The organism is Mycoplasma sp. Z386 (genome assembly GCF_054343375.1).
This window is the reverse complement of record NZ_JBTGVC010000005.1, coordinates 1-41,939: the sequence shown is the minus strand read 5'-3', so window position 1 is coordinate 41,939 and position 41,939 is coordinate 1. Positions and strand designations below refer to the sequence as shown.

At 24.4% G+C, this 41,939-nt stretch carries 27 protein-coding genes and 1 rRNA gene; 23 read left to right on the top strand and 5 right to left on the bottom strand.

Features of this window, described 5'->3' with window-relative positions; all coding sequences use genetic code 4:
* The 13 genes from ACXX85_RS01280 to ACXX85_RS01220 all read left to right on the top strand — a co-directional run.
* Positions 1-1,800, top strand: a 1,800-nt coding sequence (locus ACXX85_RS01280) for an alpha-amylase family glycosyl hydrolase (RefSeq protein WP_458560414.1), incomplete at its 5' end; no start/stop codon positions are given.
* 120 nt (positions 1,801-1,920) lie between these two features.
* A complete protein-coding gene (locus ACXX85_RS01275; RefSeq protein ID WP_458560413.1) occupies positions 1,921-4,131 on the top strand; it encodes a P68 family surface lipoprotein in 2,211 nt (736 codons plus the stop codon).
* Positions 4,131-4,889, top strand: a complete 759-nt coding sequence (locus tag ACXX85_RS01270) for a thermonuclease family protein (protein WP_458560412.1) — start codon at positions 4,131-4,133, stop codon at positions 4,887-4,889. The genes ACXX85_RS01275 and ACXX85_RS01270 overlap by 1 nt, the downstream gene beginning before the upstream one ends.
* Positions 4,870-6,603 (top strand): ATP-binding cassette domain-containing protein, encoded by a 1,734-nt coding sequence (locus ACXX85_RS01265; RefSeq protein ID WP_458560411.1) that lies wholly within the window; start codon positions 4,870-4,872, stop codon positions 6,601-6,603. The genes ACXX85_RS01270 and ACXX85_RS01265 overlap by 20 nt, the downstream gene beginning before the upstream one ends.
* Positions 6,603-7,616, top strand: a complete 1,014-nt coding sequence (locus tag ACXX85_RS01260) for a carbohydrate ABC transporter permease (RefSeq protein WP_436358786.1) — start codon at positions 6,603-6,605, stop codon at positions 7,614-7,616. The genes ACXX85_RS01265 and ACXX85_RS01260 overlap by 1 nt, the downstream gene beginning before the upstream one ends.
* On the top strand, positions 7,582-8,535 hold the full coding sequence (locus tag ACXX85_RS01255; RefSeq protein WP_458559289.1) for a carbohydrate ABC transporter permease: 954 nt from the start codon (positions 7,582-7,584) through the stop codon (positions 8,533-8,535). Before ACXX85_RS01260 ends, ACXX85_RS01255 begins: the two co-directional genes overlap by 35 nt.
* A 6-nt stretch (positions 8,536-8,541) precedes the next feature.
* A complete protein-coding gene (locus ACXX85_RS01250; RefSeq protein WP_436358788.1) occupies positions 8,542-8,703 on the top strand; it encodes a hypothetical protein in 162 nt (53 codons plus the stop codon).
* Positions 8,704-8,789: 86 nt separating this feature from the next.
* Complete coding sequence (locus ACXX85_RS01245) at positions 8,790-9,476, top strand: winged helix-turn-helix domain-containing protein (RefSeq protein ID WP_436358789.1); 687 nt, start codon at positions 8,790-8,792, stop codon at positions 9,474-9,476.
* A 95-nt stretch (positions 9,477-9,571) separates the two neighbouring features.
* Complete coding sequence (locus tag ACXX85_RS01240; protein WP_458560410.1) at positions 9,572-17,209, top strand: hypothetical protein; 7,638 nt, start codon at positions 9,572-9,574, stop codon at positions 17,207-17,209.
* Between the two features lie 68 nt (positions 17,210-17,277).
* Positions 17,278-18,171 (top strand): UTP--glucose-1-phosphate uridylyltransferase, encoded by an 894-nt coding sequence (locus ACXX85_RS01235; RefSeq protein WP_458557507.1) that lies wholly within the window; start codon positions 17,278-17,280, stop codon positions 18,169-18,171.
* A 1-nt stretch (position 18,172) separates the two neighbouring features.
* Positions 18,173-19,159, top strand: a complete 987-nt coding sequence (gene galE / locus ACXX85_RS01230; RefSeq protein WP_458560409.1) for a UDP-glucose 4-epimerase GalE — start codon at positions 18,173-18,175, stop codon at positions 19,157-19,159.
* Between the two features lie 109 nt (positions 19,160-19,268).
* Positions 19,269-20,285: a glycosyltransferase family 2 protein gene (locus tag ACXX85_RS01225; protein ID WP_458559285.1), complete on the top strand. Its 1,017-nt coding sequence runs from the start codon at positions 19,269-19,271 to the stop codon at positions 20,283-20,285.
* Positions 20,269-21,258 (top strand): glycosyltransferase family 2 protein, encoded by a 990-nt coding sequence (locus tag ACXX85_RS01220; protein WP_436358794.1) that lies wholly within the window; start codon positions 20,269-20,271, stop codon positions 21,256-21,258. The genes ACXX85_RS01225 and ACXX85_RS01220 overlap by 17 nt, the downstream gene beginning before the upstream one ends.
* Before the next feature lie 43 nt (positions 21,259-21,301).
* Here ACXX85_RS01220 and ACXX85_RS01215 read toward each other — a convergent pair whose 3' ends face one another.
* The 4 genes from ACXX85_RS01215 to ACXX85_RS01200 form a co-directional block, all read right to left on the bottom strand.
* Positions 21,302-22,408, bottom strand: coding sequence for a hypothetical protein (locus ACXX85_RS01215; protein WP_458557509.1), 1,107 nt, complete (start codon positions 22,406-22,408; stop codon positions 21,302-21,304).
* Complete coding sequence (obgE, locus tag ACXX85_RS01210) at positions 22,408-23,664, bottom strand: GTPase ObgE (protein ID WP_436358796.1); 1,257 nt, start codon at positions 23,662-23,664, stop codon at positions 22,408-22,410. Before obgE ends, ACXX85_RS01215 begins: the two co-directional genes overlap by 1 nt.
* A gap of 92 nt (positions 23,665-23,756) precedes the next feature.
* Positions 23,757-24,737, bottom strand: a complete 981-nt coding sequence (locus ACXX85_RS01205; RefSeq protein ID WP_458557510.1) for an aspartate--ammonia ligase — start codon at positions 24,735-24,737, stop codon at positions 23,757-23,759.
* Positions 24,730-25,539, bottom strand: a complete 810-nt coding sequence (locus ACXX85_RS01200; protein WP_458560408.1) for an alpha/beta fold hydrolase — start codon at positions 25,537-25,539, stop codon at positions 24,730-24,732. The genes ACXX85_RS01205 and ACXX85_RS01200 overlap by 8 nt, the downstream gene beginning before the upstream one ends.
* 116 nt (positions 25,540-25,655) lie before the next feature.
* Here ACXX85_RS01200 and fba point away from each other — a divergent pair, with 116 nt between their 5' ends.
* The 8 genes from fba (at position 25,656) to ACXX85_RS01160 (ending at position 31,894) form a co-directional block, all read left to right on the top strand.
* Positions 25,656-26,522 carry a class II fructose-1,6-bisphosphate aldolase gene (gene fba / locus ACXX85_RS01195; RefSeq protein ID WP_458559279.1) on the top strand — a complete coding sequence of 289 codons (867 nt, stop codon included), beginning with the start codon at positions 25,656-25,658 and terminating at the stop codon, positions 26,520-26,522.
* A gap of 13 nt (positions 26,523-26,535) precedes the next feature.
* On the top strand, positions 26,536-27,084 hold the full coding sequence (locus ACXX85_RS01190) for a thermonuclease family protein (RefSeq protein ID WP_458560407.1): 549 nt from the start codon (positions 26,536-26,538) through the stop codon (positions 27,082-27,084).
* Positions 27,085-27,135: 51 nt separating this feature from the next.
* Complete coding sequence (locus ACXX85_RS01185; RefSeq protein ID WP_436358801.1) at positions 27,136-27,963, top strand: Hsp33 family molecular chaperone HslO; 828 nt, start codon at positions 27,136-27,138, stop codon at positions 27,961-27,963.
* Positions 27,964-27,965: 2 nt separating this feature from the next.
* Entirely contained in the window at positions 27,966-28,754 is a 789-nt protein-coding gene (locus ACXX85_RS01180; RefSeq protein ID WP_436358802.1) for an ABC transporter ATP-binding protein, read from the top strand.
* 2 nt (positions 28,755-28,756) lie between these two features.
* Complete coding sequence (locus ACXX85_RS01175) at positions 28,757-29,587, top strand: ABC transporter permease (protein WP_458557516.1); 831 nt, start codon at positions 28,757-28,759, stop codon at positions 29,585-29,587.
* Positions 29,587-29,988 (top strand): CinA family protein, encoded by a 402-nt coding sequence (locus ACXX85_RS01170; RefSeq protein WP_436358804.1) that lies wholly within the window; start codon positions 29,587-29,589, stop codon positions 29,986-29,988. Before ACXX85_RS01175 ends, ACXX85_RS01170 begins: the two co-directional genes overlap by 1 nt.
* 86 nt (positions 29,989-30,074) lie before the next feature.
* A complete protein-coding gene (gene recA, locus ACXX85_RS01165) occupies positions 30,075-31,058 on the top strand; it encodes a recombinase RecA (protein WP_458557517.1) in 984 nt (327 codons plus the stop codon).
* A gap of 23 nt (positions 31,059-31,081) precedes the next feature.
* A complete protein-coding gene (locus ACXX85_RS01160) occupies positions 31,082-31,894 on the top strand; it encodes a TIGR00282 family metallophosphoesterase (protein ID WP_458560406.1) in 813 nt (270 codons plus the stop codon).
* 42 nt (positions 31,895-31,936) lie between these two features.
* Here ACXX85_RS01160 and ACXX85_RS01155 read toward each other — a convergent pair whose 3' ends face one another.
* The gene (locus ACXX85_RS01155) at positions 31,937-37,843 is read right to left on the bottom strand and encodes a beta-N-acetylglucosaminidase domain-containing protein (RefSeq protein WP_458560405.1); all 5,907 of its coding nucleotides are present in this window, start codon (positions 37,841-37,843) and stop codon (positions 31,937-31,939) included.
* Positions 37,844-38,056: 213 nt separating this feature from the next.
* Between ACXX85_RS01155 and ACXX85_RS01150 the strand changes: the two genes are divergently transcribed.
* Positions 38,057-41,413: an exo-alpha-sialidase gene (locus ACXX85_RS01150; protein WP_458560404.1), complete on the top strand. Its 3,357-nt coding sequence runs from the start codon at positions 38,057-38,059 to the stop codon at positions 41,411-41,413.
* A 263-nt stretch (positions 41,414-41,676) separates the two neighbouring features.
* Positions 41,677-41,939: ribosomal RNA gene (locus tag ACXX85_RS01145) — 16S ribosomal RNA — on the top strand; the annotation flags it as partial.

Below are 41,939 nucleotides of genomic sequence, written 5' to 3'. Positions count from 1 at the left end.
AAATCGCTAGTTAAGTTTATGATAAAAAGCGGAGCATTTCCGCTTTTATCATATAATTTATTAACATCATGCACCAACACAGATAATTTTCACAAAGACTTTTCTTTTTGAGGAGACAAACAATTTTATAAAGATAAAACTAATAAACTATCATATAAAGAAGATGATGAAAATGCAAAGTTAGTAGCACCTTTAGTCAAAAATGAAAAAAACTCTTCAGTTATTTATCAAGTACTGGTTTATTCCTTTGCTGATGGAAACAACGATGGTATTGGAGATTTTATAGGTTTAAAAAACAATTTAGATTATTTTACTAATTTAGGTATTGATCAATTATATCTTTCCCCAATTCATCCAGCTAGTTCATATCACGGTTATGATGTGATCGATTATACAGATGTAGCAGCAGAATTAGGTGGAAAAGAAGCATTTTTAGATTTTCTAAAAGAAGCACATAAAAAAGGAATAAAAGTTTATTTAGATTTAGTGTTTAACCACACATCTTTTGAACACCCTTGATTTCAAAAGGCACTGGAAGGTGATTCAAAATACAAGAATTTTTATCGCTTTTATAGTACAAAAATACAAGATACTAATCAAGATAGTTCAGAGTTACGCTCTTTATTTCCTAATTTAAAAGATAAACACGCAACTAATAAATTTTATACTTCTAAATTTTGAGCAGGAATGCCTGATCTCAATTTAGATAATCCAGAAGTTATTGAAGAATTAAAACACATTCAATCTTATTGAACCAAAATAGGAGTAGATGGATTTAGATATGATGCTTTTGCTGAGTTTTTCTCTTCAATGGGAGAAACAAAAAATAACTATAATGAACAAAAAATCTTTAGTGAACTTAGAAAAAGTTCTCAAGAAGCTCTTCAATCCCAAAATCTTCATAAAGATATTTTTATGATGGGTGAGTGACTAGATGATGCTTTAAAAGCTACTGTATACTTTAATTATAATAATGAAAAAGCACTTGGAACCATTTATGATGGAAAACATTGAAAAGAAAATTGATTCGTTTCAATTAATAAAGATGATTTAAATAATCAATTAACTAAAATAGGATCGCACCAAGAACATCCTTGAGTACCTTTTTTAACTAATCATGATACTGATAGATGAATTAATTCATTTAGAGTAAATATGCCAAGACCTACCAAAGATCCAGAAACCTTTGATAGTCCTTTAAAGGCAAGTGAATTAAATACGCCACTATCACAAAGAGAAAAAGACGCAATAAGAAATGCTTACTTTTACCTTTTAATATTACCATCAACCCCTATTATTTACCATGGTGATGAGTTAATGATGCATGCAAATAAAACTTTTGGTGATCCTGGTATAAGAGAACCTTTTAAATGAAAAGATACATCTAAAAGAGTAGAATTCAAAGAAAAGAAAAGTCTAAATGACTATATTCATTTAAATTTTTCAAAAGATACCCCATATGTTGAAGATCAAGTTAAAGATAAAAATTCTATTTATTCAATAATTAAATTTTTATTAGACTTTAGAAGCAAGCACCCTTTTATGTACTCTCAAGATTTAGAGACAATCGGAGATGCTTCAAATTATCTTGAAAACACTTCAGACCAAACTATTATTAGACAAAGTAAAGATAAACAAGAAAAATATCTATTTATAAACACTGTTGGAATTAATGATAATATTAATTATAAACTTAAAGATGGTGTAGAAGTAGAAACCATTTATTCTTATAATTCCAAGGTAAATAATAAGCAAATTTCAATTGGAAATATGGGATTAATAATTTTAAAAATAAAATAATTGAAATTTCAAAAAATTAGATTATAATATTTTTAATTATGAAAAAACATTAGAACAAAATTAAACAAATTTTACAAAATTCATTTGTTCTAATTTTTTTAAACAAAAAAAGAGGGGAATATGAAAAAGAAAACATTATTAACATTATCAAGTTTAACCTTAGCAGGGGCATCATTAACTGGTTTAGTATCTTGTTCCAGAGAAACAAGATTTGATCAAACTAACGATGAAACAATTAAAATAGCTAACACATTTGGTTCTACAGGTGCACAAACTGAAGCATTACAAGCAATTGTAGAAAAATGAAACAACAAAGCAGAAGTTAAAGATACAAACAACAAAAATTATTTAAAATTAGAATTATTTGCTATCAATGGTGGATATAACGGATTAACATCAGACTTAGAACAAAAATTAACAGCAAAAGCAGCAAATAGTTTATATAATGTTGCATTCAACTATCCAGCAATAGTAGGTACTTTAGCTAAATACAATATGCAACTAGATTTAAATGGTTCTACACCAGAAGAAAAAGCAGTTAAATTAGCTGAAGCTGTTAGATCTACTTTCTCAGACAAATTTTTACAAAGCAATACTCAAATAGCAGGAATTAGTAAAAAAGGGGATAAAGATTCATTATGATTAATTCCAAGTAGTAGATCATCTCAAGTTATAACTATTAACAAAGAAGTTTTTGGTTACATCATTAGACAAGCAACAGCAGAAACTTTAGGGAATAAAAAAGCTACAATTAAAGCAGAAGATAAAGCGTTTTTCGATGAAATCACAAAATCCAACCATGATGAAACATTTGTTAAAACTGTTTGAAAAGACTATGTAGCATCAACTAAAGCTGAAGGTGGTTTAGGTGGATATGAGTTTAGAAAAGATGTATTTGAAAGTTATGATTCACTATTTGACTTAGTTTCAAGAATCAAAAAATCCTTCCCAAAAGCACCAGAAGGAGATATTAACAAAAGAGCAGAAAATGTTTTTGGAGTTGACTCAATTTCAAGTTTATTATACTTAATGGCATTTTCAGATGTTGATGGAGATTACTCTAAATTCTTATTTGGATTAAATGATAAACAGACTTCCGTTGATTATGTAAATGCATTGAAAAAAGGAACAGAAAGAAACGAACTTTTCAAGAAAAGTTTTGAAAAAATAGCAAAATTAATTAATGAAAAATCTCTATTTATAAAGGAAAATTCCGATTATTCGTCAAATCGTCTAAAAGGACATCAACTTGCTTTTGCAATTGCTTCAACAGCTGGATATAGACATAATTTTTCAAAAAATGGATATTCAGAATACATTTTAACAATCAATTCTGGTTCTAAGAAAATTGAAGATAAAGTAACAGCGGACTATGCAAATTACATTTATAAACCAACAGCAGAAGAAATTGCTAAAGGTGTAATTGCTAAATTATATAGTGCAAGTAAAACTGTAGATGCTAATACCAAATATGTTTATATTTATGATAAAAATGGAACAGGGGCTTCAGAATTTAATAAAGAAGGAAACAAAAACATTGAAGCAACACAAGAATGAAAAGATGCATTGCAAAAATTATCTAAGTTTTCAAATGCAGCTGCCGGAGAAAAATTAGGAATTTCTTCTACAAATTCTAGTTTTAAAGATTTAAAAGAAGAAATAGAACAAAAATATATTATTCCAGCCGGAAAATCAGGTGGTTACGATGCTTATTTAATTGATATTAAATGAGAAAAAACAGATCAATCAGACGGATTCCGTAAAGTTTCTCATGATTCCACAGAAACTCTTCAAGAAAATGAGTTAGGATATGTTTCTAATCCTTTCTATACAACTAAAACTGATAATGCTAAAAAAACAATTATTGCTCAAGGACCTTCTTTAATTGGTATTCACTCAAATAAAGTTGAAGATTTAGCAACTTTAAATTTCTTAAAATGATATATAACAGAAAAACAAGATTGAACAGTTGGTAAAGATGATAAAGCTAAAAACTACACAAACTTAACTCCACTTGAATTCTTTGGACAACACAGTGGATACATTGTGGCTTCTGAAGGAGTTTTAAGTAAAGAAGCACCAGCAGGTTATGATAAATTCAATAAAGAAGCATTTGGATTATTTAAAAAAGCAACAGAAGGTGCAGACAAAGATCAATATGCTATTTATGAAGACCCAACAGATTCAAGATCTTCAACTTTTAGAGATGGAATAGATACTTCATTCACTAATTACGCAGATAGAGCAGCAAATAATAAAGGTAAAGCTGAAACATTTGAAGAATACTTAGCAGCTCTTAAAAACCTATTAGGAGCATCATTTACTAAATAATGAAAAAAATTATAAAAGCAACCTCATTGGTTGTTTTTCCATATATAGCGATACCTTTTGTTGTTTCTTGTAATAATAACGAAGCTAAATATTTCAAAGAATCAACTGATTTACCTCCATTTGAAAAATTAAATGCAAAAATAGTTAAATGAAAAGATGGAGATACACCTGTTTTAGATTTTGGAGATAACCAAACAATAGAAGGACAACAATCTATTAGAGTTGCTGGAATTGATACACCTGAAAAAAATTTAGGTAAAGATCATAAAATAGATGATTTTGAAAAAAGTTGAGCTGAAAAAGCATCCAAATTTGGAGAAAATACTTTACCTCCTGGAACAGAAGTAACTTTTATTTATGGAAGTAAAGTTACTAGATCTTACGAAAGAGTAGTGGGTTGAATTTTTTATAAACAAAACAATATTTGAAAAGATTATTCTGTAGAAATAATCAGAGAAGGGTTAACCTTACCAAATTTAAAAAAAGCTTGAGATGTTAGTTTTAAGACAAATGTAGAATATTATGAAGGTATAAAAATGTGAAACGCTTTTTATGATGCTATGAAAAATCATAGAAATTTTTATCAAAATATTAATTCAGAAAGTGAACTTTATGAATTTGCACAAAAAGTTTATAAATCTAGAGGTGTTCCACAATATCAAGTATTTTTAAAATCTACAGAAGATAACGTTTTATCAAGACATAAAACAAATGTTGATAATGAAGAAAGTGAGAAAAATGCAAATCAAAAAAATTAATAAAGCTGAGATATATGAATTTATAAGGAAAATCAAAAAAACAGCTGATGAAAGATATAAAAATAAAGATGAGTTAAACGCTATTGAAATAAAAAATTTAGTAATTGACTATGGAGAAACTGTAGCAGTTGATAATGCAAATATACAGATAAAAAAGGGAGAATTGGTAACTTTACTCGGTCCTTCTGGTTGTGGTAAAACTACTACTTTAAATGCTATTGCTGGATTATTAACACCTACAAGCGGACAAATTTTATTTGAAGGTGTAGATATAACTAAAACTACTCCTCAAGACAGAAAAATTGGTTTAGTATTTCAAAATTATGCTTTATATCCACATTTAAATGTTTATGATAATATTTCTTTCCCTTTAACCAATGATAAAACTTGAAAAGTTAGAATGATTGAAAAATCTACCAAAGCACAGCATGAAGCAAATTTAATTATTTTAGAAAAAAATGGTGCAACTAAACAAGAAATTGATAATTTTAATAAATTGCTTTTTAACTTCTTTGATGTTTATAAAGAATTAAATTTAGAAATTAATAATTTAAATTCTAGTGTTTATAAAAAATTAAATGAACTTAATAGTAATTATGAATTAGCTTTAATCAAAAAACAAAATGAACAGAAAAAAGCAAATTTAGATACTATTGAAAAATTAAAAGACAAAAGCTTAGATGCAAAATTAACAAGATATGAACATTCTCTTAAAATTAAAGAAATAAAAACTAAATATTCAGATTTAAGAAAATCATTGAAAAATGAAATTGAAAAAGAAAAACAATTATTAAAACAAAATAGTGAATATTTGGAGTTAAAACAACTTAAAAGCATATATAAATCAGTAGTTCAAATAACCAAAAATGACTATTATTCCTATCAAAAAGAATTAATTAAAAAATATACTCTCGATATTTCTAAATTAAATGTAGATGAAACTAATAGATTTAAAGAATTACAAACTAAAAATATTTCTATTAAAAAAGCAATAGAAAATGCTGTTTTAAATGTTGCTGAAAAAGTAGAAATTACAAAAAATTTACATAAAAAACCAACTAAATTATCTGGAGGACAACAACAAAGAGTTGCCATTGCTAGGGGTATAGTAAGAGAACCAAAAATTATTTTAATGGATGAACCTTTATCTAACTTAGATGCTAAATTAAGAGTTCAAACAAGACAATGAATTAGAAAAATACAGTCTGAATTAGGATTAACAACTGTTTTTGTTACTCACGATCAAGAAGAAGCGATGTCAATTTCAGATAAAATAGTATGTATGTCTTTTGGAAAAATTCAGCAAATAGGAACTCCTATGGAACTTTATAATAAACCAAAAAATGAGTTTGTTGCTAAGTTTTTAGGAATACCTGAAATGACTATATTTGATGCAAATATAAAGGAAAATCACGTATTTTTAAATGATGTAGTATTAAAACACTTTGAAACTAATTTAGAAAATGTAAGAGTAGGAATTAGAGCAGAAGATATTCAAGAATCCTTAAACGGGAAACTTACAGGAAAAATAGTTTCCATTGAATATTTAGGAAAAGAGATTTTCGCTAAAATAGAAGTTGATAATGTTGCTACATTTAACATTTTCTTAAAATTGAAAAAAATGTATGAGATCAATGAAGAAGTTAAATTCAACATTCCTGCAAATAAAATTCATTTATTCGATTCAATAACTAAAGAAAGAATTGATATCTAATGAGAAAAATTTATTCATTTCTTTTGCAAAGAAAACAAAAACAAACTAAAAAAGATTTAGGGATTTTAGATAAAAAAGTTGCTTATTGAAAACCTTTTTTACTTTTATTACCTTCTCTATTCATCATAGTTTTATTCACAATTTTCCCTTTTATTTTTTCAATTGGTTCATCAATTAGTTATCAATCAGATCCAAACGATGCTCAACAAATTGAATATGGATTTAATGCCTTTGTAGATGTACTAAATGATAATAACTTTAAAATTGGTGTAAGAAATTCCTTAATTTATTCCATTTTATCTTTACCAATAACTTTAGTTATTTCGATACTAATTTCTAGTGTAATTTCTTCACTTGTTCAAAAATGAGCTAGAGGATTTTGACAAACAATTTTCTTTTTACCTTATATAACAAGTGCAATTGCCATTTCCATAACTTTTGCCTATATATTTGATACACAAATAGGTATAGTTAACAAAATTTTTGGAATCGAAACTAGATGACTAAATTCCGGACATTATCAGTCATATAATGCTATTTTTGTGATTTTAGTATATGGAATATGAAAAAATTTAGCTTTTCAAATTTTAATTATTACAACTGCAATGCTCGGAGTAGATAGAACTCTTTACAAAGCAGCAGCTATTGATGGTGCTTCCAAAACTAAACAATTTTTCAAAATTACCTTACCATCAATAACAAAAACTTTAAATTTCTTAATTACAATAGGAATTATAGGTGGAATAAAAGTGTTCCCTATTGCTATATTTAATAATGATTTAAATGCAGCAAAAACTAATGGTGGTTCCACCATAATTCTCTTTATCTATGATATGGTAAAACAAGGACATTATGATTTAGCTGGAGCAGCTACAATTATTCTCTTTCTTCTTGGTTTAGCTTTATCAACTTTCTTAAAACAAGGGATAAAAATAATTTTATTAACAATAAATAAGTTAGGAGAAAGACATGTTCTGAATGCTGTTAAAGTTACAAAACTGAATCTCAAATAAGATTTCACAAAGAAAAATAGAAAAAATTTCTTCTGAAGTTAGAAATGTTTCTTTATGAAAATCCATTTTATCCTTGTCAGTTAAATTATTAATCTTACTGGTTTTTGGTGTAATAATTATTTTTCCTTTTTATTTTATGCTTGTTTTTGCTCTGGCACCAGATGATCAAGCAAACGAAAGAGTTAATGAAATTGTTTTATTTCCAGAAAAATTTCAATGAGATAATTTTTCAAGAGCTTTAAATGATGGTTATTGAGAAGCTTTGGGTTGAAGTCTTTTAGTAACTTTTGTATCAGTTATTGTAAAACTCTTCTTTTCTGCTACATTTGGATATGCTTTTTCATTAAAAAAATGAAAATTTAAAAAACTATCTTGATTGTTTTTTCTCTCAATACTAATTTTGCCAGAAGTTGCCCTTTTTATTGGACAATATAAAACGATAATAACACTAAAATGAGAAACAAATGCTTTTTGATTATCTATATCTTTAATTATGCCATATGCTGCTTCTGTATTTTCTGGTTTTATGTTCAGAAATGCTTTTGAAGATATTCCTGATAGAATAAAAGAAGCTGCAATGGTAGATGGATGTACAGGAATTAATTTCTTTTTCAAAGTTGCAATTCCAATGGTGACACCAACCATATGAACAGTTGGTATTTTAACTGCATTTGCTGCTTGAAATTCACTATTATGACCTTTATTAATTTTAGGAAAAGATTCACCAGTACAATTAATTAATATTTATCTATTAGATGTTGGGGTGAATCCAGATCCAGATGATCCAATAAAATTATTTAAAAATGTAAAACTTGCAGGTGCAATTTTGGCTATTCTTCCAATGTTCATAACTTACTTCTTATTTAGAAGAAAAATTCTTAACGCAATATCTAGACAAGGTTCAACAATTAAAGGATAATTAATTATGACAAAAGAAAAAGTAAAAAAAGTTAAAAAAAGAGTATCAGTTTCTACAAAATGAGTTTTAATCTCTTTAACCGTTGCATTAGGAATAGTTTTTACAGTTTTCTCTGCTTGAGGATTTTTTAAAGTTTTTATAGAATTGCTAAGTGGTAATTTTATATAAATATATAAACTAACATTAGATATATTCAACATATATATAAGTAATTTATTTACATATAACATAATTTGTATTATAATTAAATTAATATGAAAGAAAAATTTGAAAAAGAAAAATCTAAAACTAAAAAAAGCGAATTAATAGAATATTTATTATATTTAATTAAAAATAGAGTTTTAGAACCAAATGAATTGATGCCTTCAGAGCACTTTTTAATGGAAAAATTTGGTGTATCTAGAATAACAGCAATTAATGCTTATCAACAACTAGAAGGAATAGGTGCTATTTATACAAGAAGCAAATTAGGAAGATATGTAGCTGAAAATTTTAGTGGTCTTGCTAAAGCTTATTCATCTTTAATTAAATACGAATATTCCACAACACAAAAAATAGAAAGAATTGAAGGCGATGAACCACAATGATTCTATCGTCAAAATATAATTTTCTTACTTGGATTCAATGCTTTTAGAAAACAATATTTTAACAAAAACAAAGAAGAAATAATGGTTGCAGAACATTATGTATCAAGAAGATATGAACTTCCAGAAAAAATGGATCAACAATTTTCAATACTAGAACACTTAGTAAAAACACCTTTAGCAATTACTAAAATGGCTTATAAATTAAAATATGAAAAAGTTGATAAATGAGGTTTTGAATATCTTGTTGTTATCTATGCATGGGGATATGATGAAGCCGGTATTTCAGTAGCATCGCGTTATGTAGTTCATCCAGAATACTTCACATTCTTCCATACTGAAAAAAATCTTAAATAAAGGAAAAACATATAAAAAATATGTTTTTTTCTTTTGTTTTAAAACGATTTTTGTAGTATCATTTAATAAAGAAATGAGTGTAAGAAGAGGCGGAGATGAAAATAAAAAATAAAAAGAAAAAATCATTATTAATATTATTATTAATTTTAGTGCCTGGTTTTATTGCTACAGCTGCAACTCTTCCTTTTGCTTTTTTTAAAAAACAAAAGGAACAAATAGAAAAAAACCCTATTATTGGAGATCAAAAAGCATCAATTAACAAGGTAAATAAAATAGAATTTGCAAACATTACTGAAAATTCAGTAAGTGTTTCTTTACAACCTGAAAATAAATTTGAAATTTCACCAAGTTCCAAAATTACTTTAGAATTAAGTAATGGTACAAAAGCAGTTGCTGAAAAGTGAAAATTTAATGATAAAAACATTGTTTTAGAAATAAATAAACTAAAAGAAAATACTAATTATACTATTTATGGAATAGAAGTAGACAACAAACCTTTACAAATAAATAGTTTAGCTAAAAAAACTTTTAAAACAAATAAACAATTTTTTGCCCAAAATACAGAGATTATAAATATTAAAGAAACAGAAGCAACTTTAAATTTTGATTTTGAAGAAAACATAAATCATTTTAATTCTTTATCCATTGAATTTTTAAATGGAAAAGCTCAAAATTTTTCTAATGTTCATATAAATAACCATAAAGTTGATTTGAAACTTGAAAGTTTAATTGCTTCTACTGATTATACAATAACTAAAATAATGTATAATCAACATAACATATTGAAAAAAAATATTAAATTCACAACTTTAGAAAAACAAAAAGTAATTTTAAGAGACTTTAAAGTTCTAGAAAATAAAGAAAATTCAGTCAAATTAGAAATATCTATTGATAATTCAAATTTAATTTCCAATGATCAAGAGATATTTATTAATTTAAGAAGTAAAAATGGAAACGAAGAAAAAAGAATCAATAATTTTTCCGTGTTTGAAAATAAAATCACTTTTGTTATAGATGATTTACAAAGCGACACAAGTTATACAATAGATACTATAAAAAATAATCAAGATTTTTGAAATCTAAATAATAGTGATTTTAATTTTAAAACTTTAGAAAAAAATTATTTTGTTTCCAATATAAAAGTTAAAGATATTGAAACCAATAGTGCAAGATTAGTTTTAGATTTAAATGAAAACATAGAGCTACAAAAAGTTGAAATAAAATTAGATAAAAAAATAGAACCTTTTGTTTTTACTTTTTCCAACACAAACAAAAATATAGAGTTACTTTTAAATGATTTAATGGATAATCAAAACTATTTCATAGAATATATAAAAATCAATGATAAAAATATTCAATTTCCTATTTTTAATTTTAAAACACAACTTTCAGCACCTATTATAAATAATATTTCTTTAGTTGAAAAGGATACAAATACAGCAACCTTAGATTTTATTTTCAGTAATAAAGAATATTTTTCTACTTCAAAAATTATCACAATAACTTTAGAATTTAAAGAAGGGGAAGAAATAAAAGAAAAAGAATTTAATTTTACCATCAATAATAATGAAAATTCTTTATCAGAACATTTTAATTTTTATAATTTATTACCTTCTACTATTTATAAAGTTAAAAAAGTTGAAGTTGAAGGGAATGTTTTAAAAAGTAAAGTTTCTAATTTTTCTTTTAGAACATCTGATATCGTTATTGAACATGAAAAAAATATTACTTTGTCTGAAATTAGTTCAACAACAAATTCAGCCGTTATTCAATTAAGTAACTTATCAGATAATTTAGATAATAATGATATTGAAAATATAAAAATTAAATTAGTTAATGAAGAAGATTATAAAAATGTTGAATTTACAAAAGAAGATAATGTAATACAAATTCATTTAAGTAATTTAAATGAAAATTCGACTTATCAAATAGAAAATTTAAAAATAAATGATGTAGTTTATAATCCAACTAACGTTTTTTCTTTTAAAACAAAAGAGGAAGAAGTAAAAAATACTAACATACAAATTTTATCTTTAAATACACACTTTGCACAACTTCAATTATCATTTAACAAAGGAAATGCCTTTATAGACGGAGATTTATTAGTAATAGAAACAAGAGATGAACAAGGACAATTTCAACAATTTTCACAAGAATGAAGAGCTTCAAATAGTTCTATTATATTAAACAACTTAAAAAGCAACACTAGCTATTACATAAATAAAATTTACAAAAATAACAAAGAGATATTTATCGAAAGTACAAATAGAAATTTTCATACTTCAGCTTTAAGAATGGAGAATTTTGAAGTTATTAATACAACAGAAAATAGTGCTAAAATAAAAGTTTCTTTAAATAACATTAGTCTTTTTGATAAAGGAAATAGAATAAAATTAATTTTATCCAACTCAGGACAGCAAGAAGAAAAAGAAGCAAAAAACTATGAAGTAAATGGAAATGATATTTATTTCACAATTGATAATTTAAACAAAAATACAACTTATAACGTTGTTAATTTTAAATATGATGAAGAAACGGTGGTTTTAGATCATAGTTTTCCAACAATTCAAACAAAAAACAGTTTGCAAATTGAAAATATTTCATATAAAGACATAAGTCAAAAATCTGCAACTGTAATTTTAACTTTTACAAATGTAATAGATAAAAACGTTAATAAACATTTAAATATAACACTTGATAATAATGAGAGATATTTTCAAACTTCTTTTATATTGAATGATTCTAATCAATTAGAAATTAGTTTTGATAATTTACAACCTAATAGAAATTATTCTATTAATTCAATAATGATTGATAATGAAGAGATTAATATTAGTAATTTAAATACTCAATTTAAAACTCTAAAAAATCCAAAAATACGGGATTTTACTGTAAATTCTATAACTTCTGATTCAGTGGATTTAACTTTAAATTTCGAAAATTTAATTTACAATTCCAATTCTATATTCAATATAAAATTCTCAAACTTAGAATCAATTTCAATTTTATCTTCTAAAATTTTAAATAATAGTTTAAATTTACACTTAAATAATTTACATTCAAACTCTTTATATACTTTAGAACAAATAACACTAGATAATAATAATGTAGAAAAAGAAAGAGATTTTTCATTCAAAACTCTTGCTAATTTAAATTTAAGTAATAAGACAATAACTAACATTACTCATAATTCTGCTCTTTTAGTATTAACTTTTGAAAATATAAATGATGTAGATTCTAGACAACCTATAATTGTAGAATTAAATAATGGCGATTCATACACTTTTAATGATTATCAAAAGGAAAATGATAGTATTTCATTAAGTTTAGAGAGTTTATCAGCAAACACTGCTTATAAAATATTATCAATAAGACATAATAACCAAAATTTAATTACTAATGAGCAAATTGATTTTAGAACATTATTAATTCCGAGTTCTCTTTCTTATGTAACCCAAAATTCAAGTACTTATAATTCCATAGACTTTACTTTAAATTTTAGAAATCCAGAGTGAATAGAAACAAATAAACCAATAACCATAGTTTTAGAGAGAAATGACACAAAAGAAGAAATTTCTAAAACTTTTAATCCTTTTAATTTAGCAAACAAAGCCTCTAAATTTACATTTAATAATTTAGAAAGTAATACAATTTATAAAATAAAAAGCATAATGCATAAAAATACAGAACTTTTAACTACAACAAATTCTTTTATGCTTCAAACAATCAAAAATATTAATTTAGAAAATGTAATTATTCACTCTGTAACAACAAATTCTGCAGTTTTAAATTTAACTTTTAACTCATTAAAAGACATAGATAATAAAGTTCCTATTGCTGTTGAATTTTCAAATGGTACAACTTTGGAATTCACAAACTATGAAAAACAAGGAAATCTTATTTCGCTTCATTTAAATAATTTAGTTCCTTATACAAATTATTCTGTTTTTGCCATAAAATACAATAGAAAAAACATTTTAAATAACTTAAGTGTAAATTCTTTTAGAACAGAACAAACCGCTTCTTCTGTAGTTAATGTTACAGAAGAAAACAAAAGTTATAACTCTTTAAACTTAGCATTTGAGTTTTCAAACAAAGAATGAATGAATTTAAGTTCTCCAATAAGATTTGAATTAAAAAATTTATCTAATAATAAAGTGGTAAGACAAGAATTTGCCCATTTTAATATTGAAAATAATTTAGCTAAATTTAGTTTTCAAAATTTAGAAAGCAATTCAAATTATCAAATAACAAAAGTTGAACATAAGCAACAAAATATTTTAAATAGTAATTCACACTATGTTTTTGCAACTACAAAACACATTCATTTACTAACTAAGTCAGTTGATAATGTTACAACAGATGCTGCAACTTTAAATTTAACATTTGAGAATAATAAAGATTTAAATAATTTGGAACCTATAACTGTAGTATTATCTAATGGCACAAGCAAAAATTTTACTCATTATGTTTTAAATAATAATGAAGTTTCTTTTCAATTAGATAATTTATTTGCATTTACAGATTATCAAATAACATCTATTAATTATGGAAATATTCGTTTATTAAATAATTATGAAACAATCAATTTTAAAACAAAACAAAGAATTTCTTCTTTATTAGGTATCAATAATTTATTAACTAGTTATAATAGTTTAAAATTAAACTTTACTTTTTCAAATAAAGAATGAATAGATGTTCACCAACCTTTTGTAATAGAGTTACAAAATACTTCAAACAATCAAATCATAAGTAAAACTTTTAATGCATTTAGTGTTGAAAATAACCAAATTCCCTTTGTTTTTGACAATTTAATTAGCAATACAACATATAAAGTTAAAAATGTAAAACACCAAGAAATTAATCTTTTACCAGAAAACTCTTCTTATTATTTTACAACTAATAAAGATGTTAAAATAATAAGCACTTCAATAGATAACATTACTTTAAATTCAGCAAATTTACATTTAAATTTTAGAACTATTAAAGACATTAATACGCATAATTCCTTTATAATCGAATTTCAAGGCGGGGAAACTAAAACAATTTCTAATTATTCTATAAACAACAATATAGTAACAATAAATTTAAGTAATTTAGTTGAATCACAAAATTATTCTATAACTCAAATTAAACATGAAAATAAAAATTTAATTGAAAACTCAATTAATTTTAGAACAGATGATTTTGTATCAATTAATAATTATTCAGTGGCTAATGTTAATGAACATTCAGCAAGTATAAATGTTGTATTTAATAATCCTAAATATTTAAATTCAAACGAAAATATAACTTTAGAGTTTTCTAACGGATTAGTGAAAACTTTTGCACACAATTTAATATCTAACAACTCTTTATCACAAATCATTTCAGGATTAAATCAAAATACAACTTACACACTTAAAAATATAAAATTAGGTAATAGAATTTTAAATCATTCTGGAGTTTATACAAGTTTTACTACAACAAAAAGCGTTACAGTAGTTAGCGGATTAAACTTTAGTAATATAACTCATAATTCAGCAAACTTAAACATAAATTTATCTAATACTGATTGACTAGAACCGAATCAAAATTTAGTTATTTATTTAATTAAAAATAATACTAATACAGAAATTCGTAAAGAAGTATCTTTAAGTTCTAATAATAGTAATATAACACTAAATTTAAATAATTTAGATAGCAATTCTACTTATAGAATAAGCAGAATTAATCACAAGAATATTGATCTTCAAATAAACACTAATACACGGGAATTTAGCACTAAAAAGGATATTTTATTAAAAACAATGCAAAACAGTGATGTTCAAATTACTTCTGCTAAATTAACTTTAAAATTAAGATCTACAAAAGATATTTCAACTAGCGATAGATTAACTGTTGTATTAAATAATCGCGAGAAAAATATCGATAACTTTACAATAGTTGATAGTACAACAATTGATTTAATGCTAAATAATTTAGATTTTAATACACACTATACAGTAAATAATATTAAATATAACAATCAGTCAATGGAAAAAGATTCATCTTTTAGTTTTATTTCTTTCACAACTAAAGACAATCCACAAAGAATTAAAGTTTCAAATATTTCTACAGAACATATTACAACTTCAAGCACTAATATGATAATTTCTTTTGAAAATGCTTCTCAATTTGACAAAACAAAAGAATTGGTTTTAAATTTTAATAACAACTATTCCAAAAGATTTACAAATATCGTTTTACTTAACAATAATATAAGTTTAAGTCTTGACAACTTACACGATAATACAGAATATGTCTTACAAAACATTGTTTATGATGGCAGAAGTTTGGAAATCAAACCAGAAGTAGTTAAAAACTTTAGAACAGAAGCTAGAAAATTAGAAATTGCATCAATTCAAGTTAAAAATCTTGAATCTGATTATGGAGTTAGTGCAGATTTTGTTTTAAGATTTAAAAATCAAGATTTATTTACAGGAAAAAAAGAACTCAAAATCAAAATTCAAGATGTTAATGAGGCTAGAAGAACGGTTTATGCTAAATCTAAAGATATAGCTCTTGATTATGATAATAAAATAATTCTTTCAACTAATTCTTTATATAATAATAGAATTTTTAGAATAACCGATGTTTTATTTGATAATGTATCAATTAAGTTTCCAAATGTAGATGATTTTAAACCATTTAAACGGGCAAAACCTTTAATTTCAGATGGTACACCGCCTGAACCAGATGATCCAGAACCAACAACTGAAGAACCTTCAAACAATCAACCATCAACACCAAATCCTGAACCAACTCCTGCTCCAAAACCAAAACCAAACTATAACTATGATCAACCACATAATCAAAGTGAGCACACTAGATACTATAGTGGAACAAGTTTAAACAATTTAGATTGAATGAAATCCTTAGATGATTCTGCGAGAATTTCAGATTTAAGTATTCCAGGAACTCATGATAGTGCGATGTTTTCAGGAACAGGTTTCTATTACTTTTTTGGTAAGGATTATGCAAAAACACAAGCTAATGACTATGATACACAACTAAAACAAGGAATTAGATTTTTTGACTTAAGAATAGATGAGAATATGAATTTAAGACATGGTGTAACTTATGCTACAACCAACTTAAGTAATGCTCTAAGAGATTTTGCTTATTTCTTACAAAGACATCCAAGTGAATTCTTATTATTAAGAATAAAAAGTGAAGATTATAAACCAGGTCAAAGTCCACAATTTAGACAACAATATAGACAAAAATTTGAAAATGCTCTTTTAAAACATTATGATTATTTATATCAAAGAGAATCATATAAAGGAACTTTATGACCAACAGTTGCTGATTTAAGAGGAAAAATGATGATATTCAATGATCTAGATCCTGAAATTACAACAGATACTTCTTGAGGTCCAAAATACAACTCAGGTGGGCAAGCAGCAAAACCTTATATTTTTTATACACAAGATAACTTTGAAGCTACGCCAAATGACAAATATGACGCTATCAAAGGACAATATGACATTAGTACCAAGTATAAAGGTAAAGGAGTATTATTTTTAAACTTCACATCACACACTAATTTACCTACCACAATTTTTAGATTAGCTGAACAGGCTAATCCAAAAGTTTTAAATCTTCTAAAAACCTATGAAAAAGATCATAGATTTATCTCTGGAATCACAATTATGGATTTCCCAGGAGATGCACTTGTGCAACAAGTTATTAAAATGAATAGAGTTAAGTAACTGACAACTATGTCGGTTATTTTTTTTAATTTTAATCAAAAAACAGAAATTATATATATAATTTTTATATGAAAATAAAAAAATTAATTATACCAGCTGCTGGGTGAGGAACTAGATTTTTACCTTTTACTAAAACGGTTCATAAAGAGTTATTACCGGTTTTAAATAGACCAACTATTGATTATTTAGTAGAAGAAGCTATTGAATCCGGAATAGAAGAAATTTGAATTATTATTTCACCTAGAAAAGAATGGATGATGGATTATTTTAGAGTTAATTATGATTTAGAAGAAGAATTAGTGGAAAAAAATAAAACTGATTTATTAAATGATTTGCAAAGAACTAATTTTATTAAAAAGCCTAATATTAAAATTAAACAAATACACCAAGATGAACAACTAGGATTAGGTCATGCTATTTGAGTTGCTGCTAAAAAAATTAAGAATGAACCATTTGCTGTTATTTTAGGTGATGATTTAATTTATAGCAGTAAAAAACCAGCAATTAAGCAACTTATGGAACAATATGAAAAATATAAATGTTCTATTTTAGGAGTATCTGCTGTAGAATGAAATGAAGTACATAAATATGGTATTGTAGTTCCTAAACATATTAATCAAGGACACGGAAAAGTTTTTGAAATAATGGATGCGATAGAAAAACCTAAGCGTTCAGAAGCACCAAGCAACAAGGCAATCATTGGAAGATATGTTTTTACACCAGAAATTATGCCAATATTAAAAAACTTAGAACCTGGTTTTGGTGGTGAAATTCAGCTAGTAGATGCTTTTCCAAAATTAATGGAAACTCAAAAAATTTATGCTTGTGAGCTTGATGGAATTAGATATGATTTAGGTTCAGTAGAAGGTTTTGTTAAAGCTAATATTGATTATGCATTAAGAGAAAATAGTTTAAAAAATAGCATAAAATCCTTTATAAAAGAAAAAGAAGAGATAAAATAATATGAAAACTTTTTTATTAATTGGTGGTGCGGGTTACATTGGGTCAGTGTTTGCTTATTACCTTTTAGATAACAACTATAAAGTTATAATTATTGATAATTTAAGTTCTGGAAATAAAGAATTTTTAGATCAAAATATGATTTTTTATAATATTGATCATAACAATATTGATGAAATGGAAAAAGTTTTTGTCAATCATCAAATTGATACAGTAGTTATGTTTTCTGCTTTTATAAAAGTTGGAGAATCAGTTACTAAACCACTTGATTATTATAGAAATAATATAAATGGTATTATTAATGTTTTAACTTTAATGGATAAATTTTCTATAAATAAATTGTTATTTTCATCTACTGCTGCTGTTTATGGAAAGGGCAAAGGATTACCTTTCAAAGAAAATAATGCAAAGAAACCTATAAATCCCTATGGTAACTCTAAAGTTTTTTGTGAACAAATTATTAAAGACTACGCTAAAACCAATGAAAAATTTAAATATGGAATTTTAAGATATTTTAATGTTGCTGGATCAGATTCTCAAATAAGAGCAGGTCTTTTTTCTAAAACCAATAACTATTCTTTATTAATACCTGTTATTGCAAATAAAGTTTTAAAAGAAGAAGAATTTGAAATTTTTGGTAATGATTATAATACACCTGATGGTACATGTATAAGAGATTACATCCATGTAAAAGATTTAGCAGAAGCACACTTATTATTAGATAAATATTTAGATAAACATAAAAGTGAAATTTTTAATGTAGGAAGTAATAAAGGTTATTCTAATAAAGAAGTAGTAGATATGTTTTCTAAGATTTTAAATAGAAAAATTAATTTTAAATTTGGAGCAAGAAGAGAAGGAGATCCTGATTTTCTAGTTTCAGATTCAAATAAAATTCAGCAAAAATTAAGATTTAAATTAAAATATAGTTTAGAAGATATGATTAACCACGAAATTCAATGAAGAAAAAAATTAAAAAATCTCAAATAAAAGTATAAAAAATTAACTTTTTACAAAGTTAATTTTTATTTCATTTGTATGTGTTAAAATTGTAATACTATTATTTAATAAAAATTAATTAAAAATAAATGGAGAACAAATGAAAAATAAATTATCTATTTTGATTCCTTGTTTTAATAAGAATAAGTATTATAAAAGAGTTTTTAAATGCTTGATTAAACAAACAGATAAGAGATTTGATTTAGTTTTTTTAAACGATTCATCAACAGACAACACTTTAGAAGTTTTAAATGAATTTAAAAATAAACATGATGATTTATTTAATATTAAAATAATAAATTTAGAAAAAAATGGCGGATTAGCAAATGCTAGAAACATTTTAATAAACAATTGTGATACAGAATATTTTTTATTTTTAGATCCAGATGATCTTATTACAAAAAATGCCATTTTTGAATTTAATAAACCCATCTATTCAAGTCATAAATATGATATTATTACTGCTCATTTTTCATTAATTTTTAAAAATATTCCCATTTTAAATTTAGCAAAAACAAAAATTTTAACAAAACCTAAATACAAAAATAACATTGAATATACACAAGATCAACTTGCTTTTATTTGAAACAAAGCTATAAATAGAGATTGATTTTTAAATTTAGACATTTCCTTTTTAGTTGGTTATAATTATGAAGATTTTCCTATTTCTTTCATTTCGTTATTATCGACAATAAATAGTTATCACATTAATAAAAAAACATATAAATATGATTTAAATTTACAAGGTTTATCTAAAAAACATAATATTAAAAAAATAGTTAGTATAACTAAAAATTTAGATTTTTTATATAGCGAACTTAAAAAAAGAAACATTTTTAATGTATATAAAGAAAATATTGAAAAATATTTTATAAGAAAAGTATTCACTCATATTTTTTGAGCTCACCATAATTTAAATAAAGAAAACGAGTTTCAGATAGTTTTAATTGATTTTTATAATATTTTAGAAAAATATCAAATTGATGAACGAATAATTAAATATAAAACTAAATTTTTTTCTCTTTTTAATATTGCTTTTTCTAATTATGAAAAATTAAGATATAAAAAATACAATTTAGAAAATTTACAGAAAGATTTTAATGGAAACAAAGAATAAAATAACTATTTTGATACCGATTTTTAATGGAGAGAAAACTTGTAAAAATTTGTTGTTATCAATAACTAAGCAAACAGATGCAAGATTTAATGTATTGTTTTTAAATAATGGTTCTACAGATAATACTAAAACAGTTCTACATAAATTTAAAGATGAAAATAAAAATAATATTGATATAAAAATTATTGATTTTGTTCAACACTCAGAAAGTTCTCACATAAAAAATTACTTAATTGATAATTGTGAAACTGAATTTTTTATTTTTTTAAATTTTACAGATGAACTTGAACCTAATGCTATTTTAGAATTTAATAAAGTATTGTATTCAGCAGAGAAAAAATACAATATAATCCTTTCTGATTTTTCATTTAGTAATAAAAATAATTTACTTATGAATATATTTAAAAAAAGAATTTTTATAAAGGAAAAATACAGAAAAAAAATAAATTTTGAAATAGAGAAATTTACTTTTATTTGAAACAAATTAATTAATAAAGAATGATATAAAAGTTTATATTTACCTTTTTATTTAGGTTATACTTATGAAGAATTTTCTCTTGCTTTGGTTTTATTTTTATTAACTGATAATATTTATTATATTCATAAAAAATTATATAAATATGATTGAAATTCAAATTCAGATTTTAAAAGTCATACTACTGATAAAATAATAGGAATAGCAAAAAATTTAGATTACTTATATTTACAATTAAAAATAAGAAACAAATATGAGTTATTTGAAAAAACATTTGAAGAAACAGTTTTATGTTCAATTTTTATACATATTTTTTATAATAAAAATAAGCAAAATATAGACAAAAAATTTCAAGATGCTTTAAAAGAGTTTTATAAGTTTATTGATAAGTATGATTTAGAAATAAAACTTTCTAAATATAGAAAAGATTTTACATTTAAATTTAATAATTCATTAAGAAGTTATGATAAATTTAGACATATTAAAAGAGATTTTTAATAATTAAAATCCAATGCTTTGATGCACTGGATTGTTTTTACTTTTATTTTTCATGTTTGAAGAAAGAAATAATTGTTTCTAAAGCATTTTGGATATCAACTTTTGATTTTAATTCTTCACTTTTTATTAAAGGAGTTACAAAATCAACAAGTTTTTTTTCTGTTTTGTCATTGATGTTAGAAAGTAAGTCTTTAATTTTTGCATTTTGTTCATCAATGTCAGGGTTTGTTAATTTTGCTTCATTATATAATTTTTGTATATTTTCTTTTAAGTATTCAGTAACAATTTTTTTCTTTTCTTCTGCTGTTGCTACTAAGTAATCTGGGCGATCTGCAGTTAATCTTTTTATGGTTTTATCAACTACTTCATTTAAAGTAGGTTCTACATTAAATGATTCAAATTGATTTTTTATAATTGGAAATACAATGTTTTGTATTCTTTGATCATTAACTAAATTAGAAACATCAGTTAATATTTTTTTAAGTGTTTCTTTATCTTCTTCGCTTAAATTTTTATAATCTTTGGTTAATAAATCTTGTAATTTGTTAATATTAGTTGCAAGATCTGCTCCATTTTTAATAATTCCATATAAGTTATGAATTCCTGTACCTTTACCACCTGTCAGTATTTTTACACCAATCTCTGTAGAATTTGCATAACTTGTTTTTTTATCAGAAGGGAAAAGCAATACATTAGAAAACAGAAGAGCACCTGGCACTGTTAACAATAGATTAGTTCCTGCAAAAACACCACCATAAATTAATTTGCTTATTTTAGTAAAAGTTTTATTGCTTTTTTTCTTTTTAATTTTACTGAAAATTGCTATTACTAGTGCAATTGTAAAGAAAATAAATCTAAAAATTCAATAAACTATTAATGCAACTACTGTTGCAGCTAAAGTAGTAAAACCTTCCGGATCATCAAAATGTTCTTTAGCATATTTATTAGCAATGCTATAAAAAATGACTGTACCAATTATAGTTATAATTATGGAAACAAACTTAAAAATGGTAAATTTAAGTTTTAAAAAATAACCGGTAACTAAAGAAAAAAGTATAGAAAAAGCAAATAAAATTGGAACTCAAATATGTGGTGAAGAACCTTTCATTGAGTTTAATGTATTTAAAATTGAACCAATAAATCCTTCCATTATTGTTCATCCTCCCAAACAAATTCATATTCATATATTCTAACTACATCACCAGCTTGTATGTTGAGTTCAATAAGTTCATTTCAAACACCAATTTCTTTTAGTTTTTGATTAAATCTCATTAAATTATCATGTGATACAATAGGAATTTTGTTGTAAATTTCTTCCACTTCAGGACCAAACACTTCAAACAGTCCTTCGTGTATTTTTTTAACTTCGTGATATTTTTCTAAAGTAATTGTAACTTCAGAGAAAGTTTTTTCAAAAATAGGGGTTTTTTCTTTTTCTAATGCTTCTCAAAGTTTGATTTTTAATGTATCAATATTTTTATTTTCAATCGCACTAATTTCCACTATTTCTAAATTTTTAAATTTCCTTTTAAATTTAGATAGTTGCTTTTTAAAAACTTCTTGATCTGATTTATTAGCAACTATTATTTGTTTTCTTTTTTCTAAATTTAAATTATAAGTTTTTAATTCTTCATTAATTTCAATATAGTCTTTTATTGGATTCTTAGTTTCGTCACCAAAATCAATTATATGAGCGATAACTCTACATCTTTCAATGTGTTTTAAAAATTGAATTCCAAGTCCTTTACCTTGTGCCGCTCCTTGAATTAAACCTGGTAAATCAGCAGCAACAAAGGAATTTTCAAAAACTTGAACAAGTCCTAATTGTGGAACTAAAGTTGTAAAATGATAATCTGCAATTTTTGGTTTTGCATTTGAAATTCTAGATAAAATTGTAGATTTTCCAGCTGAAGGTTTTCCTAAAAAACCGACATCAGCTAAAACTTTTAAATTTAGAGTTAGATTAAATTTTTCACCAAAATCACCATTTTCGCTAATTTTGGGAGCAGTATTTTTGGAAGATTTAAATTTAGTGTTTCCTCTTCCACCTTTACCACCTTTTGCTATTAAATAATTTTCTTCTGTTATGATATCGTGCAACAATTTATTTCCATCATAAATAAGAGTTCCTATTGGTACTTTGATATAAATATCTTTTCCAGCGGCTCCATATTGATTTTTTCTTCTACCATTTTCCCCGTCATTTCCTTTAATTATTTTCTTTAAATACAAAGGAAGAAGGGTGTTCATTCCAGGATCTCCTACAAAATAAATAGAACCTCCATTACCACCGTCACCGCCATCAGGGCCACCACGATCAACGTGTGCTTCTCTTCTGAAAGCAATCATTCCATTGCCGCCTTTTCCGGCTTGTACTTTCAATTTTACTTCATCTATAAATTTCATTAATTCTCCATATCTATAAATAAATGCTAATATTATTTAGTATTTTAAATAATAACACATTTACACAAATAAAAAAGAAAGAATCAAACTTGTTATAAAAGTTTTATTCCTTTTTTTGCTAATTCTTCTTTATATTCTTTAGGTCAAAAACTGGATTGTACTTCACCTATATGTTGTTTTTCAAGTAAAAGCATACTTAATCTACTTTGTCCTATTCCACCCCCAATTGTTAAAGGTAAAAGATTGTTTACAACATTAAAGTGATATGGTGAAATTTTTTCCACTTCTGCTTTTGATTTATTTGCTTGAGTACAAATGGACTCTGAATCTACTCTAATACCCATTGAAGAAATTTCAATTGCTTTTTCAAGAGTTTGAGAATAAATTATTAAATCACCATTTAAATTTCAATCATCATAATCAAACGCTCTTAATGATTGAATCAAACCTGATTTCATTTTGTGTCCTATTTGATAAATAAAGACAGTTCCTTTTGATTTGGTAATTAAATTTTCTCTTTCATTAACGGAATAGTTAGGATATAAATCCTCTAATTCTTGCGAAGAAATAAAGAAAACATTTTTAACTAATTCTTCTTTTAATACGGGAAATTGCTTTTTTAATTCTTCTTTGGTTTTCAAAATTGCTTTGTAAATTTTATTAACAATGCTTTTTAAAAAATCAATATTTCTATCAGAAGCTTTTATAATTTTTTCTCAGTCCCATTGATCTACATAGTATGAATGTAATTCATCTAAGTCTTCTTCTCTTCTGATTGCATTCATGTCTGTATAAATACCTTCATAAAAGTCATAATTATAGTCTTTTAAAGCCTGTCTTTTTCATTTAGCAAGTGAGTGAACAACTTCTAGTTTAACATCACTATTTTTAGTGGTAAAACTTACTGGTGATTCTCCGTTTAAACCATCATTTAACCCTGTTTGTTTTTCAACAAAAAGAGGAGCGGTAGCTCTAGTTAGATTTAATTCTTTTTTAATTTCTTCTTGAAATATTTTTTTTAAGTTTTGAATTGCTAATTGTGTTTCTTTTATATTTAATTTTGTTTTATTCATTTTTTTCTCCTTTTAAATAAAAATCTTTAATTATATTAAAATATTTTTCAAAGTTTTCATAGTAAATCATATGACCCACTTTTTCAAAAACTTCTATTTGAATATTTTTAACATTATTATAAAAATATTTTATACAATTTTCCCTGTCTATAACAGCATCTTTTTCTCCAAGTAACAATAAAGTAGGAATTTTAATTGAATTTAAACCTTTTTCTATATTATTCATTAAATTTATATTTGGCAAACTTTCCCCTAATTTCACTATAGTTGGATTGTTGAATAGATAAGGATCAAAATTATTTTTTTCTTTTTCGATAAACTCTTTATTCATAAATAAAGGTGTTGGATCATAATACAAAGCTTTCAAAAATGTCTTATATTCTTCAAAAGTTTTTGGAAAATAAGAATTAAAGTAATCTTCTTTTTTAACTAGTGAAGATTTGTTCATTGGTGCTACATAAATTAATTTTGAAAATAAAGATGGTTCTTGTAAATAAGCAAGAGAAATTATTCCCCCACCCATAGAATGACCGATTAAGACCACATCTTTTAAATTATTTTCTTTAATAAATTTAATTAAAAGATTTGCAAAAGAATAAACGCTAATTTCATCGTTATTTTTAGCTTCTAATAAATCATTTCCAGGAAAAGATATAGCATAATAATCACTTAAAGTTCATTTATCCATAAAAACATTGTGTCTGCTGTGATTTGAATTAAAACCATGAACAAAAATTACGGGATTTTTGGGTTGATTATTATCTTTGAAAACAAAGGGATAATCATATTTTATTTTTTTCATTTTTTAGTTTTCCTTTTTCTTTTAATTTTAAAAAATACTTTTTTATTAAATTATATAATTTTCTTCAAAAATAAAATATAATTAAATAAGCATAATAAAAATAAACAAGGAGAAAAATGAGTTTAGTAAACGCAAAATTAATGATGAAAGATGCATATAAAAGAAAATATGCTATTCCACACATTAATATCAATAATTTAGAATGAGCAAAAACAGTTTTATTAGCAGCTCAAGAAATGAAATCACCTTTAATTCTTGCAACTTCAGAAGGTGCTGTTAAATATATGGGTGGTTTTAAAACCATTTATGGAATGGTTACAGGGTTAATTAGTGAATTAAAAATAACCATCCCAGTAGCTCTACACCTTGATCATGGTTCATATGATGCTTGTGTTAAAGCTATAAAAGAAGGATATACTTCAGTAATGTATGATGGATCACATTCTGACTTTAAAACAAACTATAACAATACTAAAAAATTAACCAAACTTGCTTTAGTACACGGAGTTTCTGTAGAAGTTGAAGTAGGAACTATTGGTGGTGAAGAAGATGGAATCGTAGGAAATGGAGATTTAGCAAACCCAGAAGAAGCTAAAAAAATGGCAGCTTTAGGAATTGATATGTTAGCTGCGGGAATTGGAAATATTCACGGTCCATACCCTGCTTCATGAAAATCATTAAATTTTGAAGCTTTACAAGAAATTTCTGCTAAAGCAAAAATTGGTCTTGTTCTACATGGTGGTTCAGGAATACCAAGCGATCAAATTAAAAAAGCAATTTCTTTAGGAATTGCAAAAATTAATGTAAACACTGAATTACAACAAGCAAATGCTAAAGCTATTTGAGCATATGTTGAATCTGGAGAAGCTAAAAAAGGAAAAAACTTTGATCCAAGAAAATTATATGCTCCAGGAACAGCAGCGATGAGACAAACAGTAATTGAAAAAATTAAAGAATTTGGATCAGAAAATAGAGTTAAATAGACTCTATTTTTTTATGCGGAAAATTTTAGGAAAAATCCTTTTCATTTTCTTTTTATTCTTTAATTTTTTTATAGTTTCATGCTCTATAAAGACTGAAACAAAAACAAAAACATATTTTGTGAATTCAGTCTATGATGGTGATACATTTACGGATAATAAGAATCAAAGGTATAGATTTTTTGGAATAGACGCTCCAGAAATAAAAGATAGAGATGGGGTCGAAACAAAAGGAAATAAACATTATTATGCTCTTTTAGCGAGAAATTTTTTAAGAAAACAGATTGATAAAAAAGAAATTCAAATTCAAATTATTAAAAAAGATAAATATAAAAGAAATGTGTCTAAAATTTTTATAAATAATATTGATATAGGACGTCAATTATTAAGAAACGGTCTAGTAATAGTCAGATACATTTCAATTGATAAAACTTCTCCTTTTTATACTGAAGATATTGATTATTATGATCAACTTCTTTCTGATTTTCATTATGCTCAAAAAAACAAGTTAGGTTTTTGAAAATTTTATTCATCACAAAAAGAAGTTGAAAAAGCCTTATATTAAGGTAATAGTTTTTATATTTTAAAAAAATAATAGTGGTATAATTTTGAAATTATGGATAAAGTTCAAATTTTTATAAAGAATAATATAAGGATAATAGTTTCTGATTTAACAAAATCAGCACAAAAAAATATTGAAGTGCAAAAATGTAATCCATTTCCAGCTTTAGTTTTAGCAAAAGCAATTTCTGTTTTTGGTCCACTTTCTTCAATTTTATCAATAAAAAGTGGAAAAGTAACTACATTTATTAAAAGTGAAAATGGAACAATAAAAAATTTGATTGTTGAATCAAGAACAGATGGTTCATTAAGGGCTTTATTAGATAATAATGATATTGTTACAGAAAAAGATGATTCAGATTTTGAAAATATACCACTTGTTCTTGGTTTAGGTAATGATGGATTTTTAAGAATTACAAGAAATAATGGATCTCAACATTTTGGTGGAGAAGTTAAACTAATGAAGTCAGATATTGTTACAGATTTAGCCTATTATTTTAAAGTTTCTGAACAAATATATACAGCGATAATTTCAAGTGTTAAATTTAAAAACAAACAAACACTTGAAAGAGTTTATTCAGTGATTTTTCAATTATTACCAAGTCACACAGAAGAAGATATCGTATGAATTGAAAACTTTTTAAAAAATAATAATTTAGATAATATGTCTTTAGAAGAATACATAGACTCAATGGAAGCAACGTTTTTACAGGAAAAACAGTATTTTTGAGAATGTAAATTTAATAAAGAAGAAGTATTATCTTCATTAAAATTAATAGAAAAAACAGAAATTGACAAAATTCTGAATGAAGATGGGAAAATAGAAGTAGAATGTCATTTTTGTAAAGAAAATTTCTATTTTTACAGAGAGGATTTTAAATAATTATGAAAAAAATTATTTCATTAAAAAACATAAATAAGTTTTATGGACATAAAAAAGTTTTAGAAAACTTTAACTTTGATATTTATCAAGGTGAAAGAATAGCTTTGTTAGGTGGTAATGGTTCAGGAAAATCGACCACTGTTGAAATCATAGCAAGAATTAAAAAACCTACATCTGGTGAAGTTTGATGAGATGAAAATCTAAAATTAGGTATTCAATTTCAAGAATCTAAATATCCGCATGGAATAACTGTAAAAATGTTGATTGATTTTTATCTTGACAGTTATGGTAGAGAACAAGTTAGTCAAGAGTATGTTGAAGATTTAAAAAAGAAATTTAGACTAAAGGAATTAGAAAATAAACAAATCTATACATTATCTGGCGGACAACAACAAAGAGTAAATATTTTATTATCACTTGTACATAAACCAAATTTTTTAATTTTGGACGAATTATCAACAGGATTAGATATTAAAATAAGAAGAGAAATTAGACAATATGTTATGGATTATTTAGGGGCGAATGTTAATTGTTCACTAATTTTAATTACTCACAATACTTCTGAAGCATTGAAAATGTGTAATAAAATTGTGATATTAAATAAAGGAAAGATTTTTGTAAATGAAACAATTGATAATTTACTAAGAACAAAGGGAAATATAGATACATTTGTTGATGAGTTTTTTGATACAGTATATTCAGAAGAAGATGAAAAACAAAAGGAAAACGAAAAAACAAAAAACAAAAGTTTTTTAACTAAAATAAAGGAAAAATTAAGAAAAAGAGGATAAATATGAAAGCGATTTTTAAATTAATTAATGCTTATTACTGAAAAGGATTTTTTGGTCCATTTTTTACTGTTTTTTGACCATTTTTAGTTTTCTTACTTTTAGGAAATGTAACTTATTCAACCACACTATCTAGTTTAGAAAAAACAGGTTTACCTCAAGCAACCATTGAAACTCAAATATATTCACTAGCTAAATCAATAATTGTTGGAGTTTTAATCTCAACAATTATTTCTAATGGATTAATAGGTTTTTCAACAATAATAGTTGATTTCAAAAAATCAACACTTATAAAAAGAATTGGTTCTGCCAATATAAGTAAAACACATTTTATGATAGCTAGTTTGTTTTACCAATTTGTATGAACTTTATTTGTAATCATCTGAGTTCCTTTATTAGGATCCTTATTACTTGGTTTTAATAAATATTTAGATTTTGGAATTGGTTTTAACATAGGATTATTGAGCATTTTGCCTTTAATTGCCCTTGTTTTCTTAATTTCAATTTCTATGGGATTTTTAATAATTTCTACTATAAATAGCACAATTGGAGCATCATCAGTAGCTAATTTAATTTTCTTCCCTATTTCCTTTTTATCTGGTGGTTTTGGTAATGGACAACCTAATTTAGAATATGCGCCAGCTATTAAATATTTTTCATATTTAGTTCCTACAAAATATTCCACAGATCCTTTATTTGAGGTTTTCAAAAATGGTGGATATAGTAATTTATATGAAAACATGGGATGACAAAGTTTTGGATTTCCAATAATTGGAATAACAATTGCAGCTATTTTCATTTTAATTTCTGTTAAAAAATTTAAATGAGGTGAATAATGAAAGTAAAAACATTCGCTTCAGTAGAATCTTTTACAGGTGGGGCATTTGCAAGTAGATTGGTTTTAGAACCAGGTGCTTCTAAATATTTCAAAGGTTCATTGGTGACCTACCAAAATGAAATAAAGGAAAAATTAGGTGTTAACACATCAAAAGGTGTGGTTAATTCAGAAACTGCACTTAATATGTCTTTAAAAGGCAAAGAATTTTTTAATGTAGATTTTTGTATTTCATTTACAGGAAATGCAGGACCGACAGTTATGGAAAATAAAGCGGTAGGCGAAGTTTATATAGCTATAAATGATGAAGTTTTTCCTTTATTATTAAGCGGAAATAGAGAACAAATAATTAATCAAGCAGTAGATTTTGCTTATGAAAAATTTCTAAAATTAAAATCTTAAAATAGGAAAATTCAACGTTTTTTCCTATTTTTGTTTTTTTTCAATAGAAAAGCAAATTTTAAGAAATTTTAATAGAGGTGAAAAATATGGAAAATAATAAAATTTTAAAAGAAGCATTAAATGAAATAGAAAAAAAATTCGGTAAAGAATCAATTATGTTATTAGGGGAAAAACCTCCAGTAGATACAGAAACTTTTTCTTCAGGTTCTATAGCTATCGATCATGCTTTAGGTATTAAAGGTTTTCCTAAAGGCAGAATTATCGAAATTTTTGGTCCTGAATCTTCAGGAAAAACAACAATTAGTTTACATGCAATAGCAGAAATACAGAAAAATGGAGGAATAGCAGCATTTATAGATGCTGAACATTCTATCGATCCAACATATGCAAAAAATCTTGGAATAAATATAAATAATTTGATTTTATCACAACCTGATTCTGGAGAGCAAGCTCTCGAAATCGTTGATACTTTAGTGAGAACAGGAGCAATTGATTTAATAGTTGTTGACTCTGTTGCTGCTTTAGTTCCTGAAGCAGAATTAAATGGAGAAATGAGAGATCAAACAATAGGTGCTCAAGCTCGTTTGATGTCAAAAGCTTTAAGAAAAATAACAGGTTCTTTAAATAAAAATAAAACAACTGTAATTTTTATTAATCAAATTAGAGAAAAAGTTGGTGTAATTTTCGGTAATCCTGAAACCACTCCTGGTGGAAGAGCACTTAAATTTTATTCTTCTATTAGAATGGAAGTTAGAAAATCTACACAATTAACAACAGGAAGTGATATAACTGGAAACCTTGTAAAAATTAAAGTAGTAAAAAATAAATTATCTATACCTTTTAAAACAGCAAATGTGGAAATTATTTTTTCTCAAGGAATTTCAAAATATGCTGAAATTGCACAATTAGCTGAAGATTTTGGAATTTTAATAAAAAAAGGTGCTTGATACTCATATAATGGAGAAAATATAGCACAAGGAAAAGTAAATTTAAGATTATATTTAGAAAATTCTCAATCATTTTTTGAAGAAATTAAACAAAAAGTATTAGATAAATTAGAAGAAAATTAAAAATGCTATAAAATATATTTATTATGAAAAAAGAAATAGGTATATTGTTTATTGGAGATGTTTTTGGAACTCCTGGAATAAAATGTATTGAAAAATTTTTACCAGTAGTTAAAGAAAAATATGAAATAGATTTAATTATCGCTCAATCTGAAAATGTTTCAGGAAGAAAAGGACTAAATTCTGAAGACTATGAAAAGATGATGAAAATCGGAGTAAATGTTTTTACACTTGGAAATCATGTTTGAGCAAATGAAGATATATATAAAATTATTGATAATAAAAATGTTTTAAGACCTTACAACGTAATAACAAGTGATTATCCTGGCTCTGGTTCTAGTGTTTTTTCCATAAATGGTTTTAATATTAGAGTCACTTCTATGCTTGGAAAAACATTTAATAAACTAAATTCTCCTTGAAAACAAGAAGAAGCTAATTCTTTTTTTGATGCAATAGATGAAATAATAAGTAAACAAGAAGAATCTGAAGATTTTCATATTATAGATTTTCATGCTGAAACAACTTCTGAAAAAAATGTTTTTGGTTTATATTTAGATGGAAAAGTTGATGCATTATTAGGAACTCATACACATGTTCAAACTAATGATGATAAAAAACTACCTAATGGAACTTTATATATTAGTGATGTCGGTATGACGGGACCAAAAAATAGTGCAATTGGTGCTAATTTTGAAGAAGTTTATGAAAAAATGAGATTTAACAAAAAAGTAAGATTCAAAGTTTCTGATAACGATGTACAATTTAATGCAGTATTTTTAAAATTAAACAAAGAAAATAAAAAATTAAACCAAATAGAAAAAATTTTTTTAAACAAGTAAAACAAAACACAAATCCTTTTTGATTTGTGTTTTTAAATAACTTTATTTTAATTTTTTCTTTTTTCAAAATCAGTAATATATAAGAAATCCACCTAATGTAAAAATGGATAATAAAGCAAAAGTTGTACCTAAAGCTATAGATGTAATATTATTTGTTTTACTAATTTTATCAGTTTGTTTATTTTCAGATGTTTTATTGTAATTGATGATTTCTTCTTTTAGGTTGTCTAAAGAATTTTTATTATAAGATTTATTTATATTAGAAAATAACGAGTTATATAATGATTTGTCTTTTATTGATTCTATTGATTTTCTTAATAAATCTTTATATTCGTTTATGCTTTTTAAGAAATCTGGATTTTGGTAATTATATAGATCATCTAAAAATTTAAGAGATTGCTGATGAGTATTAACGTTTTTATAAACTTGATTCAACCAATCTTGAACTTTTTTTTCTTTAACTAAATTTATCTGTTGTTTTAGATAGTTTTCATCAATTTTTAATTGACTAATAGAACTTTTAATTTCTGTTAAATTGTTAGATATATTAGTTTCTGAAATTTCTAAATTATTTATTTTATTATTTATATTTTTTAATGTTTGTTTATAATTTGCAAAAGTTTCTTTAATAAAATAATCTTTTAAATATAAATAATTATTATCAATATGAGTTTTTAAAGAATCAATTTTCTTTTGTTTTTCTTTTTCATATTCTTTAATAGTTTTATGTAGAATATTTATTTGCTCTTCTATTGAAGAAAAAGTTTTATTTTTATTTTGAATTAAATCATTTGTTTTTTGAATTTCATTTTGAAGATGAGTAAGTAAAGTTGTTCAGTTTTTAAAATCTTCTTTTTTTATGGCTTCAGCTTCAAATAAAATATTTTTTAATTCTTTTAGTTTTTCACCACTTTCATTTAATTTTAATAAATTAATTTTTTCTTTAAAAGAATTGTTAGCAACTAAAAAAGTTGATGGATGAGTTTCGACTGTATCTAGTAATTTTTTCAAATCAGTTGCTACAATATCTAAATTTTTTATTGAATCAGTAGTGTATAAAACTCTCTCCAAGTTAGTATATATGAAATAATTTTCATAAGCTATTGATTTTTGCTTTATAGAGAAAATTAATTGAGATTTTGCTGAATTAATTTCATTTTTAATTTTCTCTAATTTAGAATTATTTATATTAGTACTTTTTGTTAATAATTTTTCAGCATCTGTTATGCTATTTTTATATTTTATAAAGGAATTTTCTGTATAAAATTCATTTATATTAGTTATTTTGTTATCAATTAATTCTTTTATTGGACTATAATCAGCTACTAATTCAGCCTTATTTTTAATAAAGTTTAAATGGTTTTGTAAATCTATAAAAGTAGCATCTAAAAGATATTTGGAATTTAAAGCAATACTTGAGTTTTCCTTTATTTCGTTATATTTATCTTTGTATTCATCTGTTCAATTATCAAAGTTTTCAGGTTGGTTGTTAATAAATTCTCTTAAAGAATTTTTAGCATTGCTGCTATCATTGTTAGAATTGTTCATAAAGGAAATTTCGTTTATATTTGGTTTAAAATCATTCCATTCAATTATTAATTCGATAATTTTTTCATTAATATTAGAAGGTAAGTTAAAAAACATTAAATTATTAACTAATGAACCAATTAAAATTTCTTTTTCAGAGTTACTTTCTAGATTAAACATCCTTGCTTTAAATTGAACATTTTTAGATGTATTTTCACTTAAAATTCTAACCATTTTATTTTTAATATCATCAGAATTTAAAGCAATTTTGATAATTCCGTTGGAATTTGTAGGAATAAAACTTGTTGTCAAATCTTTATCAAACATAAGATTAGGATTACTATCTAGGCTAGTTCCGGATAAGTTAAAATCGTACTCATCTTTTGGCGAACTTTGATCATTGATGATAATTTCATTTATTTCTAATTTTTTATTTTCTGGATAATTATGAGTTATTTTTAGTCTTAAATATCTTACATTTAATAAGTTTAAATCAGAAGATTCTCAATATTTAAAATCAGGATATTTAGGATCGTTTAAACCAAAAGTGGTTTCAGATAGTTTTGCATTATTATTTATTGAATCATCGCTAATATCAAAAGCTTTTGTTCAAGTGATTTTATCACTAGAAACTTCAACACTTATAAATCTTGGAAAATCATAACTTTCTTTAGAATTGAAAATTTTTATTGAATCAATATCGATATTTTTAGATAAATCATATGTTACAAATTTTCCATCACTTGGATTTTCAAAAACTCTACTTGTATTGATATTGTTGTCAAATTCAACCTTTTTATCGATATTTTTAGAATTTAGATTAGTGTCTATGATTTTTCCAAATTCAATCTTATTTTCTGTATAAACGACTAATTTTTGAAAAGAAATTTCTTGACTAACCTCTGAAATATTTCTAATAATTAAGTATCTAGCTTTTGTATTTGTGTCTATATTGTTAGCATCTGTAATTTCTGTTCATATTACACCATTTATGGAATAGAACAATTTTAAGTTTGGATCATTTAACTGATTTTCTATTTGTTTGAGTTTATATATTTTTTTAAAATCAATCCCTATATACTCATTTGATTCTAATGTATAAGTTTGGTTTTGACTTAAATCAGCATTTAATAAAGTAAATTTATTATTTTCTACAAGAACATTGAAATTATTTCTTTTATTTTTGTTGGACACAAAAACATTTTCATTTGTAGGAACTTCTTTATTAATGATATCAACTGATTTTAATGCTCATCAAGTTAAAGAATTTCTAGTAGAAATAATTCTAATTCCATTCATTTTTCCTGAATTTTCAGGAATAGCAATTGAAATTTCATCATTGTTATTGGAATTAATTTCTTGCGTTAAATCTGTATAAGTGTTATTAATAATTTTTTGAATTTTAAAATGATTTAAAGTATTACCTTCTTTTTGTAATAATCTTACTGCTTTAATTTCTCTGTAATCATTAAATAAAATATCTAAATAGTCATTTTCTTTAATGGTTCCATTATCGTTTATACGGGAAATTAAGGCATATGTGGAATCATCTTTATCAGTTATATAATCAAAAAGATTGTTTTTAGATTCATTATTAACGGTTTCGCTATTGGCAATTTGTAAATTTGGACTTTTGATAGTAAATTCGGGTTTTAATGATTTTTGTTCTCCGCCTGCTACAAAAGTTCCAAGACGTCACCAAATAGGTCTGGAAACATCATTAACTATTCTTAGTTTATCTGTGAAACCAATTCCAGAAATTATTTGTCTTTTTTTATTATTTAAATGATATGAACCAAATTGTTTTCAAGAATTTGAATCATAATCAAAATATTCAATATGAAAATCAGTTAGAGTATCTGATTCTTTTGAAGCACCTTGCTCAACTAAAACTTTTGTAATATACCTTCTAGAAGGGTATGAAATAGAAACAGCAGCATTTTGTGCAAAATTACCTGAACCATTAGATGTAATTCATCATTCTGTATTTTCGTTGTTATCTAAAATATTTTTTGAATTACCGCCGTGAGTTTGTAAATTTGGAGAATCCGTTTGATTAAAGACTCCGTCCTTGAATCATTCATAAATAGAGTCTTTTTCGTCATAATCATTTATTACAAAATTAAATAATCTTATCCATCCATTGTCGCTGTTATCTTGTAAATTTCTAACTCTTACTGATTTTACATTTGGAATATTTAAATTTTCAATAGTTATAGGATTAAAATTTCCTCTATTAGAAACGTAAGCATCTCCAATGCTTTTTCATTCTTGTTCACCATCTTGGAGATATTCAAAAACAAAATTATAAAAATGATCTGCTCCACCACCCATTTTTAGATAAATTTTGTTTAAAGTTATAGGACTGGAAAATTCTGAACCTATATATTCATTAGCATTAATTCTATTGTTGTTACCATCAAATACTGCGACTGATTCATTTGATTTTTTGAATATATTCTCTATAGACACACCTAAAGAAAGATTGGAATTATTACCTCTATTACTAATAAATTTTTGAGTTACACTATGAATATCTTTATTTATTAAAATTTCTGAAGAATTTTTTAAATATATTATTATCTTTTCAAGATAAGGAATAAATTTATCAAATTCTCCATTTATTTTTATATTTGAATCACTAAAAACCATTGTTTTAGCTTGATTCAACATTTTTTCAGTTATTACAAGATTTTTACTAGATTCTGAAATTATATTATGACTTTTATATACAATTGAGTTAACTAAATTTAAAAAACTATTTGATAATAATGATAATTTTGTTAATCAAGGTTTTAAAGATGTTATAAAATCATTATTTAAATTTAACAATAATTTTACATTACTATCAAAATTTTGAAACATAGTTTTCAATTCATTTAAATCTGATTCAGTAATGTTTTTATTTTTGATTTTTTGAATCAAAACATCAAATAAAGCACTAAAATTCTCATTTTGATTTTGGTTAATAATATATTTGTAAGTTTCTAAAAATGCCTGAATTGAATTATCATTTATTGAATTTACTTTTAAAATATTTTTAATTATATTTTTTTGTAAGAGTTCTTTATTTTGAATATTATATAAAAATTTAAGATTAAATTGTTTAAGATAAAAATCATTAACTTGTGTATTATTTGAAACAGTTACAATATAAGAATTTAATTTTTCTAAAAAATTATTTTCAATATTATTATCAATAATATTTCATTTAATAGTTCCTTTATTATAGGAACTTATGGTATTAAACATAATATTAGCTTTTTTACTAGTTACACGATTAAAACTATCAATAAATTCATTATTAAAATTGTAGTGATTTTCTTTTCCTGTCATTACAATTTTTATTTTTTCATTAAAATTAGAAACATAATTAGGAATAGATTCATCACTAGAATTGTTTAAAAAGTAGTAAATGTTGTCGTTTAAATCATAATTTTCTTTTATTTCTGTAAGTCAATTTGTTAAATCATTTAAAGATTTTACTTGAAGATCGGTAGTTAAATTATTTTCAGAAGAAGCAACAAATCCAAAAGATTTAATTCCTATATTAATTAATTGTTTAAGTTTTCCTTTTAAAATTTCTAAATCAGAACTATAATTATCGCCACCATTTATAGTTTCATATTGAAAAAAATCAATATTGTAAATAAAATCAATATTATGTTTTTGTGCAAAATTAGAAAGTTCTTTTATATTCTGAAGTTCCTTTTCAGAATATAATTCTCTTCATTTTTCGCTATTTTTAGGATTGTTTTTATCAAAGAAAGAATAAATATTAAAACCATTTTTGCTAGAAATTTGAATATTTTCTTTAATTGTTTCCATACTTAAATTTAAATCATCATAAATGGCCCTGTTAGGAATGTCAAAAAAATCATTTAATTTAAAATTTTGAATAGCTAAATTATCACTATTTTCAATAATATCTTGAATTTTTTGAATACCATAGTATATTCCTCTATCGTTTTGTGCTGTTAAAAAGAAAATATTTGCATCATTACTTTCAATAAAGTATTCATCATTATGATTAGTTTGAAATTCAAAAGAAACAGAATAATTTTTAAATAAAGAATCTATATAATCATTTTTTGTACTTGAGTTTGAAATAACAATATTGGTCTTATTCTCTTCTATTTTAGAAGAAATGGAAATATTAAATTCTTTTGCTTTTAAAAAATCTATTAAAGAATTTAATTCATCATTAATTTTGCTTTCACTAGTTACAAAATTGATATCCTTTTTTATTACTGTGTAACTATCTTTATATTGAATATTTTTAGCTAAAATATTTAGGTTAAAATTGTAAATATCACTCTTTTGATTATCTGTATTTTGCTCTGCAGAAAGGAAAAATGAAAGAGGAATTATTGGTGATAAAACAAAAGAAGATTTGATTATATTTTTAATTTTTATTTTCATAAAAACTCCTATAATTAAAAATTATTTTTGATAAACTTAAAAAATATAAAATTTATATTTTTATTGCAAGATTGGTGATTTTAATATAATTACTTATATTTTAATTATAATGAATATATTTAAAATTAACCAAAAAAATGATTTTTATATAAAAAAAATGTAATTTTTTGATAATTTTTAATCGAATAGATAAAAAGTGTTAAAATTTTTAATATGAAAAAGAGTGCTAAAAAAACAATATTAATTCTTGCTCTTTTAGGAACTACATTAACATCTGCTTCGCTCTCTACATATTTTTTTGTAACTTCTAAACAAAGTAAGAATGATAATAAAGATCATAAAAATGACTTATCTAATTTAAATAATTTTCATTTTAATACTAATGAAAATTCTAAAAAAGATGTTGTAGATAAAAAAGATAATTCTACACAAAATGAAAATAAAGAAAATGTTAAATTTTTTAATTTTTCCATTTTAAAAAAAGATGAAAATCTTTTAATGTTATCTATGAATTTTTCAGGATTTAAAACAATATCCACAAAAAAATTTAAATTAAAATTATTGGATAACAATAAAATAGAACAAACTGTAGATAGCTTTACAATTAATGAGCAAACTAAAACACTTAGTTTTTATATGAAAAACCTAACTAAAAATAGAAATTTTGATGTGCAGTCAGTTGTTATTGAAGAAAACGAAAATAAAGAAATTATCAATATAAAAGGAATTTCGATCACATCTCAACCTTCATTAACACAAATAAATTTTAAAAATAGTAAAATATCAAATTTAAGTGAAAATTCAGCAATTTTAAATTTTGAATTAGATTCAAAAGATGGAATAATGATAGATGATAATAAGCAATTAGAACTTAAATTTAGTTATAAGCAAAATAATTTAAGAAATTATATTATTTATAAAGGAACTTTAAACGAAATACAAGGAAAAACCTTTATAAAAGTAAATTTAAATAATTTATCATCTGGACAAACTTATTATCTTGAAGATATAAAATTTGTTAAAAAACCAGAAGAGTTATTTAAAAATATCAATAATAATTTTGACAATAATATTTATAATTTGCACTCTAATAATCCTTCAAACTTCCTTTTTAAATTCAAGACTTATTCTGATACTCATTTTAAATCCAATGCTAAATTTGATTTAAAAATTTCTAGTAAACTAAATGCAAATCCTTTTGAAAATGAAAATAGTGAACTTACATATGTTTTAAATGGAGTAGTTTTAGATACAAGAAAAATTGAATTAAGTAAAATTAACGATAGTATAAAATTAAAATTTACTAAAAATAATAATGGACAAAACGAAGAAATATATGCTTCTGATTTAGAATACGATGAAGATAATAATTCTTTATCTTTTAAAATACAAAATTCCCAAAAAGGGGAAGATTATGTTTTAGAAGATGTTTCCATCAAAAATAAGGGAGAATCTTCTTTTCAAACTTTAAATATTGATAGCGTTAATAGGGAATTTAATGTGGAATTTCCTTTATCTAAAACTTTAGAACCCGATTTAGTAAATTCTAGTGCTTGAGAAAAATCACAATATAAAGACTATGTTTTTGTGGACTTAAAATTAAAAAATAACTGAAATAATCAAGAAATTACTAATCTTCTTAATGATTTGTTTTCAAACAATTTTGACCAACAAAAAAGTAAATCTATAAAAAATGCTTTAGTAAATTTGATAGAAAACAATTATGAAAAACTTATTGATAATTATGGAATAAAAATTGATAATAAGGCAGTAATTTTAAGATTATCAATAAGTGATAAATCAAATTTTTATACAGAAGATAATGGAATATTTTATTTTGTACTAAATAATACGGCTTTAGTACTAAAAAATACAAGTGACATTGATGAAAAATTTGAAATAGCCAATAAAAATAATTCAAAAAACATAATAGTGCTAAAAAACCCGTATATTAGTCACAATATTAAGGGAAAAGTAATTGAAAATGAACACTTTAAATTAAAAAGACTTTCTAGTGAAACATTATTTAAACACAATGAAGATCACTCACACTCCTATCGTATTCCAAGTGTTATAAAATTAGCAAATGGTGATTTAGTAAGTTCTGCTGATAAAAGAATTGAAAGTGAAAGGGACTATAATAACTCTATTTCTCAAGTAGTTAAAATTTCAAAAGACAATGGTAAAACTTGAAGTCAAAATTATGATGTAGTCAAAATTGTAGTTCCAAAAAGAAACAATGGTGGAATTGCAATAGATGGAATAATTAGCGAAATAAAATATTTAGATACCACTAGCAATAGTTATAAACATAAATTACAGTTAATTTTCGATGTTTTCCCTGGAAAAGATACATCTGTTGTCAACTTAAAAAGGGGAAATCCTTGATTTTACGTTGGAAATAATGCTTATTTAAAACTATGAACTAAACTCAACGATCCTAACTCATTTGATTCTAGAGTTTCAGTCTTGAAAGAAGTAGATGGAAGAAAAAATTGATTCAGAAGATACATTTTACCAGCAGGAGTTGGATTTAATAGTAGCTTTACAGAAAGAACTGTTTTAGAAGAAACTAACACATATGTGGATTTAAGTTATCACAGTGACACAAGAACCATCACTGGTTCGGTTTATGAAAATGTTCAAGAAACTGATTTTGATAATCCAGAAATTTTAAATTCTAAAAAAACAATCCACAGTGTTCTTGATGAACCATACAAAAGTGGAGCGGTTAGACCAGAATATGCAATTTACGCTCTTGCTCTTAATAGCCACGTTGCATCTTTAGAAAGTTTTGATGGCGGTCAAACATGAACTAACTTGACTTGAATGGATGAAAAATTTAGTAGTTCGAGAAACGAACATCCTTTTGTTGGAACTGGAGTAGGAAATGGAATTCAATTACACCATCAACAAAATTCTAATTTAAATGGAAGAGTAATTATACCTATGTATTCACTTTCAGACATGTTTTTATTATATAGTGATGACAATGGTCAAACTTGAAATGAAATTAGTAAACCTACCGGTTTTAAAGCAAATTTATCAGAATCATCCCTAATAGAAGCTAATGATGGAGCAATTTATTGATTTTTAAGAAACGCAGGTGGATGAAGCACAGACAGAAACAAATTTTATGTTTCTAAAAGTATAGATGGTGGTTTAACTTGAAGTTCTCCAGATGGAAATTCTTTGGCAAAAGGTAAGGATATAGTTATTGATCAAAACTATGATGGAAATGTTTTTTCAGGTATTAGTTATTTTAATTGAAAAAATAAAGATTACTTTTTATTTGCTTTACCAAAAACAGTTGCTAGAAGAAATGGAGCACTTTTCATAGCTAATAGTAATTTTGATCAAATAACCGAATTATTTAAATATGATGATGAACAAAAAGAACATTTTGCATACAATTATCCTTTAGTGGTTAACCAAACAAATGATTATATAGATTTTATTTCTTTATATGAATCTTCTCAAATTTTTAAAATTTTTAATGGAGGATTTGATGGTGCAAGAGAGCAAGGTGAAGAAATACAAATCGATAGATTTAGATTATGAATAAAATAGTAATTTCAATTTACTATATATATAATATAAAAGACATAAAAAAGAAAAAAATTTCACAAAAATATTTTGATTTTTTCAAAAATATTGTAGAATAATAAAGCAATTTAATTTTGCGACACTTTATAAAAAATAAAAAAAACATAAAATATTTGGTTTTTTTGAAAAAAGTGTTATAATTAAACTTGTATGATTTTCACGCAAAATCATTATGAAAATTAGATCTTTCAAAACTAGATGCAATAACCATAATAAACACACAAATCAATTTCAAGAGTTTGATCCTGGCTCAGGATGAACGCTGGCTGTGTGCCTAATACATGCATGTTGAACGAAGCAGTGCTTGCACTGACTTAGTAGCGAATGGGTGAGTAACACGTACCTAACCTACCTTTAAGATTGGGATAACTACTGGAAACAGTAGCTAATACCGAATAGGGGTTTTCTTCGCATGAAGAAAATTTAAAAGAAGCCTCAAAGCTTCACTTAGAAATGGGGGTGCGGAACATTAGCTAGTTGGTAGGGTAAA